Here is a 55,010-nt window from a genome sequence, read left to right as displayed (position 1 = left end):
TCAGCATCGTGGCCCAGGACGAATATTGCATGATTTATCATACAAAAGGATGTGTCGACCAAGGCGCTTCTGAGAAAGAGGTTCTGGAAGCGTGCGGGGTTGCCGCGGCTTTTGGTGGCGGTGCTGCTCTGAGTCAAGCCGTTACGCTTGTCCAGGATGCCTATAAAGATTTGTCCACAAACGTCAATTGATGGGACAATCCAACAATGGATACCAATGTTGAATAAATGACCATCTGAAATAAAAATAAACGCTTTCATTGGAACATTTGCTTTGTCAAGGCCGGAAATAAGGTTTGGCAGGATTTTATTCCGGGTATCGTTTTGTGATAATCTGGAAATGCAAATAACTTGAAAGGGTTGATTTATTATTAGTGACGATTTACAGCTCCATTATACTGCTGATATGGAAAAAGCCATGCACCAGGCTCATAATATGAGCTATGCCGAGTACAGTAGAAAGCTTGATACAAGGATGAAGGTGGAAGAGCAGCGTCAGCGTAATTTTGAAGAGAGCAAGAAGATAATCGCACAGGTCGACCGTCAACTCCATAGATGAGAAAGTATGGAATCAGGTGCCGTTTAGTCACCTGATTTTTTCATGTTATAATAATGTAGAAACCGAGGGGAATATGTCATTCAGGATGTCCGTTCCTTCTATATTATCAATAGTAGGAAAATGTTGATAACAAATACTAAATGATATAAGATTGTAATGAGAATAAAATGAGAATGGTTCTTTGATCCCTATCAACCAGGACATTCGATAATAATAGATACTGGAGGTATTCATTATGGCAGGATCAACGTTAGAAATTAAAGATCTTCATGTTGAAATTGAAGGTCAGGAAATCCTAAAAGGTGTGAACTTAACAATCAACGGTGGTGAATTCCACGCGGTCATGGGACCAAACGGAACAGGTAAATCCACATTGGCTTCCGCAATTATGGGACACCCTAAATACGAAGTAACCAAAGGTGAAATTCTTCTTGACGGTGAGAACGTTCTGGAGATGGAAGTAGACGAGCGTGCTCAAGCAGGTCTTTTCCTTGCAATGCAGTATCCGAGCGAAATCAGCGGTGTAACGAACTCTGACTTCCTTCGTTCTGCAATCAACGCACACCGAGAAGAGGGCGACGAAATTTCCCTGATGAAGTTCATTAAAGATATGGACGGTAAGATGGATACGCTGGAAATGGATAAAAACATGGCGCAGCGTTACTTGAATGAAGGATTCTCCGGCGGAGAGAAGAAGCGCAACGAAATTCTGCAGCTTATGATGATCCAACCGGCAATCGCCATCCTTGATGAAATTGACTCCGGTCTAGATATTGATGCACTGAAAGTTGTTGCCAAAGGTATTAACGAAATGCGTAATGATTCCTTCGGCTGCCTGATCATTACCCACTATCAGCGTCTGTTGAACTATATCACACCAGACAAAGTACACGTTATGATGCAAGGCCGTGTCGTCAAATCAGGTGGTCCTGAACTTTCCCAGCGTCTTGAGGAAGAAGGATACGACTGGATCAAGCAGGAGCTTGGTATCGAAGACGAAACAATCGGTCAAAAAGCGTAATCAAGATAGGAGGGTAATCATGACAGTAGAAGTCTCACTACCATACGACAAAGATTATGTCACAAAATTCTCTAACGGTCTTCAGGAACCGGAATGGATGAAGAACCTGCGCCTTAGCGCCTTGGAGAAATCAGAATCACTTCCGCTTCCTAAGCCGGATAAGACAAATATCTCTAAATGGAACTTCACCGAGTTCGATCATCACGTAACAAGTGAAACGATCGGTTCGCTCGATGAACTTCCGGTGGAGATAAAAGATTTCATGGATCAGGACAAAGCGCCTAAAAACCTTGTCATTCAGCGTAATCATACAGTGGCTTATGCTGCGATTGATGAAAACCTGAAAGAACAGGGAGTTATCTTTACAGACATCGCTACAGCTCTGCGCGAACACGGAGAGCTCGTGGAAAAGTATTATATGAATGATGCGGTGCACGTCGATGAGCACCGTTTGACAGCCCTTCATGCAGCGCTAATGAACGGTGGTATCTTCCTTTATGTACCGAAAAACGTACAGATTGAAGAACCGATTCAAGCTATTTTCTGGCAGGAAGACCAAAAAGCTTCCTTAATCAATCACATTCTTGTCGTTGCTGAAGAAAACAGCTCTGTTACGTATGTGGAGAACTACATCTCTCATAATAAAGAAGAGAAGACATCTGCTAATATTGTAGCGGAAGTTATTGCCAAGGACGGTGCGAAAGTATCGTATGGTGCAGTGGATAACTTCGACAAAGGAACAACCGTTTATGCAAACCGCCGCGGTGTTGCCTATCGGGATGCCGTCATTGAGTGGGCGTTGGGTCAAATGAATGAAGGGGATACTGTCTCCGAAAATATCACCCACCTGATTGGTGATAACTCCCACTCCAATGCCAAAACGGTAGCAATCGGCCGCGGAGATCAGAAGCAGAACTTTACAGCAAACATCACACACTTCGGTAAAGGTTCAGACGGCTACATTCTTCAGCACGGAGTGATGAAGGATAAAGCATCCGCTATTTTTAACGGAATTGGTAAGATTGAACACGGAGCCAGCAAATCCAACGCAGAGCAGGAGTCACGTGTCCTTATGCTCAGTAAAGATGCCCGTGGAGATGCCAACCCTATTCTTTTGATTGATGAAGATGATGTAACGGCAGGACACGCAGCTTCCGTTGGCCGCGTAGATCCTATGCAGTTGTATTACTTGATGAGCCGCGGAATTTCCAAATTCGAAGCGGAGCGTTTGATCATTCACGGGTTCCTTGCACCGGTGGTAAACCAGCTGCCTGTAGAAGCTGTGAAGCGTCAACTTCAGCAAGTGATTGAAAGGAAAGTAAATTAACATGGATGTCAAAGCCATACGCGAGGAATTTCCTATTCTGCATCAGGAAGTCAACGGTCATCCGCTCGTGTATTTGGACTCTGCAGCAACCTCTCAGAAGCCACTGAAAGTGATCGAGAAGTTGAACGAATATTACAGAGGCTACAATTCCAATGTGCACCGGGGCGTTCATACTCTTGGCACAAAAGCGACGGATGAATATGAAGGCGCAAGGGAAAAGGTCAGGCGCTTCATTAATGCTTCCAGTACGCAGGAAGTGATATTCACAAGAGGAACAACGACAGCCATTAATACAGTCGCCGCAAGTTACGGCAGAAGCAACCTTGGGGAAGGTGACGAAATCGTCATCACACCCATGGAGCACCACAGTAACATCATTCCTTGGCAGCAAATTGCTAAAGAAACTGGTGCGACCTTGAAATACATGCCGCTACAACCTGATGGCACTATTCGTTTGGAAGATGCGAAACAAACGATCACTTCCAATACGAAAATCGTTGCCATCGTACACGTTTCCAACGTGCTTGGTACCATCAACCCAGTGAAAGAGATCGCTCGTATGGCCCATGAGCAGGGAGCCGTCATCCTTATTGATGGTGCCCAAAGTGTGCCGCACATGCGTGTCGACGTTCAGGATCTGGATGCTGACTTCTATGCCTTTTCCGGTCATAAAATGGGAGGCCCTACAGGTATTGGTGTTCTCTACGGGAAGAAGGCGCTTCTTAACGCTATGGAGCCTGTGGAGTTCGGAGGCGAAATGATCGATTTCGTAAACTTGTACGACTCCACGTGGAAAGAGCTTCCGTGGAAGTTTGAAGGCGGAACGCCGATTATCGCAGGTGCTGTCGGACTGGGTGCTGCCATTGATTTTCTTACCGATATCGGCATGGATAACATTCTTGCACATGAGGAAAGGCTTGCTGCCTATGCTCAAGATCGCATGAAAACAGTGGACGGACTTACCATCTACGGTCCGGAACACCGCGCAGGTCTCGTTACGTTCAATTTAAGCGACGTACACCCTCATGACCTCGCAACGGTATTGGATGCAGAAGGAATCGCTGTACGAGCCGGTCACCATTGTGCCCAGCCTCTGATGAGGTGGCTCGATGTATCAGCGACGGCTCGTGCCAGCTTCTACCTGTATAATACTGAAGAAGAAATAGACCGACTCGTTGAAGGACTACAAACAACAAAGGAGTATTTTGGCGATGTCTTTTAATAACTTAGATACACTCTATCGCCAAGTGATCATGGACCATTACAAGAACCCTCGTAACCGCGGATCTATCGAAGGTAATCCGATGATTGTGGATATGAATAACCCGACATGCGGGGATCGTATCCAACTGCAGTTGTTGATCGATAACGGGCTTGTAAAGGATGCCAAGTTCGATGGAGAGGGTTGTTCCATCAGCCTCTCCTCTGCTTCCATGATGACCCAGGCGATCAAAGGAAAGTCCGTAGACGACGCATTAAAAATGTCTAAGCTGTTCTCAGAAATCATGCAGGGGAACGATATTGAGGAAGAAGATATCGACCTCGGTGATATCGAAGCACTCCAGGGAGTTTCCAAGTTTCCGGCTCGAATTAAATGTGCCACGTTAGCTTGGAAAGCCATGGAGAAAGGTGTCGATGAAGAGAAGCAGGACTAAGCGTCTGTTCATACCAAAAGGAGGTATATAATCATGGCTAAAAAAGCGCCAGAAGTAGGAGAGTACCAATACGGATTCCATGAAAAAGATGTGTCCATCTTCCGTACGCAAAAAGGTCTGACGAAAGAAGTCGTCAAACAGATCTCCGACTATAAACAAGAACCAGAATGGATGCTCGACTTCCGTCTTAAGTCCTTAGAGCAATTCTATAAAATGCCGATGCCGCAATGGGGCGGCGACCTATCCGAACTTGATTTTGATGAAATCACGTACTATGTTAAACCATCCGAACGCTCCGAGCGTTCATGGGACGAAGTACCGGAAGAAATCAAAAACACGTTCGACCGTCTGGGTATCCCGGAAGCGGAGCAAAAATACCTGGCAGGTGTCTCTGCTCAGTATGAATCCGAAGTGGTATACCACAACATGGAGAAAGACTTGGAAGATCTCGGTGTTATCTTTAAGGATACCGATTCTGCTCTCAAAGAAAACGAAGATCTCTTCAAGGAGTATTTCGGTAAAGTCATTCCTCCGTCCGATAACAAGTTTGCAGCGCTGAACTCTGCTGTATGGTCGGGAGGTTCCTTCATTTATGTTCCTAAAGATACGAAGGTGGAGACGCCGCTTCAGGCATACTTCCGTATCAACTCAGAGAACATGGGTCAGTTCGAACGTACCTTGATCATTGCGGATGAAGGTTCTTCCGTACACTACGTCGAGGGATGTACAGCACCGACTTATTCATCCAGTTCTCTGCATAGTGCCGTAGTAGAAATTTTCGTCAAAGATAACGCCTACTGCCGCTACACAACGATTCAAAACTGGGCGAACAACGTGTACAACCTTGTAACGAAGCGTGCCGTTGCTGAATCCAATGCAACGATGGAGTGGGTCGACGGTAACCTCGGTTCCAAGCTGACAATGAAATATCCAGCCGTTCTTCTTAAAGGAGAAGGAGCCCGCGGTATGACACTTTCCATCGCGCTGGCAGGAAAAGGACAGCACCAGGATGCCGGTGCCAAGATGCACCACCTGGCACCGAATACGTCTTCAACGATCGTATCTAAATCCATCTCCAAGCATGGTGGTAAAGTAACGTATCGTGGTATCGTTCAATTCGGTCGTAAAGCAGAAGGGGCCCGTTCCAATGTCGAGTGTGATACACTCATCATGGATAACGAGTCCACTTCAGATACCATTCCTTACAACGAAATCATGAACGAGAACATCTCTCTTGAGCACGAAGCAAAAGTTTCGAAAGTGTCTGAAGAACAGTTGTTCTACTTAATGAGTCGTGGGATCTCGGAAGAAGAAGCGACAGAAATGATCGTCATGGGCTTCATCGAGCCATTCACGAAAGAACTGCCAATGGAATACGCCGTGGAAATGAACCGCCTGATCAAGTTCGAAATGGAAGGTTCCATCGGTTAATAATGATAAAAGACCGTGCAGCTTATGACTGCACGGTCTTTATTTGTGGGATAATAAATAGAAGGTAAATATCCCTGGTGGAATCATGCATAACGAATCAAGCAGGCGTCATGTTTTATGAATACAAAACGTGATACTATAATAGTATCTATCAAAGGTTAAGGAAGGTTACCATGTTTCTGATTATGTTCTTCATTGGTTTAGTGACAGCAATTATCGGGAGCGTCGCTGGACTTGGCGGCGGCGTCATTCTGGTGCCCGCGTTATTGTTCCTCGGCGATCACTATGCGTCTTTTGACTGGGTCACTCCGCAGTCGATCGTTGGTATATCGCTCGTCGTGATGATCTTTACCGGGATGGCATCCGCCATCTCCTATATTAAACACAGGCGCGTCGATAAGAAAATCGGCGTCATTTTCCTTTATGGAAGCATTCCCGGTGGTATAGTCGGATCGTGGCTGAATCAATTTTTTGAATCAGATGGATTCTCGCTGTTTTTCGGCGTGATTATGATTGCCGTTTCGCTTTTGTTCTTTATTCCAAGACGACGGCCTGATAATCCACTATTTACAACAGGTATTCAAAGAGAGAAAGTCGTGGATGGAGAAACCTATACGTATCAGATGCCCGTCATGTTTGGGCTGGTCTTATCGTTCGCCGTCGGATTATTGTCCGGACTGCTTGGTATCGGCGGGGGGTCGCTTATGGTACCTGCAATGATCCTGCTGCTCGGCTTGCCGGCACATATAGCCACGGCTACATCCATGTTCATGATCTTTTTTGCTAGTATATCCAGCTCTGCGACTCATATTGCTCTCGGGCATGTTGAGTGGGCTCATACGCTGTGGTTCATCCCTGGGGCATATATAGGTGGCACGCTCGGTGCTTGGATGAACCGTAAACTGCGTGGACAGGCGGTCGAATGGTTCTTGCGGATCCTTTTGATTTTGATCGGCATCCGCTTAATCTGGCAAGGAATAGGGTGAGGATACGATGAATAAAGAGAGATTGTATTTCTATTATACAAGCGATCTGCACAGCCATTTTGAAAATTGGCCGCAGATCGTCGGCTATTTTCAAGAAAAAAAAGAGAAGCATGACAGAAGGAAGGAAGATTACTGGTTGTTTGACAACGGGGATCACGTAGACCGTTTCCACCCGATTACGGAAGGGTTAATGGGGAAAGGGAACGTGGAGCTTATGAATCGCGCTGCATATGATGTCGCTACCTTGGGAAATAACGAAGGAATTACCTTGGCTAAGGAAGATCTTCATTCGTTGTATGACGAAGCAGACTTCGGTGTCGTGTGTGCCAACCTCGTTTGTCATCATCAAGAGGCTCCTACATGGCTCCAAAATTATAAAATTGAGACGTCTAAACAAGGGACGAAAATCGGTGTTATTGGACTGACAGCTCCTTTCCGTCCGTTTTATCAACAGTTAGGCTGGGATGTCGAATCGCCTTATGACATACTGGACAGCCTGCTTCCGGAAGTGGAGCGGGAAGCAGATATCATTGTATTGTTATCGCATCTCGGCATCCATGACGACGAAGAGATCGCCAGGCGCTATTCCTCCATCGATGTCATTATCGGCGGACATACCCATCACTTGTTCAAGACAGGCGAGATCGTGGACGGATCATTATTAACGGCCGTAGGAAAGCACGGAACGCATCTTGGTGAAGTGATGATTGAATGGGACAATGATACCCATACGCTTGTAAATAAAGAAGCCTATGCCGTTCCGACGGAGCATTTAGGCAAGGACAAACAGACAACGGATGATCTGCTTCGTATAAGAAAAGAAGCGATGGATCACTTAAACACACCTGTTACAAGGTTGAGAGAGCCTCTTCACATCACATGGTTCAAGGATAACGAATTAATGACAAGTCTTACGGACCAATTAAGGGAATGGACATCATCCGATATCGCGATGTTAAATGCGGGGGTCCTTCTTGATCATTTACCGGCGGGGGAAATCACGTACGAAGAGGTCCACCGCATCTGCCCACACCCGATGAATCCCTGCAGGGTCGAGCTTGAGGGCGATAAAATAATGGAAGTGATCCGGGCTGCCCATACGAAAGAATTGATGGAAACCAAATTGAAAGGTCTGGGCTTCCGTGGAGAGGTAATCGGGAAAATGGTCTTTTCCGGAGTGGACATTAATGTACGGAAGGCGTCCAACGGGGAGCTTCAGGTGACGGATGTTACTTTCGACGGCCGTCCGCTTGATCCTGATAAAGTCTATCGTTTCGCTACAGCGGATACGTTTACTTTCGGTCGATTCTTTCCTGAGATCGCCTATGCCTCAGAGAAAAAGTATTATATGCCGGAACTGCTGCGTGATCTGCTGTCTGAAGCGCTTCAGACATACGGGAGTCCGTGAGAATTATTCAAATAAAACCCTTCTCGCCTACATATAGATAGGTGAGGAGGGTTGTTTCATGTCTAAGAAAAGAGTGACGGGCGGGTCGTCGATCGGAAAACGGGTCGTCATCAGTCTACTGTTTTTCGCTGTATTCACAGCCCTAAGCCTATGGTTTATAAACAGGGGAGTCACGCCCGCACTTGTAGATATTGCTGAGACGAAGGCGCAGCAGCTGGCGAGGGATGCAATCAATGAGGCGGTCAGTAAACAAATAGCCGAAGACCTTCAGTTCAATGATCTTGTAAAAATGGAGCAGGATAACCAGGGAAACGTCGTTTATATGGGATGGAATTCCGTCATGGTAAACCGTGCTTTGCGTGACACCACGATTCGGGTGCAGAATTTCCTGAAGCGGATGGAGCTTGGAGAGTTACCGATGGAGGATACCTCACTCGAGCCGTCCATCGATCCGAATATGACGGCAGAGGAGTTAGGGGAGCAGCCGGCCACTTTGATTGAAGTGCCGGTAGGGCTTGCCACAGGAAACAGTCTGCTTGCAAACCTTGGCCCGAAAGTTCCCGTGCAGCTCAGGGTGATCGGCGACGTTCAGTCTCAGGTGAAAAGTAAAATTACGGAATATGGTTTGAATGCCGCCTTGTTTGAGATTTCCATCCATTTTGAAGTAAGTCTCCGAATCGTTATCCCGTTCTCTACGGAGACAACGGTCGTAAAGAACGATATTCCGATAGATACGGCGACTATTTTAGGAAAGGTTCCCAATTTCTACAGCGGTGTAGACGGTCAGGACCCATCTTTTTCCTATCCAATGGATCCCTTGCAATAATGCATATCTACTGGTAGAATGGCTAAGAACTGAATATGCGTGACCTTATCAGATCGGTGAGGTAGAGGCGCAGACATCATGAGTAGTCAATGGGAGTATGACAAGCGAGGATCATTGGTGAAGGGGGTGTCTGCCGAAGTGTAAGACAGCGAGTCGGGCTGTTTAACGCTGGTGTACATCTGAACAGGAGATACACTGTCATGCATGCTTTTTGGGTGCATGGAGCGCTACTGATCGAAATGGAGGATAATCCAATTGCCGCTGAGGCAGTGGTAGATTATTTTCTATCATTGTCTTTTTTTATTCCTCAATTTTAATCCACAGTAGCCTTCCAAATCCCGTTACACCATTAGATTAACGGAGGGGAACCACATGGAAGGAACGATCTATTCATTAATTCCAGCTATACTTATGCTTATCCTTGTCCTTGTTACAAGGAAAGTCATCCTATCCCTTGGTATAGGGATCATTGTCGGAGCATTCATGCTTACACAAATGGACATTGGAGCCGGTATCGGCTTGATTTGGTCCATCTTTTCCACTATTTTCTACAGTGAAGGTGCACTTAATTCAGGTAATATTTACCTGCTGTCTTTTTTACTTTTACTAGGAGTTACCACTGCATTTATGACAGCCTCCGGAGGCAGCAAGGCATTCGGAAAGTGGGCGGTGAAGCGGATCCGTACACGTCAGGGTGCTACACTCGTACCTGCTCTGCTCGGCATTGTTATTTTCATTGATGATTACTTCAATGCACTTGCTGTCGGGCAGGTGGCAAAACCGGTGACGGACAGGTACCGCGTCTCAAGAGCAAAACTGGCCTATTATATCGATTCGACTTCTGCACCAATCACGGTTATTTCTCCCATATCCAGCTGGGGAGCATATATCATCGGTACCATCGGTAGTATCCTTGCGGCAAATGAAATTACCGAATATGGTGCTTTTGAAGCGTTTGTTTTGATGATACCAGCGAACTTATACGTTTTCGCAGCTTTACTTCTCGTATTCCTGACAATTTATATGCGCCTTGATTTCGGGCCGATGCGCAGTCACGAAATCCGTGCGCAGAAGACAGGAGAGCTCACGAATCCGGAAAAGGGTGACATTCCAGGAGACCTGAATGACGAATTCGAAGAGCACAATAATGGGAAGATTTCGCACTTGATTCTGCCGATTGTTGCGCTTGTCGTCGGTACGGTAGCCATGATGTTCTACACAGGTATTCAGGCAACAGAGGGAAGCGCCACACTGCTTGATGCTTTTGCTAATACGAATGTAAACATTTCCCTGTTCACCGGAGGTTTGGTCTCTGTATTGGTTGCAGGCGGTCTTTACATCAGCCAGCCTAAACCGAAATCAGGGCTTGGCCACGTATTTACAGAAGGACTCAAAGCTATGCTTCCGGCTATCTATATCCTGGTCTTCGCCTGGATGATCGGGGATGTCATCAGCCAGCTTCAAACAGGAGAGTTTTTGGCAAATCAATTTACAGAGGCAAGCATTGATATTGCTTACCTGCCTTTAATCATCTTCTTATTGTCCGGCTTTATGGCGCTGTCTACCGGTACATCTTGGGGAACGTTCGGTATCATGCTCCCGATCGCAGGAGAAATAGCAGCTGTTACCGATCCGTCCATGATTCTACCGGCCTTGTCCGCGGTTCTTGCCGGCTCCGTTTTCGGTGACCACTGTTCACCGATCTCAGATACGACCATTCTTTCTTCTACCGGGGCAGGTTCTAATCATATCGATCACGTCATGACCCAGCTTCCATATGCGCTGCTCGCAGCCTTAGGGGCGACAGTCGGGTATCTTGTCCTTGGGTTTACCGGACAGGTTTGGATTCCGCTGGTACTCGCTATGGCTATAGTAGCCGTCATTGCCATGGTCATTCATAAAGTAAATCCGAAAATTGAACCAGAGTAAGTTGTATAAGAGGAACAGGGATGACGCCATCCCTGTTCTTTTTTGAGCCTTTGGTGTGATGGATGAATAGGGCCGATAGACATAAGAGGATGACTGGATATTATTAAAAATGTAAATACCTCCATATAAAGGTAGGAAGATTAACCTATGGAACATCCTCCTGAGACTACCTCCCCTGTTATTATCTGAAAATTATAAAATTATTTTGACAAGCCGTAGCGCGGTGGTTATAATTTAAACAGAAATAATCAGAAAAAAATAAAAATTTTGAACACTATTCTTTCATAAAATTTATAAACGTGTTCAAAACAGGGAGGTCTTTCACATGGAGAATCGTGCACAATGGGGTACGAGGGCTGGGTTCATTCTGGCTGCTGTCGGTTCGGCTATTGGTCTTGGGAACATATGGAGGTTTCCATCTGTAGCTTATGAGAATGGAGGAGGAGCATTTTTCATTCCTTATCTATTCGCTCTTTTGACAGCCGGGATACCGTTGCTGATCATGGAGTTTACCATTGGTCACAAGTACCGTGGATCTGCTCCACTATCCTTCTTCAAAATGAGCCGTAAAACAGAATGGCTCGGCTGGTGGGCTGTATTGGTGGCATTCGTCATTTCTACTTATTACTCTGTCATCATCGCCTGGGCAATGTCCTACAGTGTCTTTTCCTTAAATCTTTCTTGGGGATCCGATACAGAAACGTTCTTATTTAGTGATTACCTGCAATTATCATCCATTACTCCAGGGCAGACAGGCAGCCTTGTCCCGGGCGTTTTAATTCCGCTCGTACTTGTATGGATCATTACCCTTGGTGTACTGTTCGCAGGTGTCAAAAAAGGAATCGAAACAGCGAACAAGATTTTCATTCCAACGCTTGTTATTCTTTTCCTGATCATTGTCATCCGCGCGGTCACACTTCCAGGAGCCGCGGAAGGTCTACAGACATTCTTTGCTCCGAATTTTGAAACAATCATGAACGGTTCGGTATGGGTAGCTGCTTACGGTCAGATCTTCTTCAGTCTTTCCATTGCATTTGCCATTATGATTACTTATTCCAGCTATCTTCCGAAGAAATCGGATATTACGAACAACGCATTTATTACAGGATTCAGTAACTCGAGCTTTGAGTTGTTAGCCGGTATCGGGGTTTTCGGAGCTTTAGGATTCATGGCTTCACAAAGTAATGTCCCGGTGGAAGAGGTTGTGAGCGGCGGGGTTGGTCTTGCATTCGTCGTATTCCCGCAGATCATCAATGAGTTTCCCGCTTTGAATGGACTTTTTGGAGTCCTGTTCTTCCTGTCCTTAGTTCTTGCCGGGTTGTCTTCTCTAATCTCCATTTCCGAAACATACGTAGCGGGTATTCAGGAGAAGTTTGGTATATCAAGAAAAGCTGCTGTTGGAATCGGTGGCGGGATCTCTGCCATCATATCGCTGCTCTTTGCTACCCAAGGAGGACTATTCTTCCTGGACGCAGCAGATTACTTCATCAACCAGTTTGGGGTCGCCTTCGTCGGTCTTGTCGAAGTCGTTGTGATCGCCTGGTTCCTTCGTAAGTTGAACGACTTCCAAAACCATGCCAATGCCATTTCTGATATACGTCTTGGCGGCTGGTGGAAAGTCTGTTTAGGACTGGTCACACCTGTTGTCCTTGGTTACATGATGTTCGATCTTTTCAGAACCAACCTGGAGCGTGCATTCGATACGCCGACAGGGAACTATGAAGGATATACGGATACCTTCATTTTATACGGCGGCTGGTTCGTCGCGGCGTTTGCTTTAGTCGCAGGTTTCCTTATGACATTCAAACGCTGGCATACGAACTCATTGGAAGAAGTAAAAAAGGAGGTAAGCTGATATGACAGGTAGTGCAATAGCTATGATGATTATCGGCATCGTTGTCATATGGGGTGGACTTGCAGCGAGCATAACGAATGCAGTTCGCAAATCCAAACAACAATAAAAAGCAGAAAAACCGCCGCACAATCATGTGCGGCGGTTTTTTAATCGACCATCTGTTCCCATCGTTTTAAATAAGGAGTTGGGTCGAAGGACCATTCATTTTTCCCATTATCCTGATACATGCCATAATGGAGATGCGGTGGAAATTTTCCGGAAGTACCGGGCGGTCCATAGCCGGAAGCACCCACGGCACCAATAACGTCACCAGGTTTTACGACGTCTCCCACTTTTATATCCTCTGCAAAATTTTGAAGATGTGCGTAATAGTGATAAATATTGTAAATGTCCCTGATGCCGATTCTCCAACCGCCGAACTTGTTCCAGCCTTTCATTTCAACCACACCATAGGTGGTCGATTTCACAGGCACTCCGTAATTGGCAAAGATATCGGTACCTTCATGAACTCTGCGGCCACCAAAGCCGCGTGCGTCCCCCCAAGTACTGCGATAGCTGAAGTTTGCCTCCAACGGAAGTGGAAAATCCCTGTTCTTTAAATGAACGGTTCCGAAGTTTCGGAAAACTTGGGCGGTGTTCATAATCGTTTGCACAGTCAGATCACGCTGGTAATAATCCCATAGGGCAATTTTTATATCTTCTTCTGTTGTTCCATATGATTTGACGTAATCGGCAATGGACCAGAGCAGATCATCATCCTGATCTATTTCCACTTTACCGTCTCCATTTCCGTCAGAGCCCCAGCCTTCGGGAAACAAGTCGGCAGGCATCTCTCCATTGGTCCCTGTCCAGAACATTGGATCCGGTTTTATAGCGGTAACCCTGTCTTTCTCGGGGTCCCCGTTGACCTGTCTTTCGTATTGATCGATAGCTGCTAAATATTCCCAAGGAATGTCAGTAAGGGCAGCTGTCTTCTTATACAAGGCCATCCGGTCATCACTTTCTTTATCGGCGTATGTCGGTGACGGAAAAAGTAAGGCGCCAGCCACAACGACGCTTAATAAGAGCCTGAAGTATATCATATACTCACCTACAACTTTTTAATACCTTTAGCATGAGGCAGTCAGGGGAATGTTATGTTTGGAAATATCAGTTCTCCATGCCTGTTTCTTCTTTTGTGTTCATGTTCGGACCTACATCCGGTTGTCTCGGGTCATCCTGCTTCACTTTACCTTGGGGTGCTTTTTTCATTTTTTTAATGATACTGTCGATATTCTCATTATAGTTTTCGTCGTATACGGTCGATGTGCTCAAACTTTGAATGTCTCCAAAAGAAGCTGGATTGTCGGACACATAGACGTGGTAGAAGCTCGGCACAAGCGAATAGGCGGTCTTTTGAACCATATCTGCTGCCGTCTCTCGATCCGTATCGTCTGCTTTACTGTAAGCGACAAGCACCTCATTATCGGTTACGACAGTCGCTACATCGTCAAAATTGTCATATCGTAAAATCATGCGGGAAATCATGTCTGCCATTTCTTCGCGGTTCACTTTGATTTCATGGTGTTCTTCGTCATCCCGTTCCATCTGCGTCTGATTGAAGCGGACATAACCTACCTGCCCGTCCGATCCATCTTCATTGTAGCCGTCCATAGCATTTCCGTTTAGGGGATCATCGGCTCGTTTATTTTGTTTAGCTGATTCATCTGTTTCCTGGCACCCTGCCATTGTCAGTGCAAGGAGGCCGGTCAAACATACAGTACTCCATCGCTTATTCAAAGTATTTCCTCCTTATTCGTTAGTCGGTGACGGTATGGTTAGGTTGGACTTTTATTAGAAGAATCATACGGTTTTTGAAAAGCGGCAATTCCGTCCATATACGGAAGTGTGGTACACTTATAGAAGATAGAGGTGATGATATGGTTGAATTAAACGGGAAGACGTACGACCTGCTTGAAGACCATCAGGAAGGGTTTCAGCAGGAAGAAGTGGAAAGCCGCTACAGTGATATTCTTAATAAGTATGACTTTATCGTAGGGGACTGGGGTTACGGACAGCTTCGCCTTAAAGGCTTTTATGATGACCAGAATTCAAAGGCCAGCTTTGATACCAAAATTAGTACGTTAGAGGATTATCTATATGAATACTGTAATTTCGGCTGTTCCTATTTTGTTCTAAAGCGGATACGACAATAACCGACGTGCTGAAGAAAAGCACGCCGGTTTTTTATTACCTGGGCAATATTTTATTGTTCCTCTGACGGCTTTACATCCTGGTCCTTTTCGTCATGAGTAGGGTGGGCGCCGGCTTCCTGGCGCGGCAGATCCTGGTGTAAAGCCTTAAATTCATAATTGAACGCACTATAGTACCTTTGCTTATCTGTCCAAGGGGAGCTTTTTTCGTTGGAAACGGGCTCATATTTGTTTCTTGGAGCACCATAGGGTCCTTCCGGCAGCTGTTCTGGAACAAGGTAGTTCCGTTGTGCTTCCACATTAGCGAAGTCGGAATATTTATCTTCGGGCATTTAAAAAACCTCCTTCAGGAATAGTTTCGCCCGTTGGAGGTTTCTTATTCTTTCATAGTAAGTCGGGGAGATAGGTTCGAAGCTCTTCTGCTTCCATCGTACTCAGCTGAAACATATGCTCTAAGTGTCCGGCCCTGTTTATATTTTCTAAATCGAGCAGAGCCTGACGGTTTTTGGGCAGGTTGATGACCATAGTCTGGTTATCGAAGCAGTCTGCTTTCATTAAGGCAAGCTCAAAACGATGGCTGCCTGCGGTGAAGGAGACAAACCGGGTGCTGGTGTCTTGTGTGAAATCCTCTAAAAGTGGCCGTTCCGCCATGAATGATCACCTCCTGTCCTATGTCGGCGGCTGGTATATTCGTCCACATAAGTATGCCCGGGATGTCGGAAAATATGCGCGGTTTCCATGGCTGGGCGAGGGATCGGATAGCAATTTATGTTATTCTTAACAAAGAAAAATACACGGGAGGTAGGAACATGTATTTCGTCGACAGAAAAAAATTAGAAGAAATTTTAAATTATATGAATACGGTGCTGCAAGAGGTGACGGAGAACCGCTATGAAACGTTCTCAGACCGTCTATTATTGGAGAGAACCACTCATGTAACTATTGAAGCTATTCTGGATGTGGGAAATATGATGATCGACGGCTTTATCATGCGGGATCCGGGCAGTTACGAAGATATCATTGACATACTGACCGATGAACAAGTGCTTCCAAAGGGGGAAGAGGAAGCCTATAAGGCGTTCATCGGTTTGAGGAAAATGATTGTTCAGGAATACACAGCTGTTGATCATCAAGAGATCAGCGGAATATGGAATCAGTATAAAGCAGTCATTCTTTCTTTTCCTGAAAAGGTCAGGAGCTATCTAGATACAGAGCTTGGCCCTGTATCCACATTTACGAATAACGATTGATTCAGGGATGAGGTGTTATCAACATGTACAGGGATTATAAAGCGTATTTAATTGATTTGGATGGGACGATGTACAAAGGAACGGACAAAATAGACGGCGCCGGGGAATTTGTTCAAGCGTTGGTTGACAAGGAACGCCCCTTCCTCTTTCTGACCAACAATTCTTCTAAAAGGGTGGAACAGGTCGCCGCTAAATTGACGGATTTAGGAATACCTTCAAATCCTGATCAAGTGTACACGAGCAGTATTGCCACAGCGGAATACATTAAAAGTGAGAATCACCAAGCCCGTGTTTTTGTGATCGGAGAAGACGGGCTGCTGGATGCCCTTGATCGGGAAGGATTGACCAGAGTGGAAAGCCGCTCGGATTATGTAGTTATCGGCATTGACCGGGAGATTACATATGAAAAGCTGGCAAGGGCATGCTTGGAAGTTCGAAATGGAGCGAAATTGATCAGTACCAACGGGGATATCGCTATTCCGACCGAACGAGGGATGCTTCCGGGAAACGGCGCACTTACATCTGTTGTCGCGGTTAGTACAGGGGTGGACCCGGTATTTGTAGGAAAACCGGAATCATTGATCATGGATCGGGCTCTAAAGCGGATTGGATATGGGAAAGACGAAGTCCTCATGGTGGGGGACAATTATAACACCGATATTCTTGCAGGTATTCGTGCAGGGATCGACACATTGATGGTGGAGACAGGAGTCAGTTCTTTTGATGAGTTGAAACAAACGGATCCTGCACCGACCTATAAGTGCCGGGACTTGTATGAATGGATGAAAGGTTGAATGGACAGGAAAGAGCGCCTGGATTAACTAATCCAAGCGCTCTTTCTTTATAGGAGGTAGGGGCCAAAGAATACGGTTATAAAAGCAACATGTACACCGATGAAATAAGAGAGTTGTATAAATGGGGACCAGTCTTTGACACGGTGGAATGCACGGACCAACACATAAGCGATTAAGGCGAATGCCAAAAGGTATATAAAAGTACTTCCGGAGAAATTCAAATAATCCGGGGTGCGCGCCAACAATTGTTCCGAAAAGACGGGGCCCTTGAATAAGAAGACGGCGGCGAGGTAGATGACAGCGCCTGTATAAAACACCCATGCTCTGTCTTCATCCATGGCTTTCGTTTTCGTAAACATTAAAATGGTTAGAAAGACTAAAGGCCAGATGATCCAAACTAAAGAAATAGGAACAATAAGCATTCCAAATGAAAGCATGCCGGCGGTTTTCCCTCCTGCCTGAAGCAAATTCCCGCTGGAAATTCCATCGGTTTTACTTATAACTGCTTTCTCGTCGGAAGCAAGAAGGACCTGATAATGATCTCCCTTTTTATCCAACCAGATGATGGAATGAGAATCGATCCATTGAGGAGTGAGAGAAGGGCTGGGAGTATTACTGATACGCGTTACTCTGTTCACACCCTTTTCTTTCACCTGCGCCTGATAAATATTAAATTGGGTCTCCTTGTTAAACATCGTGTCAGTTTTGCCGAGAGCTTTGAATAAAAGAAGAGATTTGTCTCCGCGTACCGTAAGTTCTATATCTGATAATTCCTCTAATGATTTTCCTGTTACGGGATCTGAAAAAGTAACACGGCTCATTTTCGGTGCCGACGCCTCTTCTTCTGCCGGGAAGGCAGCATAATAATGCAGCTGCTTCTTCTTACCCGTCATCGACTGTTTCTGTAATGTAGACTGAATCAGTCGTATGTCGTTCTCCGCAGCTGCAAAATGCATCTCTTTCAATTCTTCCCCGCTCTGCAAGGGAATGTCCGCTTCCCGCACTTTTTCCAGTGTACCATCCTTAAGGTGGTAGAATGTCAGGTGATTTCCTGACGATTCCGTTATTCGGGTGGCCAGGTAAGTGCCATCGTGGTTCTCATATGTAAGTACTTCCGCTTTCTCATCAGGCAGTGTCAATATAGAAGTAAGGCTGCCATCCTCTTCATACACATACACATCTGTCCCTTTTGTAAATATAACTTCGTTCTGTAAAGGGAGAAAGGTATCCAGATCGGATATCTTTTCCTTTTTTTCGGTAAATAACTGATGATAGTCGGAATAAACGAGTTGATTTCCTGGTGTAGCAATGGAAGTGAACTTATCAACAGGAATATCAATGTTTGTTTCCTCTGTGCTGGAGTACTCTTGGTCATAACCTGTTTGTTTCACGCCTTCTTCCGTCAAGTATGCTATCTTCGCACCATTCGTCGCCGACGACACAGCCGGAGAGTCGGAAGTCACCGTTTCCCCTAATTCCAGTGGTCGGCTCCAATCCGAGTCCGGTGGTTCGGTCACATCCTCAAAATTACGAACAAAGAGCAAACCGATTCCTAACAGCACAAGAAGGGCCGGCACAATCCATACTATTTTCTGTTTCATCTGGTCCTTTCTCCTTTCTTTATTTTCCATAATACGGAATTCACTATAACATATGTACGGATATAATAGTTAATAAGTTTCAGAATAATAAAAAAACTGTGCGCTCGGCACAGTTTTTAAGAAAATTAGTTAGTCTTCTGGATCGCCTGCGATGCTGTGAGCGAGCCTGCTTGAAGCAGCGGCTGCTATAGCCCCGACAATATCGTCTAAGAAAGTATGGCACTCACCAGTCGATTTATCATTTAACTTCTGAAGAATACCAGGCTTTTGTTTATCGATATACCCGTAGTTCGTAAAACCTATGGAACCGTATACGTTTACAATGGAGAAAGCGATGATTTCATCAATGCCGTACAGGCTCTCATCCACTTCAATAGTAGATTGCAGCGGTTCTTCCAGCATTTTCTTTTCTGCTAACATATCCAATTGTATCCCGGTAATAATCGCGTTTTGAACCTCGCGCTTCGTCAACACTTTGTTGACGTTGTATCGGCATTCATCCATCGTCAGTTTTTCGTGATATTTCGACTGAAGGTAGTGGACGAGCTCAGCGATATCATCAATGGATACTCCGCGATCGTTGAGCCATTCCCGTGCTGTTTTCTCGAGATTGGATATCTTCTTGTTATTTGTCATAAAGAAACCCTCCTACTCCTCATATCATTGCCTGTTTCGATACCCGTCATGAATATGGCACAAACGGATGGTTATATCCTTATTATATCAGAGAATTCAGTCAGAGATGCAGAGTCCTTCCAATCCTTTGTGATACACTGATAATTAACAGGGAAGGAGTGGGACTAATGGGGAAACCAAAAGTTTATATTACAAGGGCTTTACCGGAAGCAGTTGTGGAGCCGTATCGAAATGAACTGGATATCGAGATGTGGCCGGAAGCGGAGAAAGCGGTGGACAGGGAGCTTTTAATAGAAAAGGCCCGTCAATCGGACGGTCTCGTGACGATGTTGTCGGAGTCCATTGATGAAGCACTTTTGAAGGAGGCGGAGAGTCTCAAGATTGTCGCTAACTTGGCCGTCGGTTATGATAACATCGACTTGAAAAGTACACAGGAGCACGGCGTAGCGGTAACGAATACTCCGGATGTCCTGTCTGATACGACCGCAGATTTGACATTCTCCCTGCTGACAGCTACGGCACGGAGGATCGTCGAAGCAGATACGTACATAAAAGAAGGGAAGTGGCAGCACTGGTCCCCATTGCTGCTGGCAGGCCACGATATTCACCATAAGACAATAGGAATTGTCGGGATGGGGAGAATCGGTGAAACGGTAGCGAAGCGTGCCACTGGTTTTGAGATGGATATTTTGTACCACAATCGTTCGAGAAACAGGAAAGCGGAAGAAGAACTCGGTGCAGTTTATGTGGATTTTGATGACCTTCTGCGTCGTTCCGACTTCGTTGTTTGTCTGACCCCTTTGACAGAAGAAACCCATCGATTATTTGATAAACAAGCTTTTGCCATGATGAAGGATGATGCGATTTTCATTAATGCTTCACGTGGAGCAGTCGTTGATGAAAAAGCACTGGAACATGCAATTAAAGAAGGAGAAATTGCGGCTGCAGGACTGGATGTGTTTGAAAACGAGCCGATTTCAAAAGATCACCCCCTCCTTCAGCTGCCGCAGATTGTCTGCCTTCCACACATCGGCTCAGCGTCTAAAGAAACGCGCTATGCAATGATGAGGCTGTGTTTAGACAATATCTGCCGCCATTTCCGGGGAGAAACACTGATCAGCCCTGTCCAATAAAAAAACCGCACACCCTCATAAAGGTGTGCGGTTTTCTAATGGTTTGATCAGAAAACTTGTTCTACTTCGTAAATGCCAGGGATTTCTTGTGCAAGCGCACGCTCGATACCAGCTTTCAACGTGATGGTTGAGCTCGGGCAGTTCCCGCAGGCGCCCATCAGGCGAAGGCGTACGATGCCGTCTTCCACATCTACAAGCTCTACGTCCCCACCGTCACGAAGTAAAAATGGGCGAAGTTTATTGAGTACTTCCTGTACTTGTTCATGCATCTTCATCTTCCCCTTTCTAAGTAATAGTATAAAACGAAAGCAGCAAAAAATCTATGGTTGCGTCGTTAAGTCCATTTTTATAATGAGAACTATTATCATTTTATCTTTTTTCAATTCTTTTGTAAAATAAAATAAAAGGATCAATTTAAAGGGGTGGGGTACAATGGGGGTAAAAGTAACGGTGTACGGATCGGATGTCAGATGTGCGAGTTGTGTGAATGCACCCGGTTCTAAGGAAACGTATGAGTGGATCCAGGCAGCGATTGCACGGAAGTATGGAGAGAAAGCAGCAATCAGCTATTCTTATTTCGATATCAACAGGGATGACCAGCCGGATGCGGATGACACACTGCTGGAACAGCTGCAGTCGGATGAACTTTTTTATCCGCTCGTCCTCGTGGAAGAAGAAATCGTTGGAGAGGGAAGTCCCCGGTTGAAGCCGATTTATAAGGCCTTGGAAAGTCATGGGATTGCAGAGCCTTCCTCTACCTGACACGAAATCCCTGTTTTATGGTAAACTAAAGCACATATAGGGTTTCATCCATATAAAGAGGTGATGCGGATGAATCCGACTGTAGAGTTTTGTATCAATAATTTAGCTAATGGTTCCCAGCAGGCGATGGCTGAGCTTGAGAAAGATCCAGATCTGGATGTTCTTGAATATGGTTGTTTAAGAAATTGCGGCTTATGTTCTCAAACCTTGTATGCACTGGTGGAGGGGGAACGGGTAATCGCAGATACGCCGGAAGAACTCGTGGATAAAGTGTATGAACAATTGGACGAAATCCTATAGAGCAGATAAAGGGAAGGTGTCCAAATTCAAGGGATGCCTTTTCTTATGGCGAGCGGGTCGCGCCATTTGATAAAGCGATCGGCAGTTTAGTATACTGACTGTAAGAAGAGAAAGGAGAGGCTTGGGATGATTCTGAACATTACGGAAGCCGCTGGTCACCAGATCAAGGAAATGATGAAGGAAGAAGAAGGAGATGTCCGTCTTCGCTTCGGAGTAAAGGGTGGAGGCTGTAGTGGATTGTCTTATGCCATGGGGTTTGAAGATGACATCAATGAAGAACTTGATGTGATCGATGAATCGGCAGGGATTCCTGTCGTCATCAACCGCCAGGATGTACCGATCATTGAAGGTACGACGATTGACTTCAAACAGAACATGATGGGTGGAGGATTCACGATCGACAATCCGAACGCGATTGTTTCTTGCGGGTGTGGATCTTCTTTCAAAACGGCGACAAATGCAGGTGTGCCGGATCCCAGCTGTTAAATAGACGACAAACCTCCCCTTGTGGGGAGGTTTTTTTACATTGGAAAAAAGACGCCCGATTATCGGGCGTCTTTTTGTTTATCCGAACATGCTTGTGGAGTGCTTCGGCTGCACGCGTGCATCTGGATCTATATATGCTTTTGCATTGTTAACCGCCGTTGGTCCTTCGCCGAATCCGGAGGCAATCAATTTAACTTTGCCGGGATAGGTGCAGATATCTCCAGCAGCATAGATGCCTTCGATGTTCGTTTCCATTTTGGAATTGACGACAATGCTGTTTTTTTCTATTTCCAGTTCCCAGTCCTTAATAGGCCCGAGAGAAGAGATGAAGCCGTAGTTGACGATGACGTCATCCACGTCGATCGTTTCTACACGGTCTCCCTTAACTTCATGAAGTTCCACTTGTTCAATCCGATCAGAACCGATCAGTTTCTCCGGGTTGTAAGGTGTCAAAACTCTTACATTGGATTCATGCAGCTGTGCCACGCTGTGTTCGTGTGCCCGGAACTTATCACGGCGGTGAACTAGCGTAACCTGCTTGGCGATCGGCTCCAGCATAAGTGACCAGTCGACAGCAGAGTCGCCGCCGCCGGCAATCATAACATTCTTATCCCGGAACCGGTCCATGTTACTTACGTGGTAATGAAGGTTTGTTCCTTCGAATTTATCTGTATCGTCAATCTTCAACTTCCTTGGCTGGAAAGCGCCGTTTCCGGCTGTGACAATGATTGTCTTCGTATAATGGACTTCTTTATCGGTGGTAAGCTTGATCGAACCATCTTCCATGCGTTCCACGGAAAGAACTTCCTGGCTGAGCGCAATCGTAGGGTCAAAAGCCATCGCCTGCTCTTCCAAGTTGTCCACGAGTTCCTGTGCCCGAACTTTAGGGAATCCTGCAACATCGTAAATGTACTTTTCCGGATACAGTGCAGTCAGCTGTCCGCCCAGATGGGGAAGGCTTTCAATTATCTTTACACTTGCATCGCGCATACCGCCGTAAAAAGCGGTAAACAACCCGACCGGGCCGCCGCCGATGACGGTTATATCGTATATCTTATCACTCATAATTACCCTCCTGTTCAAAATTACACTAATACATATTCTATCATAAAAAAATTTCAAGTGGGAATACTGAAGGCATGTAAGCCGTTCCAATTGAAGTTACTCCTATGTTCTCTAATGTGCTTCCTTTTGTTGAAAGCAGTTATAATCAGTTTTATCATAAATGAGAAGAAGGAATAATGACAAAAATGTGACGATTTATCCAGAATATGAATGGAATGGAGTGATGAAAGATGAAAAAACCGAATATCGTTATTCTGGGTGCCGGCTATGGCGGCATGATGACGGCCGTCAAGCTGCAGAAGAACATAGGAGTCAATGATGCGAACGTAACGTTGGTTAATAAGCACAGCTATCACTACCAGACCACCTGGCTTCACGAAAATGCTGCAGGTACGCTGCATCATGATCGGACTCGTATCCCTATCAAAGACGTCATCGATACAAGCAAAATTAAGTTGATTCAAGACACAGTCCTCGAAATCAAACCATCTGAAAAGCGTGTACTTCTGGAGGATGGGGAAGTAACATACGACTACCTCGTCATTTCGCTCGGTTTTGAAGCAGCTACTTTTGGAATTCAAGGATTGAAAGAGCATGCCTTCACTATCGGTAGTATAAATAGTGCCCGTCTCATCCGTCAGCATATCGAATATAATTTTGCCAAATATAATACAGAGCCGGATAAAAAGCCGGAGCGTTTAAATATCGTCGTCGGCGGTGCCGGGTTTACAGGGATCGAGTTTGTCGGAGAGTTGGCAAACCGTGTTCCCGACCTGTGCAGGGAATATGATATTCCTCGCGATCAAGTTCGGATCATCTGTGTGGAAGCTGCACCTACTGCACTCCCGGGATTTGATCCCCAGCTCGTAGAGTACGCCATGAATTCACTGGAAGCACGTGGAGTAGAATTCAAACTGAGTGCTATGATCAAAGAAGTGACAGAGAACAAGCTGGTATTTGAGAAGGATGACCAGCGTGAAGAGATTGGGACGAATACAGTTGTATGGGCAGCAGGTGTCCGCGGGAATTCAATCGTCGAAGAGTCTGGTTTTGAAGCCAATCGAGGGCGGATTCCTGTGCGTGAGGATCTTCGGCCGGAAGGATATGATGATGTCTTCATTGTAGGGGACTGTGCTTTGGTCATGAACGAAGAAGCAGAGCGTCCCTATCCTCCAACAGCTCAAATTGCTATTCAGGAAGCGGAGCACACGGCTGGTAATTTGGAACGTCTTATCAAGGGGGAGCGGCACCTGGAGCCTTTCGTCGCGGATCTGAAAGGAACGGTTGCTTCGCTCGGCGATTCAGATGCCATTGGAGTTGTTTTCGACGACAAGAAGCTGTACGGTTGGTCGGCAACGGCGATGAAGAAGGTCATTGATAACCGCTACCTCTTAAAGCTTGGCGGCATCGGGCTCGTCTTAAAGAAAGGGAAATTAAACTTTTTCCATTTTTAAGAAGAAAGCCTTGGCCGGGTTCAATTTATAGTTAGGTATAAAAAAGTGGAGAACGATTCTCCGCTTTTTTATATGCTTCGACTGGTGAGCTTGCGGATTTGATGTAAGCGTTATAAAATGGTACATACTGATCGGCTTGTAAGATTTAGGGGGAAGAAGCGGTGAATATAGTTCAGTTTGTCGTATCCATTCTGTTATTTTTCGTATTGTTTTTCGGTATTTCCTTTCTACTCAACATGATCCTGCGTTCATCCTGGCTCATGGCAGTCGTGTATCCGGCTATTGTCCTGTTAATTGTGGATGATCATCCGTGGACGCAGTATTTCACAGATGCCGGTACGGCATTTCCTGCGGTATGGGAGCACTTGATGAACCTTAAGGTTGTCGATATTGTTATTCTTACCAGCGGCTTTGCAGGTACCATCCTTGCCGGAGTCGTCATTCGTCTTCTGCGACGAAGCGGATATCAGATGTTTTGAACGGACAGCTGCCCCCATTGGAGGCAGCTGTTTTTTGTATAATTATTACCAGCTTGGACATGATGACACCTAGAGGTGATTTCATGAAAAAGTGGACGACCTATATATTTTTTTCCGTTTTGTTTCTATTTGCATGGTACAGTACGGTCACAAATATAACGAATCTATCGATCAAAGATGTGGATGATTGGCTGAAAATAAAAATGGACGGTGAAGAGCCGGCAGAAGAAGTGTCCGGTTCCATGCTGCGCCCGAAACACGTAGCGAGCGCTGCCAATGCGGAGGCACTCGAGAAATTGGAAGCTTCTCTGGATCTTGCTCAGTACGACCGATATGAGGTGACGGCTACGGGTTATACGGCAGGAGTAGAGTCGACGGGAAAGGACGAAAGTCATCCGGCCTACGGAGTTACGTATTCAGGAGTGACGGTGAAGAGGGACTTGTATTCCACCATCGCAGCAGACCTTGAGCTGTTTCCGCTTGGTACGATTCTCTTCATTCCGGGCTATGGCTATGGAGTGGTCGCAGATACAGGCGGTGCCATTAAAGGGGACCGATTGGATCTTTATTATCCCTCGGTTGAGGACGTGTACAAACAGTGGGGGAAACAAACACTTCACGTCTATGTCATTAAAGAAGGTAATGGAGAATTGTCAGAAGAAGACTTGAACAAGATGAATGAACAGGAGTCCATGCAGGTATTCCGTTCCCAAATGATACGATGAAAAAGAACCCTTGCTCCACACGTTGGAGAAGGGTTCTTTTTAGTTTTTCTATCTTTACAGTCATTAATAAAGGAGTGTGTGGAACAAAAAGGTGAGCAGCACGCCGGTCAAACCGCCAAAGAATACTTCGATCGGCTGATGACCCAGCAGTTCCTTCAATTCTTCTTTTTTCTGGTATTCTTCCTTCGCCTGCCAGCTCTTCGCTTCACTTACGAAACGATTAAAGTCTTTTAAGAGGATGTTTAACATAATCGCCTGTTCACCGGTCTGGCGTCTTACACCAGTGCTGTCAAACATAACGATGATGGCAAAAACGCAGGCGACCGCAAAAATCGAGGAGCCGAATCCCTGTTCGATTCCGACACCGGTCGCAAGTGCGGTAACAGCAGCTGAGTGGCTCGAGGGCATACCGCCGGTGCTGAAAGCAAGGCTTGCGTTCAGCTTTCTGGATGCGATGAATTGGATGGGTATTTTGACGATTTGTGCGAATACGATGGAGGCGATGGCCGCCCATAAGGGGAAGTTATGCAATAGATCTAACAGCATGGTGACATCCTTTCTTCCTGCGGTATGTGATGGGAATGTGTACCAATGAATTATTAAGCATTATACCATAGGAGCACGGTCTCCGTCCTACATGCCGTGTTCTGTATTTTAAAGATGGATATCTGGGCATCAGCCCTGCCCGATGCTCTTCCAGGAAGATAAGATAAAAGATAACAGTCGACAGGAGGCAGGCTGATGAAGGAGAAATCCAATAATCTTACTTCCTTTTTATTCGGGGTCCCCACGCATCAAAAAGTAGGTACCATATGCAGTATTGTTACTATTACAGAATGGTACACAGGAAAATTGGAGGCAGTGACGGGTAGTATGCTGTTTATTCGAACAGGAGAGGATCTCCATGAAATACGACGAAATGATGTCCGGTCCGTTCTATAAAAAACGCACCCGGAACGGGTGCGTTTGCATTTATTCTTTAATAGCAGCTTCCAATGCTACTTCAATCATTTCGTTGAACGTTGTCTGGCGCTCTTCAGCAGTTGTTTCTTCTCCTGTCAGAATATGATCGCTGACTGTAAGAACAGACAGGGCCTGACGGTCATATTTGGCTGCCAGTGTATATAACGCGGTTGTTTCCATCTCGACGGCAAGTACATTGTACTTAGCGAGCAGCTCGAACGTTTCCATTGCGTTTTCCCTATAGAAGCTGTCACTTGTGAAGACGTTCCCTACACGAAGTTTCAGACCTTTTTCCGTCCCGGCATCATAGGCGTTTTTCAAAAGTTCGAAGTCAGCAGTCGGCGCATAATCGATGCCGCCGAATACCATCCGGTTCATTTGGGAATCGGTCGTTGATGTCGAAGCAAGGATGACATCTCTTACCTTTACGTCGCTTTGCAGTGCGCCGCAGGAACCTACTCGAATCAACTTCTGTACGCCGTAGCTTTCCATCAGCTCATTGACATAGATGGATATAGAAGGGACACCCATGCCTGTACCTTGTACAGAAATGCGTTCGCCTTTGTATGTACCAGTGTATCCGTACATCCCGCGAACTTCATTGTAGCACGTTGCATCTTCCAGGAAATTTTCTGCAATATATTTAGCTCGCAGTGGATCCCCGGGCAGCAGGATCTTTTCAGCGATATCGCCAGGATTGGCTCCGATGTGTGTTGTCATAGGTATGACCTCCTCATAAATTAAGACTACTTTAAATTACCACACCGCATAAGAGAAAACAAATGCGCTTTCATTGGCTTTGAAGGGTGGTTTTCCCTCATTCGAAATACTGGCGCTCAAGATCTTCGAGTCTATCTTTTGCGCTTTGGTTAAACGTCGTTTCCCTGCGCATTAACTTTTCCTTTAATGCTTCAACGGAGTCTTTTAATGACTGCTTGTACTCCGGGATATCCCCTTCGTACAGATGGACGGCTTCTTTCTGAACGTTTGCTTTTTCCGTATAGCTCAAGGCCTTCCTTTGGTGAAAGAAGACGTCCTCGGTCTTCCCTGGATTGTGCAGGTCTCCCTGCATGGGGTGCTTTGCCACGGCCAACACTTTCACCAGGAAAAATCGATTTCGGTCCTCTACGACTTCGCCTATGTAGATTCCTGATTTATAATGGGCTTTAACGGTGCTTCCCTGTTTTATCTCCGTCATTATTAGACCTCCATATATCTTTTACACCATTATAGCAAAGGTCCTATTCGTTGGAAAAAATGACGGGGAGGTAAGAACAGGGTTTGTGTCTTTGTTATAATGAAATGGAAGGAAGTGGTTTTGCTATGATGGAATTTTTGTACTTTCCAGAGGACAAGTCGGAATACATCCCGGCTGTATTCATGCTGTTGCTTTTCATCGTGTTGGCATCGCTCGCTATGATTTGGATTATCAGGGCCTCTCAGAAAGAAGAGAAGAAGTGGGACAAGCTAGAACAAACACCCGATACCATGAATCGTGAAGATCAAAAGCCGCGGGAAGGGAAATCCTGAGCGGCTTTTTTTTATGATCCCGTTCCTTCCTCATATTTTGTGTGTATAGGGAGATACTATCCATAACTATGTTGGAAGGGCGGATATAGATGGTAAACAAATGGATAGGAACAGCTTTATTGCTAATATTAATGGCCGGGTGCACAGGAGAAGAGAGGTCGCCGCTTGATACGTCGATCTATAATGCAGAGAGCGACAAAATTGGTACGGCCACATTAAAGGAAACGCCGGAGGGTGTTCAAGTGACTTTGAAGGTAGAAGGACTTGAACCTGGTCCACACGGTTTACATATTCACGAGTTTCCTAAATGTGAGCCGCCGGACTTTCAAACAGCAGGTAATCACTTTAATCCACTATCCAAGGATCACGGGTTAATGAATGAGAAGGGGCCGCATGCCGGCGATCTTCCTAACGTCGAAGCGGATGCCAGCGGAATGGTGGATACAGAATTGGTGCTTCCGGAAGCTACCTTGAAAGACGACCAAATGTCCCTTTTAAGAAAAGAGGGCACCTCCTTGGTCATTACGAGTGAAGCGGATGATGGAATGTCCCAGCCTTCCGGTAATTCCGGAGAGCGGGTTGCATGTGGGAAAATTACGCTGAAAGCGGATGGGGATGAAGCAAGCGATCCGACGGAACCAGATAAAAAAGAAGAGTAGATAAAAAGCCGCCCGGCCGGGCGGCTTTTTATCTACTCGCATTTCTATTTCCTTGCAGCCTCGATAATTCGTGATACACCTTCTTCAATGGTAGAGCGGGGAGCAGCGATATTGATCCGCATAAATCCTGTTCCTGCTTTACCGAAGGAGACGCCGTCATTTAAACCGACTTTTGCCTGTTTCTGCATGAAGGATTTGAGTTCGCTGTGCTTCATTTCCAACCCGGTACAGTCAAGCCAAAGCAGGTAGGTTCCTTCCGCAGGAAAGACACGTACAGCGGTTTCGTTATGGAGCCTTTCCATAACGTAGTCCCTGTTTTCTTCCAGGGTTGTCATTAGTCCTTCCAGCCACTCTTCGCCGTGCTCATATGCCGCCTCCATTGCTGTAAGCCCCAGAGTATTCAACATACCCATTCCTTGATTTTTAAATTGCTTATCAAGCTTCTCTTTCGATTCTTTATCAGCAGTTACGACGAAAGATGCTTGTAGCCCCGCCAAATTAAACGTTTTGGTCGGTGACATGCAGGTGATAGTCTTTCTGCTGACGTCTTCAGAAACAGAGGCGATTGGAATGTGACGGTGCCCGCTGTATATAAGATCCGCATGTATTTCATCAGCAATAATTCGGACATCGTGCTTAAGGCAAATGCTGCTCAACCGGTTCAACTCTTCCCGCGTCCAAACACGTCCGACCGGGTTATGGGGATTACAGAGAATAAATAATTGGACGTTGTTTTCTTTAATTTTCTTCTCAAAGTCCTCAAAATCAATTTCATATTTGTTTCCTTCTACGATCAGCGGGTTCTCAATGATGTGACGCCCGTGGTCCCTGACTACGCTGTAGAACGGTGGATAGACCGGTGTCTGGATAATGACGTTGTCACCAATATCGGTCAATGATTGAATGATCATATGAAGCGAAGGGATGACACCGGGACTGTAGGTAATCCACTCCGGATCGATGGACCAATCATGTCTAGTCTGAAGCCACTGTACGATCTGCTGCTTTACGCGGTCATCTGGGACTGTATAGCCGAAGATGCCGTGATCGACACGTTCCTTTATTGCTGCCGTTACCGCCTTGGGGGTCTGAAAATCCATGTCTGCTACCCACATAGGAAGAACGTCTTTATCTTTATACAATTCTTCTGCCATATCCCATTTGACAGAGCGGGTTCCCTTACGTGAAATGACTCGTTTGAACTGTTCCAAAACGATGGCCTCCTATACTTTTAATTTCTGTAATCTATCATAACCGAAAATCCATGGAAGAAGAAAATATGTTGTTTGACCGGGATGATGGGGAAAAGAGAGCAAAAAAAAGAAGCAAAGCGAACGTTCGCTTTGCTTACACAGGGGGAATACGAGAAAGTCTTACATTATTTAATATATCCAGTTTTGATAGATTATAAACCTACTTTTTCATTTTTTTTGCTGATTTAATTCATAAAGTAGTTTCATAGCATGAAGAACGTCTTCTTCCGAGAAATCCCGTGTCTTTTTCAACAAGAGTTTAGTCCGCTTGACGCCCACTTCTGCAATCAAGTTCTGCAACTCTTCATCAATGGTTGTATCTTCTTCTTGAAATTCCATCAGTTCGGATGCCGGGATATCCAGAACGGTTGATATTTTAAGGATGGTATCTAATTCCGGGGCGCGCTCATCTGTTTCGTAGCTTTCCAATGTTTGGACGCCCATTCTCGCTTTCAAGGCGAGCTCTTCTTTAGTGAAATTCTTTAACTCACGGTATTTCCTAATATTATTTCCTACAGACATACAGGTTCCTCCTCTGTCATTATTATCTATTATACCATGTTCAATAATGCACAAAGTGTCGAAATTCCGAAAAATAAAGGGTGTTTATCAAAACTGTACTTTGCTTATTGGAGGTTTTTGTGCTAAAATCATTAATTGCGTGAAATGAAGCGAATAATAACAAATCAGGAGTTGTATAGAATGTCAGAGAAGTTCCAAGAAGGTCAAGTATTAGAAGGTAAAGTTACAGGAATTCAGCCCTACGGTGCTTTCGTTGCATTGGATGAAAAAGTTCAAGGTCTTGTGCACATTTCAGAAGTTACCCACGGGTATGTGAAAGATATTAATGAGCACCTTTCTGAAGGTGATGAAGTTCAAGTTAAGATCTTGAACATCGACGAGAAGAGCAACAAGTATTCTCTATCTATCCGTGCGACACAGGAAGCTCCAAAGGCAGCACCACGTCGTCCGCGCAAGCAGGCTGCAGCACCAAAGCATGAAGAATCAACTGCAGGTTTCAACACGCTTAAAGACAAGTTGGAAGATTGGATCAAACAATCGGACGACCGCGAAAAATTCCGTAAATAATGTACAGGTAGAAAAAGCCGGGTCCTCTAGGACCCGGCTTTTTTTTATTCAGTCGTTTCCGCTGTCCGGTCGCTGTATTCTGCTGCCGGTGAGAAGTAAATGGAAATGGCGATAAGTCCGCTGATCCCTACAAGTGTATATATGACACGAGCGAAGGCACCGCTTTGTTCGCCACCGCCGAATAGTCCTGCGACTAAATCATATTGGAACAATCCGATCAATCCCCAGTTGATTGCGCCTACGATGATAAGCAGAAGGGCGATACGTTGAATCCAACTCATGGTCCAACCTCCTTTTTTTTATAAGTTCATGGTTCGTCTTTATAATTGAACAAGCGGGTCGTATTTATTCATCAAGCATTTCTTTTGAGATATCATCTGAATTCGGGGATAATAATCATCGAATGTTCATGAAGGGAGTTTTATCAATGGATGCATTTAAATTTCATAATCCGACGAAATTAATTTTCGGACAGAACCAAGTGACACAATTACAAACGGAATTACCTGAAAATACAAATAAAGTTCTCCTCGTTTATGGAGGGGGAAGCATCAAGCGTAACGGCGTGTATGATGCAGTTGTGGCGGAATTGAAAAAGGCAGAGGTAGAGGTTTTTGAACTTTCCGGTGTAGAGCCAAACCCTAGACTTTCCACGGTTAGACGCGGGGTCGAGGCATGCAAGGAAAACGATATCGACTTCATCCTCGCTGTAGGCGGTGGAAGTGTCATCGACTGCACGAAGACCATTGCTGCTGGAGCCAAATACGATGGTGATGCCTGGGATCTTGTTACAAGAGAGGCGACACCAGAATCAGCGCTTCCGTTCGGAACGGTCCTTACCCTTGCTGCTACAGGTAGTGAGATGAATGCCGGTGCGGTCATCACAAATTGGGAAACGAATGAGAAGTACGGCTGGGGTGCTGCGCCTTTGACAAACCCTATGTTCTCCATTTTGGATCCCGCCTACACGACAAGTGTTCCGAAAGATCAGACTATCTACGGAATCGTAGACATGATGACGCACATGTTTGAACAATATTTCCACAATCCGACCAAGTCACCGGTACAGGATGAAATGATCGAGGGCGTCCTGCGTGCTGTCATGGAAACGGCCCCTAAGCTTCTTGATAATCTGGAATCTGTCGAGTATCGTGAGACGATTCTATATGCTGGAACGATCGCACTTAACGGTATGCTGCAAATGGGATATCGCGGAGACTGGGCGAGTCACAACATCGAGCATGCTGTTTCCGCCGTTTATGATATTCCACATGCTGGTGGACTGGCGATTCTCTTCCCTAACTGGATGAAGCATAACCTGGAAGTGGACCCGTCCCGTTTCGCTAAACTTGCGACAAACGTATTCGGCGTCAATGCAGAAGGTAAGAGCGAGAAGGAAGTGGCGGAAGAAGGAATCGATGCTTTGAGAAAATTCTGGTCTTCCCTCGGAGCGCCTGAGCGACTTGCCGATTACGAAATCGGAGAAGAGAAGTTCGACGTTATTGTCGATCGTTCCATGAAACGAGGAGCTTTCGGGAACTTCAACAAGCTTAAAGAAGACGACGTACAGAAGATTCTGGAAATGTCCAAGTAATGGAGAAAAGGTGCGGGCTGCCCGCACCTTTTTTGATGAATTCTATTTGTACACGCTTTCATGAAAGTGCTTGCTTGATTTGGATGAAAGGTTCCGATAAAGTGAAAAGTGGATGAAGTAAAATGATGATTTGGAGGGACATATATGACACACGTTCGTTTTGATTACGAAAAAGCTTTGCCGTTCTTTGGTGAACATGAACTAGAATATATGCAGGGAGCCGTTTCTCTGGCTCATAAGAACCTACATGAGAAAACCGGTGCAGGGAACGACTTTTTAGGCTGGGTTGATCTGCCTGAAGATTATGATAAAGAAGAGTTCTCCCGCATCCAAAAAGCAGCAGAGAAGATTCAATCCGATTCTGATGTTCTTTTAGTCATCGGCATCGGCGGATCTTATCTTGGTGCCCGTGCAGCGCTGGAAATGCTGAACCACAGCTTCTACAATGTACTCGGTGGAGAAGAGCGAAAAACTCCCCAGGTATTCTTTGTAGGAAACAGCATCAGTCCTTCTTACATGAACGACTTGTTCGATGTGCTTAAGGATAAAGACGTTTCCATCAACGTCATTTCGAAAAGCGGAACGACGACGGAACCTGCTATTGCCTTCCGTGTATTCCGTAAGTTCCTGGAAGAAAAATACGGCAGGGAAGAAGCGCAGAAGCGCATCTATGCTACAACGGATAAGAATAAAGGTGCCCTTAAAACACTTGCTACCGAGCAGGGCTATGAATCCTTCGTGGTACCAGATGATGTAGGCGGCCGTTATTCTGTTCTTACTGCCGTTGGTCTGCTGCCTATCGCGGCAAGTGGTATCGACATCGTGGAAATGATGAAAGGCGCGCAGCAGGCTCGTGAAGAACTCAGCACGGACAAGCTGTCGGAAAACCCTGCTTATCAATATGCTGCTGTAAGAAACGTTCTTTACAACAAAGGCAAAACAATTGAAATGCTTGTCAATTATGAACCGTCCCTTCAGTATTTCGCTGAATGGTGGAAACAGTTGTTTGGAGAAAGTGAAGGCAAAGATTACAAAGGAATCTTCCCGGCTTCTGCCAACTTCTCTACAGATCTGCACTCTCTCGGACAATATATTCAGGATGGACGAAGAGATATGTTTGAAACGGTCCTTCACGTGGAGAATTCCAATTCTGATATTACGATCGAGGAAGACGAGCAGAACCTGGACGGTTTGAACTACCTTGCAGGGGAGACAGTCCACGAAGTCAACGAGAAGGCATACCTCGGTACAATGCTCGCTCACACAGACGGAGATGTGCCGAACTTGATCGTTCACCTTCCGAAGCGTGATGCTTTCACCTTTGGTTACCTTGTGTACTTCTTCGAGAAGGCTTGTGCAATCAGCGGATACCTCTTGGGTGTCAATCCGTTTGACCAGCCCGGCGTAGAAGCGTATAAGAAGAATATGTTCGCTCTTCTGGGTAAGCCTGGCTTTGAAGATGAAAAAGAGAAACTGGAGAAAAGACTATAAAGGTAGTAAATAGCATAAAGAGGGGGATCATCCATAAAAAGGATGATCCCCCTTGTTTTATTTGGGCATAGTAAAAGAGAAAGGAGTGATGAGCGATGATACCACTATCTTCCCCGCTTACAGGAACGACTTATAAGTTTAATGAACTGGAGAAGGAACTTCAGGGTCTCGGCTTTAAACTAGCGGATAATTGGGATTATGAGCATGGTTATTTCGATTATAAAATTGATGATCATGTCGGCTACCAGTTTATTCGTCTTCCGTTCGTCGTGACCTCAGGATCTTTGGACGCACCTAGTGATTATGCACTTGTGGAGATGAAGGAACCCTTTCTGCTCTCCCATAAATATAACCCGGGTCTCGATGATAATGTGAAAGAAGGGAATTTCCGAGCCATTTTTGATCAATTTCAAGAGCCTGTCGATAAAGATGCCAGTTTCCCTGAAGAACACGTGCATACAGGGCGGGAGTTGTTAAAAAAGGTGGAACAAGCATTACTTACGAAGCGGTGAGAAAACAACGAGCACGTCTCCCTCTTGCAGCGTAAGGTCCGGATGGATGTGAAACAGCACATCTTCCCTGCGGCGGACAGCGATGACCTGGTAACAATCTTTCATATAGTATTGGAAGGCCTCCGTGACAGGATTTCCAATCAAAGACTTTGGAACAGCTTCTTCATGAAACTGCCGTTCTGCAAGCAGGCCGAGCAGGAGTTCGAACGGCTTCGCCGGATCATTCCGGTAGAGTTCCTGATAGAAGAGGCTGCTCATGAAGTCATTGGAGCGAATGACGGTATCCGCACCGGCCCGTTCCGCATTAATTTTCTGCTTATCTGTCAGTACTTCTGCGATAATAAACAGCCCGGGGTGGTGTCCCTTTGCGGCGACAATCTGATGGATGACGGACTGATCGGACTGTTCTTCTGATAAAGAAGGATCCGCAGTGATGATGGCAAGTTTGGCATGAAGCAGATTTGCCTTCTCCAACGTTTCTTCATTCGTCGCGCTGCCGCTGATGAAGTGGACAGAGGGAAGGCGCTGATAAAAGGTATTCATCGTTCTGTCGATCAGCACGACTTCTTCCGGCTGCTGATGCTTCTGAATCATATCGATCAAATGTCTTGTCCGCTCGTTCCACCCGATGAGGACCAGGTGTTTGGCTCCTTTGTACGGGACTTTTCCTTCCGATAGATCCGTCTCATGCTTGACGGTGGAAGCGGAGAGTGTAGCCATGTAGAAAGTGACCAGTCCACCACCGGATAAGATCAGCAGGATAGCCATCAGTTTACCATAGGGACTTAATGGAACATAGTCGCCATACCCGACGGTTGCTCCCGTAACGAATGCCCACCAGATTCCGTCAAAGACGGTTGGAAAGTTTGCGGGTTCAATCATATGGATGACGAATCCGAACAACGTCATCGTAAAAAACACCGTTGCTAACAATCTCAGAAACAGTGGCAGTTGAAAATATAAACGTACCCAATGCTGCATGGCTTTGGTGCCCCTTTTTTTATCTACAGTATGTCTCTGGAAGAACGTATTCAAACATAGAAAAAGCCTGCCGCACGACAGGGCAGGCGGCAAGCTGTTAATAAGAAAAGAATGTCTTCTTTAAATCTTCATACACATAATTCCAAAAATCATGATGATCACGGTAAGCTTTCGTAATGAAGGTAAGCATTTCTTTCTGTTTTTCATTAAAGTCTTCGGCCTCTTTATCCGGAAGGCCTTGTCTTGCTGTATCAATGAACTGTTGGACTTCGGGCGCTCTCGGTCCCCAGTTTGCCACTTCTTCCCCATTCTTATCCATCAAGATGATTTTCGGGATAGAACGGGCACGTCCGTCTGTCAAATAGTTGTCCATTAAATCCAAATTCTCATCTCTCAAAAGGAAGTGAACTGGTATTTGAGCTGCTTCCGCCATACGAAGGAAAATGGGTACATTCATCATGGCATCTCCGCACCAGTCTTCGGTTAACACAATCGCTCGAAGTCCGTTCATTCGGGAGCGCGTAAATGTTGGTTCATCTTCGACCGGTATCCCGAAATTTTCGTATATATAAATAAAGTTTTCCTGATGTGTCTGCATTTGATCGACGTACGTTTGTGCCGTCATTCCATTGTTAAACCATTCTTCTAAGCGCATAACTAATTCCTCCTCAAAAAATCCATACAAGGTCTTGTTCCCGTTCCCGCAAAGGAATATGCATCCGATTAATGTTTTCCCCGTTATTTTTGATATGATGGAAAGGTGAAGGAGGAGTAATTATGAATGAAGATCGACTTAATTTCTTAATGGAACTATTGACTACCCCGTCCCCCTCCAGCATGGAGATGGAGATACAGAAGAAATGGATTGCGGATATGGAAGAAGCAGCGGATGAGATAAGAACCGATAATGCCGGTAATGCGATTGCAGTCCTTAACCCGGATGCGGACTTCAAGATCCTGCTTGCAGGTCACTGTGATGAAATTGCATTAGTCATCAACAGGATTGATGAACAAGGATATCTCCATTTTGATAAAATGGGAGGCATCAATCCGAAAGCAGCTGTCGGTATGAAAGTGAGAGTCCTTGGGGAAGAAAAGGAGCTGACAGGAGTGATCGGCGTCAATGCGCAGCACCACGGAGGCTTAAAAGGGGATTTCGGTGTGGAAGATCTCTTTATCGATTGTGGAGCAAAATCCAAGGATGAAATCGCAGAGTACGTGCAGATTGGCGATCTTGCTGTCTACAAACGAGAGCCTGAGATACTTATGGATCGTTACATAGCAGGTCGTGGACTGGATAATAGAACGGGGCAGTTCATCGTTGGGGAAGTTTTACGACGGTTAAAGGACAAGAAGCTCCGTGTAGGTGTTTATGCGGCGAGCACGGTCAATGAAGAAACGAACATGGGTGGTGCGTACTTCGCAGCAGCGGGCATACAGCCGAACATGGCGATCGCCTGCGACGTGACGTTTGCCACGGACTACCCTGGAGTAAATAAAAGCAAATATGGAGACGTCCGGCTCGATGGTGGACCGGTTCTTGCCAAGGGAGCGCCGATCAACCGTAAGATCAACAAATGGCTGGAACGCTCGGCCAAAAAGCTGAACATGGACGTCCAGTACGAATTGACACCAAGGATGACAGGCACCGATGCGGATAAGATGCGGTTGACGGGAAGTGGAGTACCGGTCAGTCTCGTCTCTTTACCACTCCGTTATATGCACTCTCCAGTTGAAACAGTAAGCATGAAGGATATAGAAGAGGAGATTGAGCTTCTCGTCGACATGATTGCCGGTATGACCGGGGAAGAAAGCTTGAATCCACTTGAAGATTAAGACAGGGAACGTCCGGATATTTATCCGGGCGTTTTGTCTTGTTTTGGTTAAGAGTAGTCATAGTTGGCAAGAATAGCAGATATAATCTTTCTAATATGAGGGAGTGATCTGCATGGAGCGGGAAAGACTACACGAACAAATTTTGTCTTTGAAAGGGAAAATTTGCGCGGGCCAGCTGCAGCTGCAGGGATACGATGATTATCTCCTGCTTCAGCTTGATAAAGTGAAAGACAGTGAGGACGGACTGGTGGATGTATCGACAGTATCTTCGACGTTGAAGTTGTTCATCGACGCGACGGAAAAAGTGAAAGCGGCTCCTGAGAAGCGGCTGAGCTGAATTATAAGGTAAAAAAGAGCGGAGCCGTCAGGCTTCGCTCTTTTATCTATCCTCGATCTTTTTTTGATGCTCGCTGCTCCAAGCGTTTTTTCAACTGATCTTTATATTTAGATTCGACGAGAATATATAGGAAGTCGCCGGCTTGAATCACGGTCTCGCCATAGGGGGTGATGACCTGGTTGTCTCTGATGATTGCGTTAATATTTGAATGATTCGGCAGCGTCAATTCTTTCAATTTCTGGCCGACAAGCGCGGATTCTTCGCTCGTTTGGAACTGCACCATTTCAGCGGCCGCTTTCCCCATCGATATAAGCTCGATCGAGTGGTGCGGTACATCCTTCTGAGGTCCGACCAAGTCCAGCTTCTTGGCCACCCAAGAGATGCTGGCCCCTTGCACGAGAGCAGAGGTCAGAACGATGAAGAAGACGATATTGAAGATGATTTGACTGTTCTCCAAACCTTCTACAATCGGAAAGGTAGCGAGCACAATCGGTACGGCTCCGCGCAATCCGGCCCATGAAATGAAGAGCTTCTCCTTGACGGAATACTTTAGCTTGATCAAGGATAAGAAAACGGCGAGCGGACGGGCGACGACAATCAACAGGATGGAGAGAATCAAGCCATCTACGATGACAGCAGAAGAGAAAACCTGCTCCGGGAACGCGAGAAGTCCCAAGATGATGAACATAAGGATCTGAGCCATCCAGGCGAATCCTTCATTGAATTGAAAGATGGAATAACGGTACGTAAGCTCCCTGTTTCCTATAACAAGGGCAGCAATATAAACGGCTAGGAATCCACTTCCCCCGACGAATGCCGTAATCCCATAAGTAATCAGGGCGAAGGCCACCGAAAGAATAGGGTATAATGCGCTGGACCCTAGTTTAATATTATTGATGGAATAAGAAGCGAGCCTCCCAAAGATGATCCCCAACACGAGACCTATCCCCATTTGGAGAAAAAAGGTCGGGATCAGCATCCAGATCGAACCATCCGGTTTGGTGATCAGCTCAATGAATGAAAGCGTGAGGAAAACGGCCATCGGATCATTGGTTCCTGATTCTGCTTCCAATGTGGCACCCATCTTTGCCTTTATATTTCTTTCTTTCAAAGCCGCAAAAACCGCGGCGGCGTCTGTCGATCCAACAATAGCACCTAGAAGGAGACCTTCCAGTAATGTTAAATCGAAGAGGAGATAGGCAGCGACTCCAATCGTCGAGGAGGTTACTAAGACTCCCACGGTAGCGAGTGATAGAGAGGGCACGGCTACCGAACGGACCGTTGCCCATTTCGTATGCAGACCACCTTCAAATAAGATGATCACCAAAGCCAGCACACCGATAAGCTGAGCTGTATCTGCGTTATCGAAATAAATGATTCCGAGTCCGTCACTTCCTACAAGCATACCTACGATGATGAACAAGATGAGGGAAGGCACACCCCATCTGTTGGAAAACTTAGCAGCAAAGATCCCACTGAACAGCAGGAAAGCGACTAATAATAAAAATGCATCTGTTCCAAATGTATCAAAAAACATGTAATGAAATTCTCCTTATGAATGGCGTTTGACGAATTGGGAATGAAGATAAGGAAGCAGACGAAAATATAGGTATGGTTATCTTTTCCATTCATTCGAATTCGTCTCCTTATTGAATCAAGATCATACGTTTGTCATAAGGAGATTTCATATGTAATTAGACTGATGATATATCGTAATGAGAAACCCCGGCCTGCTGGTTTTGGAAAGATCGATATTTCGGAAACGGATCTTATCAAAAGCCACGGGGAAATCTGCAGGGGAGGCCCCGCAAATTGTTGGATCGAGGCCTTTCGTACTGACGGGGTGGGGAATCGATTGGTTTTGTATTTTGACGGCCTGATGATCAGAATAAGAAACGGCTGCTGAGAATTCGGAGTCATGAGCCAGTGTGCTTCTTATATCGTCGATTTTTTCAGATGGACTGAAAAAAACGGCGAAGTTCAAAAAAAACATCAATATCAAAAAAATATCTTTCTTCATCGCGGTCCCCCTTTCCTGAAAGTACCTAATCATTATATCAGAGATTCTCTCTCTTAACTTTGGCTGTAAAACTTGTTTTGAAATGTGCGTGATGCCGCAAGGGAGTTTCTCATGTGAATGACCCCAAACTGCGTGAACAGTTAACGAGGGTAAACGCATGGTATGTTGGATAGAGAAAATTTGTCATGGCGGCCTTCGGCTATCGAGCGGAGGACCCGTCCCGGCCGAAGATGAGACGGAATATGAAGAACATGGCGGAATGGATAGAGTGATTGAGCTGGAACCCTATCTGTAAAGGACCGGGTTTTTGCTATGGTAATTATTATTGACATAAAATTCTAATTGTTTTATATTTTATTTGAACAGTGGTTAATAAATGAGGGGGAGTCAGCGATTACACCTAGAAAACCGATCGAACAGCAAGTAGAACAAGAAGCTATATTGAACGTCGCCAGAGATCTCTTTGTAAAGAAAGGATTCAGAGATGTGTCCATGCGGCAGATCGCTGCCGAGCTGGAAATGAGCCATGGAATGATTTATTATCATTTCAATAATAAAGCCGGTTTATTTTATGCTGTCGTAGCCAAAGACTTCGCGCTCCTCGATGAAATCCTGGAAGAAATAATGAAGAAAGAAGCAGATCCTGGACAAAAGTTGAAACACCTATTCATCGCCTACATGAAATTCGGTATCGATTACTCCAGTCATTATGAAATGATGTTTCTAATCAAAGATGAGCAATTGAACACGCTCATGAATGAGGAGCCAAATAAGAGTTATGAACGGTTTGCCAAGGCAGTTGCTGCGCTTGTCGGGCCTAAATGCGCAACGACCCAGAGCATCTGGTCGGCGTTTTTATCCTTACACGGTTTCGTCGTTCACTATTACAAGACAGGGCAGACGTTTAACGAAATAAAAAGTCTCGTAGAAGGTCATGCAGAATTTATTATAAAATCACTGGATATATAAATTTTTTTGCAGATAATTGACCAGTGGTTAATAAGGGGTGGAGAATGATGAAAAAAGCATTGGTATTAGGAGCATCCGGGGGAATGGGCAGCGCCCTGGTGGAAGAACTTTTGGAAGCAGGAATAGAGGTCGTTGCATTTGCAAGAACGGAAGAAAAGCTGAAACGGTTGTTCCGGGGAAGGGCGCAGATCTTAGTGGGGGATGTGTTCTCAGAAGCAGATTTGCATGAGGCTGCTAAGGGAGTCGATGTGATCTTCCATGCGGTTAACATTCCTTACTATCAATGGGCGGGACATCAGCTGCGGCTGATGCAGAATGTCATAAACGCCTCGGAAAAGGCAGCCAGTAAATTGGTCATTGTCGACAATATTTATGCCTATGGTCCCGGAATGGGAACTTTAATAAAGGAGGATGCTCCCAAAGTTCCCTTAACTAAAAAGGGGAACATCCGTTTAGAAGTTGAAAACCTTGTAAGGGAAGCGCAGGTACCTTGGATGATTGCTCATTTCCCTGATTTTTACGGGCCCAATGCAGAAAATACGGTTCTTGGCCAAACGCTGCAAGGAGCAGCTGCAAATAAACGAGGGATATTTATTGGAGATAAGCGGAAGCCAAGGGAATATATTTATACCCCGGATGGTGCGAAAGCACTTCTTTCGCTGGCGATTCGCCCTTCTGCATACGGACAGACGTGGAATATACCAGGAGCTGGAGTCATATCGGGAGAGGAGATTATCCGGTTGTTAAAAGGAGAAAGCGGTTATGACAAACGGGTGATTACTGTCACAAAAGGAATGGTGAGGATGCTTGGTCTATTTGACAAAATGATGAGAGAGTTCGTGGAAATGATGTATTTATATGAACAGCCTGTTGTTTTATCGGGAGCCAAATTCGAAAGGGAGATCGGTCCTGTACCGACAACATCGTATAAAGACGGTATTGGTCGGACGATGGAAGCGATGGCAGGACCCCGTTCTTAGAGGGCGAGGAAGGCAGCCCTTTTTATAAGAATACCTGGTAGGCATACCTTTCTCCATGCGGAATTGGTAAATGAATGATCCCTTTGAATTGGAAGGCATGATTGGTGATCACCTTCTGCATTGCTCTGTTTAAAGGATGCGTATCTATTCGTACTTCTGACATCCCATTTTCCCGAGCGGCGGCCAGCAGAAGCTTGAAGAATAGAGCTGCATACCCGCGCCCGTTCCTTTCTGGAAGGATGGAGAATCTGTGAATAACGGCGTAATCGGCATCATTTTTCTCCCATTGGCCGTAAACGATGGTTTCATATGCAGTCTCCTGACCTTTTGTCAGGGCAGCGGTACCTATAATTTGCTGATTGATGAGAAAAACATAATTATTTCCATCTTCCATATCCGTTCTAAGCCTTGCCTCCGATGGAGCATCCTCACCGGACCACTGCGGTGATCCTGAGGCTGCAAGCTTCAGCTGAGCAGATCGGATAATCTCTTTAACTGCTGGAAGATCATCGATCGTTCCTTGTCGCATTTGTATATTCATCTAATCTCTCCTTACAAACCTAAATATTCCTCCCACCTTCAGCATATCATGGAATGAGTTTTCAAAGAGGAGGAGATTGTATGAATGAGGAGATGCAGAAGCTGTTCAACCGACTCATTGAAATTGAACAAGTATCAACGACCCTTTATCTTGCCATGTCTGCCTATATGGCAAGAGAGAATTATACGGGCATGGCTCATTGGCTGCAGCTTCAGTCTGATGAGGAACGAACCCATTTATTGAAATTGATCCAATATATGAGTGACAAGAATGGTACCGTTCAATTATCCAATATTCCGGCCCAGCCCAGTGAATATGGAACGCCCCTGGAAACCTTCCAAAAAGTTTTGGAACATGAGCAGTTTGTTACTAATTCCTACAGACAAGCCTACAATTATGCCGTCCAGGTGGACCCACAGGCGGCTGTCATTATTCAAGATTTTCTCCGGGAACAGATAGATGAAGAGGCTCAGGCTCAAACGATAGTGGATCGCTTATCACTGGCCCAAAACAATTCCTCTGCGCTTTTACTTTTAGATCAAGAGCTTGGGCAAAGGCAGGCAGCAGGGTGAAAAACAGCTCGGTAATGTAGGGGGATTTGGTAACGCAGAAAGAAGCGCGAAGATCTATCGTAGGGCGCTCTCACGTTACGGGTCGGATGGAGCGAATCATCCAGGCTCGTTTTTTTTTGCCTTCTCTTCCTTTTTTATTAGGAAAATGTTACCTTTATATGGGTGTGCTTGGAAATGGATTGGCTAAAACTCTTAATGATTACGCGCAGTAAAGCGTCAGGTCTGCAAGAAGGATGCGTTGCCTTGAGCAAATTTCGGATGGGAAAATTGGTGGTAACTATGAAATATTTCTTTACATTCATTCCAGCTGTATTGCTTACCTTAATAAGTGCAGATTTTAGTGGAGTATATGTAGAAGATGAACAGCAGTATAGAACGTATTTGGAGCACGCAAGGGAAGGTGGGGTGGAATTGGGGTTTCCTTTCCCTTTCGTTACGCAGAATCCATCGAAGCTCTCGCCGCCGTTCCCTTATAAATTCGGACTGGAAATGGAGAGAATTACAAACCTGAATGTCCTTCCTTTCTTTGTTAACGTCGGGATCTATTTCATGATTATTCTCTTCATGCATCTTTTTTTTAATAGAATTATAAGGAAAGTAAGAAGGATAGGATGAAAGCAGGCAGAGCGGAGAGAGGAGACGGACTTAGTCCGGGATGCGTCGAAATTAATCAGACGCAGAACTTCTAACTTGCGATATCATCACATTTTGACTACAATGAGGATACAATATCATATCGGTTCCATCTTCGGGGCAGGGTGTAATTCCCGACCGACGGTAATAGGTGCATAGATACCTAGAGTCCGTGACCCGCAGGTTCTTCCTGCGGCTGATCTGGTGAGAGTCCAGAACCGACAGTTAAAGTCTGGATGGGAGAAGATGTCGAGCGGAATGAGGAGAGGTTTTTTTGAACCTGCCCTCTATTTCCTGTGGACAATCTGTACTCCCTTAAGCATATAGCGCTTAGGGGTTTTTTATTGGACACACGGAAGTACCGTTCAACCTTCATCTGGGATGTGAACCGACGACAAGATGAAGGGGGAGATCGATGATGAATCCTTATACAGGTCAATCATCCAAGTTGCTCAAGTTAGTCATTTTAGCTTTATTCGGAAGTATTTCGATGGTACTCATGTTTTTAAATTTTCCTTTGCCGTTCCTGCCGCCTTATTTAAAGGTGGATTTCAGTGATGTTCCTGCGTTGATTGCAGGCATACTGTTTACGCCTGCCGCAGGTATAATAGTGGAGGGGCTGAAGAATTTACTTTATCTCATTTATACCGGTGCCGGAGATCCCGTCGGCGTCGTAGCAAACTTTGCCGCCGGTGTCTTGTTCGTTGCACCTGTCGCGATGATCTACCATAAATTCAAGACCACGAAATCGTTAGTTTCCGGCTTGGTGTTCAGCGCCGTAATTATGGCGCTTGGAATGAGCGTATTGAATTATTTCCTCGTCCTGCCTGCTTACAGCTGGTTCATGGGTTGGGAGACGATGTCTGCTCAGGTAAAATGGGCGACCGTTCTTGCAGGTATTCTGCCGTTCAATGCCTTGAAAGGAATCATTATCGGAGCTTTGTTCGTTCCGCTGTTCATTAAGCTGAAACCTTGGCTGGAGCAGAAACGGATACAATCCTCCGCAGCATAAGAAAAAGAGCGCCCGAAGGGGCGCTCTTTTATTTTTCTTTTTCCATTTCTTCCTGTTCTTCAATGGTGTAGCGTGCGGCAGGCATGACTTCGAGTCGCTCTTCAGGAATCGGCTTGCCGGATTTTTCACTCTTCCCATACGTGCCTTCTTCCATCCGCTGCAAGGCATCCTCAGCATCCATCAGCTTTTCTCTTGCCTGCTCGTAAAATGTCTGCTCTTTAGACCGTTCAAACTGATCCGTTCCTAGGTCGCCGGGATGATCGGCTACGCTTGAAATCTCCCCGGTACTGTCATTTGGATAGTCCTCTTTCGTACGGTCATTTTTATATTCTTCCATTTGTTGTTCCGCTTCTTCTTTCATTTCGAGCAATCGCTGCTTGAGTTCCTGTTTCTTTTCTTCTGTCATGATCTATTCTCTCCTCCCTGTAAATGAAAGCGAGTTATTTCTTCGCCGGGACGACACCGATCGTGCATCGGGACAGGCAGACAGTATCCCCTTGTTCGTTTTCCATTCTGATTTCCCAAACCATCGTGGTCCTGCCGATATGGGCAGGGGTTGCACGGGCGGTGACGAAGCCGCTCCGGATACTCTTCATATGATTTGCATTGATTTCAAGGCCGAATACTTGCTGCTTTTCCGGATCGACGTTCAGAAACGCTCCAATACTTGCTGCGCTTTCCGCAAGAGCAACATTGGCTCCTCCATGAAGGAAACCCATTGGTTGGTGGGTACGGCTGTCTGCAGGCATCGTCATGATAACTTCCTCTTTCGAAGCCTTCACGACTTCCATTCCAAGCGTTTCCATCAATGTATTCTTCATCATTTCTTGATTCATAACATCCCGTCCTTTGTGTATTATTCCCATTATCCAAACGCTCAAACCTATAGAAAAAAGGATGGAGGCGGTCCATCCTTTTCCTGGAATGTGCAGCGAACGTAATGCATGGCACATTCAAACTTTTCATAATCATCCGATCGGGATATAAATTTGTAGAAGCATGGACAGTCCGAGCAGGAATCCATATATCGTATTCGTTTTGGCTGTAGCAACCATGCCCGGCATCATCTCGAGAGGCTCGCTCTTTCCTACAAATCCCTGTATGGCTTGCCGGCCTTTAATCAAACTAAGGAAAGTGATAAAGGACCACAGCGGCAGAAGACCTGCGAAGATAAGCACGACGGTAAGGGCGTAGGCAATAAAGAACAGGGCCGTCAGGAATCGGATCGAACCTTGATGGCCGAACAGAATAGCCAGTGTTCTTCGTCCGTTCTTCGCATCACCGACACGGTCGCGGATGTTGTTGGTAAGCAGAATAGATCCAACAAAAATAGCAACCGGAATGGACACAATTACGACGTCCCAAGTCACCGCAGCCGTCTGTATGAAGTAACTGATTCCGATGATGACCGTGCCCATGAAAAAGCCTGCCGTGATTTCTCCGAATGGACTGTAGGCGATCGGATAGGGGCCGCCTGTATAAAGGTAACCGAAAAGCATGGAAACGAGACCGATAACGGCGATCCACCAGCTCGATGAGGCACAAATATACACCCCTAATATCGCAGCGACCGCATAGAAAGTGAAAGCAAGAGTAAGAACCGTCCTTGGACTAATGCCGTCCCTTACAATGGTTCCTCCTATGCCCACAGAATTTTCGTTATCTAAACCGCGAACATAATCATAATACTCATTGAACATATTCGTAGCAGCTTGAATGAGGATGGATGCGAGCAACATTGCGGCAAATAACCAGAAATTGATCGATTGTTCCAGAGCAGCGAACATCGTCCCGACAAAGACAGGAACGAAAGCTGCCGTCAACGTGTGGGGGCGTAAGAGCCTCCACCAAACTTGGAATCCGTCACGTTCATTCAAGGAAGTTTTTACATTTTGATTTTGTACTGAACTCATGGATGTCCTCTCCCTTGTATCCAAATTGATTTTATGATAACAATTTAAGTTTAGGGAAACAGGCCTTTAGTGTCAATCAATGTAAGAAAATGTTTCCTTGAGTGAAGAATTCTTGAGTCAAGGGAAAAAAGAGAATAAAATAGAGAATGATGCACACAGATCTTAAATAATTTGTGTCGCAAGTATACTGGAACGTCCCTTAAAGAATGGGAGGAATTTTTATGCTTCATACGAAGGCACCTCATATTGAAGAAGTGATCGGGGAAGCCCTTCAGAGAGCACATCATCTTGGGGAACCTATTTTTATCAGTTTCGTTGAACACATAGATGATCAAGACCCGTATCGTTTCTTTGAAGCTGGTCTTACGGTGGATTCCCACCGCTCGTTCTGGCAGAGCGCGGAGGGAGACTTCACAATGGTGGGCATTGGGAAAGCCAGCCAACTTTTTGCAGAGGGAAACGATCGTTTCAAAGAAGTACAGTCTCTATGGAACGACTTGAAGGAAAACGCCGTCGTGCACGATTCGTTCGGGGAGAAGGGCACAGGAATGGTTGCGCTGGGTGGTTTCCGTTTCGACCCGGAAGAGCCGGAAGGAAAACCTTGGGATAACTTTAAGGACAGCCAGCTGTCCATTCCATCCTTCTTGTTGACCAACGTCGGCGGGAAGTCGTATTTGACTTCAAACGCTCTCCTCTTTCCGGAGGATCACGCCCAACAGATCGCGGCACAGATAGCTGATCAGAAGGAGCAGTTATTGAATGGGCTGCCCGGTACTTATAAGGTGCCGGAAATTGAGACGGCTGTAGAAGTTGCTCCGCACGAATGGAAAGAGACGATCAGACGAGCTACAGAGGATATCAAAGCTGGTCTCCTCGAAAAGATTGTCCTGGCGAGAGAACTTCGCCTCTCCTTCAAGGAGGATGTGTACGTTTCTTCCGTGCTGCGTGCACTTGCGGAATCCCAGTCGAACAGCTACATTTTCGCCTTCGAGAGTGAAGGAGATTATTTTGTGGGCGCAACGCCGGAGAGGTTGGTTAAAGTTGACGAGCGCAGACTCGTTTCCACTTGTCTTGCCGGTACCATTCCACGTGGAGCTACGCCGGAAGCGGATTTGGCGCTGGGAGAAGAACTGCTGAACGATCCTAAAAACCGGCAGGAGCATCAATTTGTCGTGGAAATGATCAGACAAGCTGTCGAAGCCTGCAGCAGTGACGTACAGATTCCGGAGGCGCCGGTGCTGTATCCGCTTAGAAACCTTCAACATCTGTACACGCCGGTTAATGCCATTTTGGATGAGGGATATACGCTTTTGAATGTGGTGGAGAAGCTTCATCCGACTCCGGCACTCGGTGGAATGCCCCAGAAGGAATCCGTTGCTTACATCCGTGAGAAGGAAACGCTCAACAGAGGATGGTATGCCGGACCGGTCGGCTGGTTCGATGCGATGGATAATGGGGAATTTGCTGTAGCGATCCGGTCTGCTTTAATTCAGAAGAGGATGGCTTCTTTATTCGCAGGATGCGGGGTCGTTGCCGACTCGGACCCTCAGGCGGAATACGAAGAGACCGCTGTGAAGTTGAAGCCGATGTTGTCTGTTTTGGGAGGGTCATAATTGGGACATGTAGAATCGTTATCTAAATATGTAACACATTTTGTGGATCAGCTTGCTTCTTCGGGGGTGGAGCATGTAGTCATTTCTCCAGGGTCACGATCCACACCGCTTGCAATGACGTTTGCTGAGCATTCTGAGATGGAACACTGGGTCCATCTTGATGAACGCTCGGCAGCTTTTTTTGCGCTCGGAATAGCGAAAAGAGAACAGAAACCGGTGGCGGTTGTTTGTACCTCCGGGACGGCTGCGGCAAATTATTATCCTGCTATCGTGGAAGCCTATTATAGCCGTGTCCCGCTCCTGATTCTTACAGCTGATCGGCCGCATGAATTGAGGGAGGTCGGTGCACCACAGGCCATCAATCAAATTCAGATGTTTGGTAACTACGTGAAATGGTATCAGGACCTTGCTCTACCAGAGCCGGGAAACCATATATACGCCAGACGTCAGGCTTCCAGGGCGGTCGAGGAAGCGAAGAACGGCCATATGGGTCCTGTCCATTTGAATTTTCCGTTCCGAGAGCCGCTTATCCCTGATTTTCATCTGGAAGGCTGCTGGCGGGAAGAGGGCGTGACGGTTCCCCGAGCTTCTTATGGAAAGAGAATGCTGGATGCCTCGGTGGTCTCCCAATATTTGCAGACGTTTGCGGAGAAAGACTGTGGTCTGATTGTAGTGGGCCCACAGATGGACCCTGACCTGGCTGAGGCTGTGACGCGACTTGCATCCCGACTTGGTGTGCCGGTATTGGCAGATCCGCTCTCACAACTCCGTGCCGGAACGCATGACAAAAGAAATATTATGGAGAACTATGATAGTCTCCTGAAATCGGAAGCTCTCGGGGAAGAGCTCATTCCCGGCTATATTCTAAGGTTCGGTGCCATGCCGGTTTCCAAGGCTTACTTGAAATGGGTACAGAAATTCGGGGAGCAGGTAGATCATTTCGTTGCTGATGAACACCCTAGTCATCGGGAGCCTGCCGGCATCGATGCTCATTACATTTGGGCGGATCCTGTTATGTTTTGTGAGCAGTTGGCGGATCATCTTCCGGAGGATAATGTCGAAACGGAATGGCTCTCCCGCTGGCAGGAAATGAATAATAGGGCGAAATCCGAAATGCTTGTTCAGGAGGATGAAAGTCTCAACGAAGGCCATGCCGTCGTTTATCTGGCGGATTCCATTCCGAACCAGTCTAATCTTTTTATCGGAAACAGCATGCCGATCAGAGACGTAGACAGCTTCTTTATGTCCACACCAAAGCAGGTAAGGATGATGGCTAACAGAGGTGCGAACGGCATTGATGGTGTCATTTCTGCGGCTGCCGGCACGACCGTATCAGGGGAGAGAACGACGCTTCTGATTGGGGACGTCTCCTTCTTTCATGATATGAACGGTCTTTGGCTCGTTAAACACAAAAAACTCCCTCTTACGATTGTTGTGATCAACAACGATGGAGGAGGAATTTTTTCCTATCTGCCTCAGTCCAAACAACAGGATCACTTCGAGGAGTTGTTCGGCACTCCGCTGGGGCTTGATCTTTCGGCGGTCACTGCTTTGTACGATGGTAGACATCACGTTGTGGAAACATGGGATTCCTATCGTCATGCACTTGCCGAAAGCTACAAGAAGGAGGGTTTATCCGTTATTGAAGTGCGAACGGACAGAAGCACCCACGTTGATTTCCATAAAGAGAAGTGGGCGAAAGTCGAAGCCTCCATCTTATCCGGGGGGAGCAAGTGATGAGATACACCATTAACAGACGGTCCTATTGGGTGGAAGATAGCGGAACAGGCTTTCCTCTGGTTATGCTGCACGGATTTACGGGTAGTACACGAACGTTTGATGAAACGTGTGCTGCTTTGGACGGAGACTACCGGTTAATCAAGGTGGATCTGCCGGGGCATGGCCGGACCGGTCCGCTCGGAGTGGTCACGATGGAGCAATTCTGCCGGGACCTTGACGCTTTGTTCGACGCACTGGAGCTGGAGAGAGCGGCTGTTCTCGGATATTCGCTCGGAGGGAGGGCTGCGTTGTCTTTTGCAGCCCTTTATCCAGAACGGGTAGAGAAACTTCTGCTGGAGAGTGCTTCACCCGGGCTTGAAACGACGGATGAGCAGCTGGCGAGACAGGCAAAGGATAAAACGTTGGCGGAAATGATACGGGATAAAGGAATAGATACATTCGTATCTTATTGGGAGAACATCCCTTTGTTCCGTACCCAGGACCGTCTTTCTCAACAGGCGAAGACGGCGATACGCGAAGAACGTCTTGCTCAGGATCCGGGGGGGCTCTGGGAATCTTTACTTGGTATGGGAACCGGTCATCAACCTTCCTGGTGGGAGCGTATGTCGGACCTTCAGATGGATGTGCAGCTTGTCGTTGGAGCGCTTGACGAGAAGTTTTGTCGAATAAATGATAGGATGGAAAAGCGTATTCCTGAAGCATCCTACATAGTGGTGGAAAAGGCTGGACATGCAATACACCTTGAGAAACCAAAAATTTTTGCTAAAATTGTAGATGGCTTCATGATAAAATGAGTGAGTAATGAAACCGTTTTTCATGAACGGAAAGTGTACTTTTAAGGAGGAATAAGTTATGTCTTTTGAATGGATTCAAGAGCGCGAATACGAAGATATCATGTATGAAACACTAGACGGAATTGCTAAAATCACGATCAACCGTCCGGAAGTGAGAAATGCGTTTCGTCCTCAAACGGTTAACGAATTGATTGATGCATTCTCACGTGCACGTGACAATTCCCGTGTCGGAGTTATCGTCCTTGCAGGTGCTGGAGACGATGCATTCTGTGCAGGTGGAGACCAGAAAGTCCGCGGTCACGGCGGCTATGTAGGGGATGATCAGATTCCACGCCTGAACGTCCTTGATCTCCAACGTTTGATCCGCGTCATTCCTAAGCCGGTAATCGCAATGGTTTCCGGTTATGCTATCGGCGGTGGACATGTGCTTCACGTTGTCTGTGACCTTACAATCGCAGCGGACAATGCGATTTTCGGACAAACAGGTCCAAAGGTTGGAAGTTTCGATGCTGGATATGGTGCAGGTCTGCTTGCGCGTATGGTAGGCCACAAGAAAGCGCGTGAAATTTGGTTCCTTTGCCGTCAATACAGTGCCAAGGAAGCGGAAGATATGGGACTGGTCAATACAGTGGTTCCATTAGAGGATCTTGAAGCTGAAACGGTACAATGGTGCCGTGAAATCCTTGAGAAATCACCGACGGCTCTTCGTTTCTTGAAAGCTTCTTTCAATGCAGATACAGATGGATTGGCAGGTCTGCAGCAAATGGGCGGAGACGCTACCCTGTTGTATTACACGACAGAGGAAGCGAAGGAAGGCCGCGATGCCTTCAAGGAGAAGAGAAAACCTGATTTCGATCAGTTCCCTCGTTTCCCTTGATCATCAACCATATGGTAAAGAAAGGGGCGTCCCGTTGTATCGGGGAGCCCCTTTTTTCAGTTTTAAAAAGGATGGAGCGAAGTAATGATGACGATCATACCTCACTGGTTAGATAAACAAGCAGAACTTAATCCAGATGGGAACGCTTTTGAAACACCAAACGGAGAAGGCTTGACGTTTCAGGAATTGAGAGAACGAAGCAGAAGCATGGCTTTCCGTATGAAAGCGGCAGGGGTGAAAGATGGAGACCATGTGGCGTTCCTTCACACTAATGATCTGCAGTACCCTGTCTTTATCCATGCAATCAGCTATATCGGTGCAGTTGTTGTGTTAATAAATACAAGACTGACTGCTCCAGAAATCCGTTACCAACTGGAAGATGCACATATTAATCACTTCTTCATCGGTGAAGAGTTTGAACAGACAGCCCGGACGTCTGTTCAAGGTCTTGATATTATCGTACACCGTTTGGGTTCGCTGCCGGTAGCACAGAGGACGTCAGGTTTGAAGAAAGATTTGAACTTCGAAGACGTGTACACAATGATGTACACATCCGGGACTACAGGGCGCCCGAAGGCGGTTATGCACACATACGGAAATCACTGGTACAGTGCTGTTGCGTCTTCTTTGAATCTTGGACTCCATTCAGATGATAAATGGCTGACCTGTCTTCCGTTCTTCCATGTAGGCGGCTTCTCTCTTCTTATGAAAAGTGTTATTTACGGAATGCCGGTTTATTTGTTGAAGAAATTCGATGCATCTGTCGTGAATCGGGCTATCAAAGAAGACGGCGTTACTCACGCGTCGGTCGTTACTGTCATGCTGCAGCGGCTGTTGGAAGAAATGGGAGAGTCCCGCTATCCGTCCAGCTTCCGCTGTATGCTCCTTGGCGGTGGTCCTGTACCGGAGAGCATACTTCGAAAGTCAGAAGATCGGTACATTCCAGTTTTTCAAACGTATGGAATGACGGAAACCTCCTCACAAATCGCTACGCTAAGTCCGAAATCCGCCCTTGCAAAAATGGGTTCTGCCGGGAAAGCCCTGAGTATGGCCGATCTGGTCATAGATTCGCACCAGAATGGTGAAGTGGGGGAGATACTGGTAAAGGGCCCGATGGTTTCCAAAGGCTACTATAATAGGGACCGGAATGCAGAGACATACCTTCGGACAGGGGATCTCGGTTATAAGGATGATGACGGGTTTCTCTATGTGGTGGACCGCTTGAAAGACGTCATTATATCAGGTGGGGAGAATGTGTACCCCGCGGAAATCGAAAGCGTCCTAACATCTATTCCCGGGATAAAAGAAGCCGGCGTCACAGGACGACGGGATGATACGTGGGGAGAAGTTCCTGTCGCTTTCCTTGTTGGTGATAAAGCGACAGGAGACAAAGAAATCACGGATTATTGTCTGGAGCGTCTTGGGAAATTTAAAGTACCTGCACAGTTTTACTGGGTCGATGAACTTCCCAGAAACGCGTCGAATAAACTGCTTCGCCGAAAGTTATTATCTTTAGTGGAAGAAGGGAATGTATGATGAAGGTCGAAGCTGTACGTATCCGCACCATCGAGCTCCCGTTAAAGAAGCCTTTCATCACTCATCAGGCAAGCATTGATCGGAGGAAGCTTCTCATCGTAGAAGCGGAAGATCCGGAAGGAAGAATCGGCTACGGGGAGGTCACTGCCTTTGAGTCTCCTTTTTACACATCAGAGACGATCGTTACCGCTTTTCACGTACTGAAAGAGTTCCTGATACCTCTTCTATTTGGATTGGAAGAGCAGACACCTGCAGCCTTCGCCGAAGGTGTCCGACCCATTCAAGGCCACCCAATGGCGAAAGCAGGTCTTGAAGGAGCTTTGTGGGATCTTTACGGCAAGAAGGAAAATAAGAGTCTTAAGAAACTGCTCGGCGGCATTCGCGAAAGCGTCAAGGCTGGTGCTGTGCTGAGTCTGACGGATAATCTTCGGGAAGAAGTGGAGGCACTGAAGCTGGAGGGGTACGAACGATACAAGTTAAAGGTGAGGAAAGGCTGCGAGAAAGAAACAATTGAAGCACTTAGAAAGATAGCGCCGGATCTTCCGGTAATGATTGATGCCAACGGTCAATATGGACCGGATGACTTTCACAGACTTCAAGAGATGGATGAATATGGTCTTATGATGATTGAGCAGCCGTTCCAACCCGCCGACTTCTTTTATCATAAAGAACTGCAGGCGACAATGCGGACACCCCTGTGTCTCGATGAATCAATCATGTCTTTTCATGATGCTGTCCAGGGTGTAGAGCTCGAGTCCTGCCGCATCGTGAATGTGAAAATAAGCAGGGTGGGCGGCTTGACCGAAGCAAAGGCAATCCATGATTTCTGCGAGCGTCGGGGAGTACCTGTTTGGTGCGGGGGGATGGTCGAATCCGGTGTATCCAAAGCACACAACCTTGCGCTTGCAACACTTCCTAATTTCACTATCCCGGGTGATTTATCCAGCTCCACACGGTATTTCGAAAGAGATATTGTGCAACCACCAATTATCATGGATCGGGGAGAAATCCGTGTGCCGGAGGGCCCTGGAATTGGAATAGACGTCGACAGGGAATACCTTGAATTCGTTACTAATCACTCTTATGAAGCTAAGGCAACTTAACCACCCCGGGGATTTTCGTAATAACTTCGTCCTTCTTCGACCACAATAAGAATATAAGGAGGGCGAAGGATGGACAGAAACAAGTATTATATCAATATTGGGACAAGGGAAATCTCCCTGAATCATGATGCGAACAACGATGATTTCATCATTTACGCGACAGAGGAAGAAGTGATCGGCCTTCGTGAAATCTTCGATGAAATCAATAATGCGGACAATCGGTCCTTCTATCGAGCGCATATCCCATTCATGCCTTACCATAAAGATGAGGATAATGATGAGACGGATGTGGACATGAAGAAGGCTTTCCAGCGCATTCATGAACTAGGTGATGATCAAACGAAAGATCACATCGTCCAGATGGGCGTGTTGGATCTTTGATGGAAAAAGCCCCTCCGTTAGACTGGAGCGGCTTTTTTGTATGAAATCCTTTGTTTAGAGGAGGATTTCAAAAGGAATAATACAAATAGCAGCAGAGTATCGAAACGCACCGGTTTGTATTTATACATCCTTATGGTACGATTTATACAGGTACCATCAAGAACGTATAACTAGGATTAAAGGCAGTGGAGCAAACATGAAAACATTT

The 55,010-nt window shown here is 46.1% G+C and carries 67 protein-coding genes and 2 riboswitches (2 of these 69 running past the window's edge); of the genes, 45 read left to right on the top strand and 22 right to left on the bottom strand.

Features of this window, described 5'->3' with window-relative positions:
- The 13 genes from QRD89_RS13730 to QRD89_RS13675 form a co-directional block, all read left to right on the top strand.
- Window positions 1-191 carry the 3' portion of a carboxymuconolactone decarboxylase family protein gene (locus tag QRD89_RS13730; RefSeq protein ID WP_008635747.1) on the top strand. 175 nt of this gene lie to the left of the window's left edge, so the window shows 191 of its 366 coding nt (coding positions 176-366); its start codon lies beyond the left edge, outside the window; its stop codon occupies window positions 189-191.
- A gap of 214 nt (window positions 192-405) precedes the next feature.
- Window positions 406-558: a YuzK family famiily protein gene (locus QRD89_RS19285; RefSeq protein WP_502875576.1), complete on the top strand. Its 153-nt coding sequence runs from the start codon at window positions 406-408 to the stop codon at window positions 556-558.
- 235 nt (window positions 559-793) lie between these two features.
- Window positions 794-1,579: a Fe-S cluster assembly ATPase SufC gene (gene sufC / locus QRD89_RS13725; protein WP_008635743.1), complete on the top strand. Its 786-nt coding sequence runs from the start codon at window positions 794-796 to the stop codon at window positions 1,577-1,579.
- Window positions 1,580-1,598: 19 nt separating this feature from the next.
- The gene (sufD, locus tag QRD89_RS13720) at window positions 1,599-2,906 is read left to right on the top strand and encodes a Fe-S cluster assembly protein SufD (protein WP_286095455.1); all 1,308 of its coding nucleotides are present in this window, start codon (window positions 1,599-1,601) and stop codon (window positions 2,904-2,906) included.
- A 1-nt stretch (window position 2,907) separates the two neighbouring features.
- The gene (locus QRD89_RS13715) at window positions 2,908-4,128 is read left to right on the top strand and encodes a cysteine desulfurase (protein WP_008635738.1); all 1,221 of its coding nucleotides are present in this window, start codon (window positions 2,908-2,910) and stop codon (window positions 4,126-4,128) included.
- Window positions 4,118-4,561, top strand: coding sequence for a Fe-S cluster assembly sulfur transfer protein SufU (sufU, locus tag QRD89_RS13710; protein ID WP_008635737.1), 444 nt, complete (start codon window positions 4,118-4,120; stop codon window positions 4,559-4,561). Before QRD89_RS13715 ends, sufU begins: the two co-directional genes overlap by 11 nt.
- Window positions 4,562-4,594: 33 nt before the next feature.
- Window positions 4,595-5,992: a Fe-S cluster assembly protein SufB gene (gene sufB / locus QRD89_RS13705; RefSeq protein WP_008635736.1), complete on the top strand. Its 1,398-nt coding sequence runs from the start codon at window positions 4,595-4,597 to the stop codon at window positions 5,990-5,992.
- Between the two features lie 173 nt (window positions 5,993-6,165).
- On the top strand, window positions 6,166-6,978 hold the full coding sequence (locus tag QRD89_RS13700; RefSeq protein WP_286095454.1) for a sulfite exporter TauE/SafE family protein: 813 nt from the start codon (window positions 6,166-6,168) through the stop codon (window positions 6,976-6,978).
- Between the two features lie 7 nt (window positions 6,979-6,985).
- Window positions 6,986-8,386, top strand: coding sequence for a bifunctional metallophosphatase/5'-nucleotidase (locus QRD89_RS13695; protein WP_286095453.1), 1,401 nt, complete (start codon window positions 6,986-6,988; stop codon window positions 8,384-8,386).
- A 58-nt stretch (window positions 8,387-8,444) separates the two neighbouring features.
- Complete coding sequence (yunB, locus tag QRD89_RS13690) at window positions 8,445-9,212, top strand: sporulation protein YunB (RefSeq protein ID WP_008635733.1); 768 nt, start codon at window positions 8,445-8,447, stop codon at window positions 9,210-9,212.
- Between the two features lie 54 nt (window positions 9,213-9,266).
- Window positions 9,267-9,450: riboswitch (Lysine riboswitch) on the top strand.
- Window positions 9,451-9,584: 134 nt separating this feature from the next.
- Entirely contained in the window at window positions 9,585-11,141 is a 1,557-nt protein-coding gene (locus QRD89_RS13685) for a Na+/H+ antiporter NhaC family protein (protein ID WP_026578265.1), read from the top strand.
- A 325-nt stretch (window positions 11,142-11,466) separates the two neighbouring features.
- Window positions 11,467-12,996: a sodium-dependent transporter gene (locus QRD89_RS13680; RefSeq protein ID WP_008635731.1), complete on the top strand. Its 1,530-nt coding sequence runs from the start codon at window positions 11,467-11,469 to the stop codon at window positions 12,994-12,996.
- A 1-nt stretch (window position 12,997) separates the two neighbouring features.
- Complete coding sequence (locus tag QRD89_RS13675; RefSeq protein ID WP_008635730.1) at window positions 12,998-13,102, top strand: methionine/alanine import family NSS transporter small subunit; 105 nt, start codon at window positions 12,998-13,000, stop codon at window positions 13,100-13,102.
- 40 nt (window positions 13,103-13,142) lie between these two features.
- Here the strand turns inward: QRD89_RS13675 and QRD89_RS13670 are convergent, their stop codons facing one another.
- Both QRD89_RS13670 and QRD89_RS13665 read right to left on the bottom strand, forming a co-directional pair.
- Complete coding sequence (locus QRD89_RS13670) at window positions 13,143-14,078, bottom strand: M23 family metallopeptidase (protein WP_008635729.1); 936 nt, start codon at window positions 14,076-14,078, stop codon at window positions 13,143-13,145.
- 67 nt (window positions 14,079-14,145) lie between these two features.
- Window positions 14,146-14,775: a YhcN/YlaJ family sporulation lipoprotein gene (locus tag QRD89_RS13665; RefSeq protein WP_008635728.1), complete on the bottom strand. Its 630-nt coding sequence runs from the start codon at window positions 14,773-14,775 to the stop codon at window positions 14,146-14,148.
- Between the two features lie 140 nt (window positions 14,776-14,915).
- Here QRD89_RS13665 and QRD89_RS13660 point away from each other — a divergent pair, with 140 nt between their 5' ends.
- Window positions 14,916-15,191 (top strand): YutD family protein, encoded by a 276-nt coding sequence (locus QRD89_RS13660; protein WP_008635726.1) that lies wholly within the window; start codon window positions 14,916-14,918, stop codon window positions 15,189-15,191.
- Between the two features lie 50 nt (window positions 15,192-15,241).
- Here QRD89_RS13660 and QRD89_RS13655 read toward each other — a convergent pair whose 3' ends face one another.
- Both QRD89_RS13655 and QRD89_RS13650 read right to left on the bottom strand, forming a co-directional pair.
- The gene (locus QRD89_RS13655) at window positions 15,242-15,520 is read right to left on the bottom strand and encodes a hypothetical protein (protein WP_008635722.1); all 279 of its coding nucleotides are present in this window, start codon (window positions 15,518-15,520) and stop codon (window positions 15,242-15,244) included.
- Between the two features lie 52 nt (window positions 15,521-15,572).
- Entirely contained in the window at window positions 15,573-15,839 is a 267-nt protein-coding gene (locus QRD89_RS13650; protein ID WP_026578267.1) for a DUF3055 domain-containing protein, read from the bottom strand.
- A 158-nt stretch (window positions 15,840-15,997) separates the two neighbouring features.
- Between QRD89_RS13650 and QRD89_RS13645 the strand changes: the two genes are divergently transcribed.
- Both QRD89_RS13645 and nucF read left to right on the top strand, forming a co-directional pair.
- Window positions 15,998-16,438, top strand: coding sequence for a DUF86 domain-containing protein (locus QRD89_RS13645; protein WP_026578268.1), 441 nt, complete (start codon window positions 15,998-16,000; stop codon window positions 16,436-16,438).
- A gap of 23 nt (window positions 16,439-16,461) precedes the next feature.
- Window positions 16,462-17,232: a 5' nucleotidase NucF gene (gene nucF / locus QRD89_RS13640; protein ID WP_286095452.1), complete on the top strand. Its 771-nt coding sequence runs from the start codon at window positions 16,462-16,464 to the stop codon at window positions 17,230-17,232.
- A 47-nt stretch (window positions 17,233-17,279) separates the two neighbouring features.
- Here nucF and QRD89_RS13635 read toward each other — a convergent pair whose 3' ends face one another.
- Both QRD89_RS13635 and QRD89_RS13630 read right to left on the bottom strand, forming a co-directional pair.
- Window positions 17,280-18,833 (bottom strand): MFS transporter, encoded by a 1,554-nt coding sequence (locus QRD89_RS13635; protein WP_286095451.1) that lies wholly within the window; start codon window positions 18,831-18,833, stop codon window positions 17,280-17,282.
- Between the two features lie 129 nt (window positions 18,834-18,962).
- On the bottom strand, window positions 18,963-19,469 hold the full coding sequence (locus QRD89_RS13630; RefSeq protein WP_008635712.1) for a phosphatidylglycerophosphatase A family protein: 507 nt from the start codon (window positions 19,467-19,469) through the stop codon (window positions 18,963-18,965).
- 167 nt (window positions 19,470-19,636) lie between these two features.
- Here QRD89_RS13630 and QRD89_RS13625 point away from each other — a divergent pair, with 167 nt between their 5' ends.
- Window positions 19,637-20,602: a 2-hydroxyacid dehydrogenase gene (locus QRD89_RS13625; protein WP_008635711.1), complete on the top strand. Its 966-nt coding sequence runs from the start codon at window positions 19,637-19,639 to the stop codon at window positions 20,600-20,602.
- Window positions 20,603-20,649: 47 nt separating this feature from the next.
- Here the strand turns inward: QRD89_RS13625 and QRD89_RS13620 are convergent, their stop codons facing one another.
- Window positions 20,650-20,871, bottom strand: a complete 222-nt coding sequence (locus QRD89_RS13620) for a NifU family protein (RefSeq protein WP_008635710.1) — start codon at window positions 20,869-20,871, stop codon at window positions 20,650-20,652.
- A gap of 163 nt (window positions 20,872-21,034) precedes the next feature.
- Here QRD89_RS13620 and QRD89_RS13615 point away from each other — a divergent pair, with 163 nt between their 5' ends.
- The 3 genes from QRD89_RS13615 (at window position 21,035) to QRD89_RS13605 (ending at window position 22,150) form a co-directional block, all read left to right on the top strand.
- Entirely contained in the window at window positions 21,035-21,364 is a 330-nt protein-coding gene (locus tag QRD89_RS13615; protein WP_008635709.1) for a YuzD family protein, read from the top strand.
- Window positions 21,365-21,433: 69 nt separating this feature from the next.
- Window positions 21,434-21,664: a YuzB family protein gene (locus QRD89_RS13610; protein ID WP_008635708.1), complete on the top strand. Its 231-nt coding sequence runs from the start codon at window positions 21,434-21,436 to the stop codon at window positions 21,662-21,664.
- 126 nt (window positions 21,665-21,790) lie between these two features.
- Window positions 21,791-22,150 carry a HesB/IscA family protein gene (locus tag QRD89_RS13605; protein WP_008635707.1) on the top strand — a complete coding sequence of 120 codons (360 nt, stop codon included), beginning with the start codon at window positions 21,791-21,793 and terminating at the stop codon, window positions 22,148-22,150.
- Window positions 22,151-22,228: 78 nt separating this feature from the next.
- On the opposite strand, the gene QRD89_RS13600 is transcribed toward QRD89_RS13605, so the two are convergent.
- Window positions 22,229-23,215 (bottom strand): NAD(P)/FAD-dependent oxidoreductase, encoded by a 987-nt coding sequence (locus QRD89_RS13600; protein WP_008635706.1) that lies wholly within the window; start codon window positions 23,213-23,215, stop codon window positions 22,229-22,231.
- Between the two features lie 230 nt (window positions 23,216-23,445).
- On the opposite strand from QRD89_RS13600, the gene QRD89_RS13595 reads away from it, so the two are divergent.
- From QRD89_RS13595 to spsC, 3 genes are all read left to right on the top strand, one after another.
- Window positions 23,446-24,669: an NAD(P)/FAD-dependent oxidoreductase gene (locus QRD89_RS13595; protein WP_286095450.1), complete on the top strand. Its 1,224-nt coding sequence runs from the start codon at window positions 23,446-23,448 to the stop codon at window positions 24,667-24,669.
- 161 nt (window positions 24,670-24,830) lie between these two features.
- On the top strand, window positions 24,831-25,148 hold the full coding sequence (locus QRD89_RS13590) for a YuiB family protein (RefSeq protein ID WP_008635702.1): 318 nt from the start codon (window positions 24,831-24,833) through the stop codon (window positions 25,146-25,148).
- Window positions 25,149-25,231: 83 nt separating this feature from the next.
- Window positions 25,232-25,873 (top strand): stationary phase survival protein SpsC, encoded by a 642-nt coding sequence (gene spsC, locus QRD89_RS13585; RefSeq protein ID WP_008635700.1) that lies wholly within the window; start codon window positions 25,232-25,234, stop codon window positions 25,871-25,873.
- 63 nt (window positions 25,874-25,936) lie between these two features.
- Here spsC and QRD89_RS13580 read toward each other — a convergent pair whose 3' ends face one another.
- Window positions 25,937-26,419: a divergent PAP2 family protein gene (locus tag QRD89_RS13580; RefSeq protein ID WP_008635699.1), complete on the bottom strand. Its 483-nt coding sequence runs from the start codon at window positions 26,417-26,419 to the stop codon at window positions 25,937-25,939.
- A 195-nt stretch (window positions 26,420-26,614) separates the two neighbouring features.
- Between QRD89_RS13580 and QRD89_RS13575 the strand changes: the two genes are divergently transcribed.
- Window positions 26,615-26,815 (top strand): hypothetical protein, encoded by a 201-nt coding sequence (locus tag QRD89_RS13575; protein WP_026578271.1) that lies wholly within the window; start codon window positions 26,615-26,617, stop codon window positions 26,813-26,815.
- Window positions 26,816-26,845: 30 nt separating this feature from the next.
- On the opposite strand, the gene deoD is transcribed toward QRD89_RS13575, so the two are convergent.
- Entirely contained in the window at window positions 26,846-27,556 is a 711-nt protein-coding gene (gene deoD, locus QRD89_RS13570; protein ID WP_026578272.1) for a purine-nucleoside phosphorylase, read from the bottom strand.
- Between the two features lie 97 nt (window positions 27,557-27,653).
- Window positions 27,654-28,034 carry a kinase-associated lipoprotein KapB gene (gene kapB, locus QRD89_RS13565; protein ID WP_008635689.1) on the bottom strand — a complete coding sequence of 127 codons (381 nt, stop codon included), beginning with the start codon at window positions 28,032-28,034 and terminating at the stop codon, window positions 27,654-27,656.
- A 125-nt stretch (window positions 28,035-28,159) separates the two neighbouring features.
- Here kapB and QRD89_RS13560 point away from each other — a divergent pair, with 125 nt between their 5' ends.
- Both QRD89_RS13560 and QRD89_RS13555 read left to right on the top strand, forming a co-directional pair.
- On the top strand, window positions 28,160-28,366 hold the full coding sequence (locus QRD89_RS13560; RefSeq protein ID WP_008635681.1) for a hypothetical protein: 207 nt from the start codon (window positions 28,160-28,162) through the stop codon (window positions 28,364-28,366).
- Between the two features lie 89 nt (window positions 28,367-28,455).
- Complete coding sequence (locus QRD89_RS13555; RefSeq protein ID WP_026578273.1) at window positions 28,456-29,025, top strand: superoxide dismutase family protein; 570 nt, start codon at window positions 28,456-28,458, stop codon at window positions 29,023-29,025.
- Window positions 29,026-29,069: 44 nt separating this feature from the next.
- Here QRD89_RS13555 and QRD89_RS13550 read toward each other — a convergent pair whose 3' ends face one another.
- Together QRD89_RS13550 and QRD89_RS13545 are read right to left on the bottom strand one after the other, a co-directional pair.
- Window positions 29,070-30,236: a MalY/PatB family protein gene (locus tag QRD89_RS13550; RefSeq protein WP_008637542.1), complete on the bottom strand. Its 1,167-nt coding sequence runs from the start codon at window positions 30,234-30,236 to the stop codon at window positions 29,070-29,072.
- Window positions 30,237-30,446: 210 nt separating this feature from the next.
- Window positions 30,447-30,800 carry a helix-turn-helix domain-containing protein gene (locus QRD89_RS13545; RefSeq protein ID WP_008637544.1) on the bottom strand — a complete coding sequence of 118 codons (354 nt, stop codon included), beginning with the start codon at window positions 30,798-30,800 and terminating at the stop codon, window positions 30,447-30,449.
- A gap of 180 nt (window positions 30,801-30,980) precedes the next feature.
- On the opposite strand from QRD89_RS13545, the gene yugI reads away from it, so the two are divergent.
- Window positions 30,981-31,367, top strand: coding sequence for a S1 domain-containing post-transcriptional regulator GSP13 (gene yugI / locus QRD89_RS13540; protein WP_008637545.1), 387 nt, complete (start codon window positions 30,981-30,983; stop codon window positions 31,365-31,367).
- Window positions 31,368-31,411: 44 nt separating this feature from the next.
- On the opposite strand, the gene QRD89_RS13535 is transcribed toward yugI, so the two are convergent.
- Window positions 31,412-31,648 carry a DUF378 domain-containing protein gene (locus QRD89_RS13535; RefSeq protein WP_008637547.1) on the bottom strand — a complete coding sequence of 79 codons (237 nt, stop codon included), beginning with the start codon at window positions 31,646-31,648 and terminating at the stop codon, window positions 31,412-31,414.
- Between the two features lie 146 nt (window positions 31,649-31,794).
- Between QRD89_RS13535 and QRD89_RS13530 the strand changes: the two genes are divergently transcribed.
- From QRD89_RS13530 to QRD89_RS13520, 3 genes are all read left to right on the top strand, one after another.
- A complete protein-coding gene (locus QRD89_RS13530; protein ID WP_286095449.1) occupies window positions 31,795-32,961 on the top strand; it encodes an iron-containing alcohol dehydrogenase in 1,167 nt (388 codons plus the stop codon).
- Between the two features lie 144 nt (window positions 32,962-33,105).
- Complete coding sequence (locus QRD89_RS13525; RefSeq protein ID WP_008637550.1) at window positions 33,106-34,452, top strand: glucose-6-phosphate isomerase; 1,347 nt, start codon at window positions 33,106-33,108, stop codon at window positions 34,450-34,452.
- Between the two features lie 95 nt (window positions 34,453-34,547).
- Window positions 34,548-34,964 carry a YugN-like family protein gene (locus QRD89_RS13520; RefSeq protein ID WP_026578276.1) on the top strand — a complete coding sequence of 139 codons (417 nt, stop codon included), beginning with the start codon at window positions 34,548-34,550 and terminating at the stop codon, window positions 34,962-34,964.
- Here QRD89_RS13520 and QRD89_RS13515 read toward each other — a convergent pair.
- Window positions 34,947-35,945, bottom strand: coding sequence for a potassium channel family protein (locus tag QRD89_RS13515; protein WP_008637552.1), 999 nt, complete (start codon window positions 35,943-35,945; stop codon window positions 34,947-34,949). The genes QRD89_RS13520 and QRD89_RS13515 overlap by 18 nt on opposite strands.
- Before the next feature lie 97 nt (window positions 35,946-36,042).
- Entirely contained in the window at window positions 36,043-36,600 is a 558-nt protein-coding gene (locus QRD89_RS13510; RefSeq protein WP_286095448.1) for a thioredoxin family protein, read from the bottom strand.
- Window positions 36,601-36,722: 122 nt separating this feature from the next.
- Here QRD89_RS13510 and QRD89_RS13505 point away from each other — a divergent pair, with 122 nt between their 5' ends.
- Window positions 36,723-37,781: a M20/M25/M40 family metallo-hydrolase gene (locus tag QRD89_RS13505; RefSeq protein WP_026578278.1), complete on the top strand. Its 1,059-nt coding sequence runs from the start codon at window positions 36,723-36,725 to the stop codon at window positions 37,779-37,781.
- 112 nt (window positions 37,782-37,893) lie between these two features.
- Entirely contained in the window at window positions 37,894-38,118 is a 225-nt protein-coding gene (locus QRD89_RS13500; protein ID WP_008637555.1) for a hypothetical protein, read from the top strand.
- Window positions 38,119-38,164: 46 nt separating this feature from the next.
- Here the strand turns inward: QRD89_RS13500 and QRD89_RS13495 are convergent, their stop codons facing one another.
- Window positions 38,165-39,655, bottom strand: a complete 1,491-nt coding sequence (locus QRD89_RS13495; RefSeq protein WP_026578279.1) for a potassium/proton antiporter — start codon at window positions 39,653-39,655, stop codon at window positions 38,165-38,167.
- Between the two features lie 147 nt (window positions 39,656-39,802).
- Window positions 39,803-40,138 (bottom strand): hypothetical protein, encoded by a 336-nt coding sequence (locus QRD89_RS13490; protein WP_286095447.1) that lies wholly within the window; start codon window positions 40,136-40,138, stop codon window positions 39,803-39,805.
- A gap of 393 nt (window positions 40,139-40,531) precedes the next feature.
- Here QRD89_RS13490 and QRD89_RS13485 point away from each other — a divergent pair, with 393 nt between their 5' ends.
- Window positions 40,532-41,107: a TetR/AcrR family transcriptional regulator gene (locus tag QRD89_RS13485; RefSeq protein ID WP_353477954.1), complete on the top strand. Its 576-nt coding sequence runs from the start codon at window positions 40,532-40,534 to the stop codon at window positions 41,105-41,107.
- A gap of 47 nt (window positions 41,108-41,154) precedes the next feature.
- Window positions 41,155-42,087 carry an SDR family NAD(P)-dependent oxidoreductase gene (locus QRD89_RS13480; protein WP_286096884.1) on the top strand — a complete coding sequence of 311 codons (933 nt, stop codon included), beginning with the start codon at window positions 41,155-41,157 and terminating at the stop codon, window positions 42,085-42,087.
- A gap of 22 nt (window positions 42,088-42,109) precedes the next feature.
- On the opposite strand, the gene QRD89_RS13475 is transcribed toward QRD89_RS13480, so the two are convergent.
- Window positions 42,110-42,628: a GNAT family N-acetyltransferase gene (locus tag QRD89_RS13475; protein ID WP_286095445.1), complete on the bottom strand. Its 519-nt coding sequence runs from the start codon at window positions 42,626-42,628 to the stop codon at window positions 42,110-42,112.
- An 80-nt stretch (window positions 42,629-42,708) separates the two neighbouring features.
- Between QRD89_RS13475 and QRD89_RS13470 the strand changes: the two genes are divergently transcribed.
- The 3 genes from QRD89_RS13470 (at window position 42,709) to QRD89_RS13460 (ending at window position 44,845) form a co-directional block, all read left to right on the top strand.
- Window positions 42,709-43,200, top strand: a complete 492-nt coding sequence (locus QRD89_RS13470) for a ferritin (protein ID WP_026578284.1) — start codon at window positions 42,709-42,711, stop codon at window positions 43,198-43,200.
- 243 nt (window positions 43,201-43,443) lie between these two features.
- Window positions 43,444-43,815 carry a hypothetical protein gene (locus QRD89_RS13465; RefSeq protein WP_286095444.1) on the top strand — a complete coding sequence of 124 codons (372 nt, stop codon included), beginning with the start codon at window positions 43,444-43,446 and terminating at the stop codon, window positions 43,813-43,815.
- Window positions 43,816-43,940: 125 nt separating this feature from the next.
- Window positions 43,941-44,085: riboswitch (FMN riboswitch) on the top strand.
- Window positions 44,086-44,251: 166 nt separating this feature from the next.
- Window positions 44,252-44,845, top strand: coding sequence for an ECF transporter S component (locus QRD89_RS13460; RefSeq protein ID WP_008637569.1), 594 nt, complete (start codon window positions 44,252-44,254; stop codon window positions 44,843-44,845).
- 28 nt (window positions 44,846-44,873) lie between these two features.
- On the opposite strand, the gene QRD89_RS13455 is transcribed toward QRD89_RS13460, so the two are convergent.
- The 3 genes from QRD89_RS13455 to QRD89_RS13445 form a co-directional block, all read right to left on the bottom strand.
- Window positions 44,874-45,251 (bottom strand): TraR/DksA C4-type zinc finger protein, encoded by a 378-nt coding sequence (locus QRD89_RS13455; protein ID WP_035388343.1) that lies wholly within the window; start codon window positions 45,249-45,251, stop codon window positions 44,874-44,876.
- 34 nt (window positions 45,252-45,285) lie between these two features.
- Window positions 45,286-45,681 (bottom strand): hotdog fold thioesterase, encoded by a 396-nt coding sequence (locus tag QRD89_RS13450; protein WP_286095442.1) that lies wholly within the window; start codon window positions 45,679-45,681, stop codon window positions 45,286-45,288.
- A gap of 132 nt (window positions 45,682-45,813) precedes the next feature.
- Window positions 45,814-46,758, bottom strand: coding sequence for a 1,4-dihydroxy-2-naphthoate polyprenyltransferase (locus tag QRD89_RS13445; protein WP_008637583.1), 945 nt, complete (start codon window positions 46,756-46,758; stop codon window positions 45,814-45,816).
- A 221-nt stretch (window positions 46,759-46,979) separates the two neighbouring features.
- On the opposite strand from QRD89_RS13445, the gene QRD89_RS13440 reads away from it, so the two are divergent.
- The 8 genes from QRD89_RS13440 to ytkD all read left to right on the top strand — a co-directional run.
- Window positions 46,980-48,371, top strand: a complete 1,392-nt coding sequence (locus QRD89_RS13440) for an isochorismate synthase (protein WP_286095441.1) — start codon at window positions 46,980-46,982, stop codon at window positions 48,369-48,371.
- Window positions 48,372-50,108, top strand: coding sequence for a 2-succinyl-5-enolpyruvyl-6-hydroxy-3-cyclohexene-1-carboxylic-acid synthase (gene menD / locus QRD89_RS13435; RefSeq protein ID WP_286095440.1), 1,737 nt, complete (start codon window positions 48,372-48,374; stop codon window positions 50,106-50,108).
- Window positions 50,108-50,905 carry a 2-succinyl-6-hydroxy-2,4-cyclohexadiene-1-carboxylate synthase gene (menH, locus tag QRD89_RS13430; protein WP_286095439.1) on the top strand — a complete coding sequence of 266 codons (798 nt, stop codon included), beginning with the start codon at window positions 50,108-50,110 and terminating at the stop codon, window positions 50,903-50,905. The genes menD and menH overlap by 1 nt, the downstream gene beginning before the upstream one ends.
- Before the next feature lie 58 nt (window positions 50,906-50,963).
- Window positions 50,964-51,782 carry a 1,4-dihydroxy-2-naphthoyl-CoA synthase gene (gene menB, locus QRD89_RS13425; RefSeq protein ID WP_008637591.1) on the top strand — a complete coding sequence of 273 codons (819 nt, stop codon included), beginning with the start codon at window positions 50,964-50,966 and terminating at the stop codon, window positions 51,780-51,782.
- An 84-nt stretch (window positions 51,783-51,866) separates the two neighbouring features.
- Window positions 51,867-53,318: an o-succinylbenzoate--CoA ligase gene (locus QRD89_RS13420; protein WP_286095438.1), complete on the top strand. Its 1,452-nt coding sequence runs from the start codon at window positions 51,867-51,869 to the stop codon at window positions 53,316-53,318.
- Complete coding sequence (gene menC / locus QRD89_RS13415; RefSeq protein ID WP_062514147.1) at window positions 53,315-54,421, top strand: o-succinylbenzoate synthase; 1,107 nt, start codon at window positions 53,315-53,317, stop codon at window positions 54,419-54,421. Before QRD89_RS13420 ends, menC begins: the two co-directional genes overlap by 4 nt.
- A gap of 69 nt (window positions 54,422-54,490) precedes the next feature.
- Entirely contained in the window at window positions 54,491-54,802 is a 312-nt protein-coding gene (locus tag QRD89_RS13410; protein ID WP_008637597.1) for a hypothetical protein, read from the top strand.
- A 196-nt stretch (window positions 54,803-54,998) separates the two neighbouring features.
- On the top strand, window positions 54,999-55,010 hold the start of the coding sequence (ytkD, locus tag QRD89_RS13405) for an RNA deprotection pyrophosphohydrolase (protein ID WP_008637598.1). It continues 456 nt past the right edge of the window; 12 of the gene's 468 nt are visible here — the first part of the coding sequence; its start codon is at window positions 54,999-55,001; the stop codon falls past the right edge of the window.

It is taken from the genome of Halobacillus sp. ACCC02827 (assembly GCF_030291935.1).
GTDB lineage: Bacteria > Bacillota > Bacilli > Bacillales > Halobacillaceae > Halobacillus.
Note: the sequence above shows the minus strand (reverse complement) of the source record. Positions and strands in the feature narration are given on the sequence as shown.

Coding starts and splice junctions, on each gene's coding strand:
- QRD89_RS19285 (WP_502875576.1), top strand. CDS start 406: ATGGAAAAAGCCATGCACCAGGCTCATAATATGAGCTATGCCGAGTAC.
- sufC (WP_008635743.1), top strand. CDS start 794: ATGGCAGGATCAACGTTAGAAATTAAAGATCTTCATGTTGAAATTGAA.
- sufD (WP_286095455.1), top strand. CDS start 1,599: ATGACAGTAGAAGTCTCACTACCATACGACAAAGATTATGTCACAAAA.
- QRD89_RS13715 (WP_008635738.1), top strand. CDS start 2,908: ATGGATGTCAAAGCCATACGCGAGGAATTTCCTATTCTGCATCAGGAA.
- sufU (WP_008635737.1), top strand. CDS start 4,118: ATGTCTTTTAATAACTTAGATACACTCTATCGCCAAGTGATCATGGAC.
- sufB (WP_008635736.1), top strand. CDS start 4,595: ATGGCTAAAAAAGCGCCAGAAGTAGGAGAGTACCAATACGGATTCCAT.
- QRD89_RS13700 (WP_286095454.1), top strand. CDS start 6,166: ATGTTTCTGATTATGTTCTTCATTGGTTTAGTGACAGCAATTATCGGG.
- QRD89_RS13695 (WP_286095453.1), top strand. CDS start 6,986: ATGAATAAAGAGAGATTGTATTTCTATTATACAAGCGATCTGCACAGC.
- yunB (WP_008635733.1), top strand. CDS start 8,445: ATGTCTAAGAAAAGAGTGACGGGCGGGTCGTCGATCGGAAAACGGGTC.
- QRD89_RS13685 (WP_026578265.1), top strand. CDS start 9,585: ATGGAAGGAACGATCTATTCATTAATTCCAGCTATACTTATGCTTATC.
- QRD89_RS13680 (WP_008635731.1), top strand. CDS start 11,467: ATGGAGAATCGTGCACAATGGGGTACGAGGGCTGGGTTCATTCTGGCT.
- QRD89_RS13675 (WP_008635730.1), top strand. CDS start 12,998: ATGACAGGTAGTGCAATAGCTATGATGATTATCGGCATCGTTGTCATA.
- QRD89_RS13670 (WP_008635729.1), bottom strand. CDS start 14,078: ATGATATACTTCAGGCTCTTATTAAGCGTCGTTGTGGCTGGCGCCTTA.
- QRD89_RS13660 (WP_008635726.1), top strand. CDS start 14,916: ATGGTTGAATTAAACGGGAAGACGTACGACCTGCTTGAAGACCATCAG.
- QRD89_RS13655 (WP_008635722.1), bottom strand. CDS start 15,520: ATGCCCGAAGATAAATATTCCGACTTCGCTAATGTGGAAGCACAACGG.
- QRD89_RS13650 (WP_026578267.1), bottom strand. CDS start 15,839: ATGGCGGAACGGCCACTTTTAGAGGATTTCACACAAGACACCAGCACC.
- QRD89_RS13645 (WP_026578268.1), top strand. CDS start 15,998: ATGTATTTCGTCGACAGAAAAAAATTAGAAGAAATTTTAAATTATATG.
- nucF (WP_286095452.1), top strand. CDS start 16,462: ATGTACAGGGATTATAAAGCGTATTTAATTGATTTGGATGGGACGATG.
- QRD89_RS13635 (WP_286095451.1), bottom strand. CDS start 18,833: ATGAAACAGAAAATAGTATGGATTGTGCCGGCCCTTCTTGTGCTGTTA.
- QRD89_RS13630 (WP_008635712.1), bottom strand. CDS start 19,469: ATGACAAATAACAAGAAGATATCCAATCTCGAGAAAACAGCACGGGAA.
- QRD89_RS13625 (WP_008635711.1), top strand. CDS start 19,637: ATGGGGAAACCAAAAGTTTATATTACAAGGGCTTTACCGGAAGCAGTT.
- QRD89_RS13620 (WP_008635710.1), bottom strand. CDS start 20,871: ATGCATGAACAAGTACAGGAAGTACTCAATAAACTTCGCCCATTTTTA.
- QRD89_RS13615 (WP_008635709.1), top strand. CDS start 21,035: ATGGGGGTAAAAGTAACGGTGTACGGATCGGATGTCAGATGTGCGAGT.
- QRD89_RS13610 (WP_008635708.1), top strand. CDS start 21,434: ATGAATCCGACTGTAGAGTTTTGTATCAATAATTTAGCTAATGGTTCC.
- QRD89_RS13605 (WP_008635707.1), top strand. CDS start 21,791: ATGATTCTGAACATTACGGAAGCCGCTGGTCACCAGATCAAGGAAATG.
- QRD89_RS13600 (WP_008635706.1), bottom strand. CDS start 23,215: ATGAGTGATAAGATATACGATATAACCGTCATCGGCGGCGGCCCGGTC.
- QRD89_RS13595 (WP_286095450.1), top strand. CDS start 23,446: ATGAAAAAACCGAATATCGTTATTCTGGGTGCCGGCTATGGCGGCATG.
- spsC (WP_008635700.1), top strand. CDS start 25,232: ATGAAAAAGTGGACGACCTATATATTTTTTTCCGTTTTGTTTCTATTT.
- QRD89_RS13580 (WP_008635699.1), bottom strand. CDS start 26,419: ATGCTGTTAGATCTATTGCATAACTTCCCCTTATGGGCGGCCATCGCC.
- QRD89_RS13575 (WP_026578271.1), top strand. CDS start 26,615: ATGAAGGAGAAATCCAATAATCTTACTTCCTTTTTATTCGGGGTCCCC.
- deoD (WP_026578272.1), bottom strand. CDS start 27,556: ATGACAACACACATCGGAGCCAATCCTGGCGATATCGCTGAAAAGATC.
- kapB (WP_008635689.1), bottom strand. CDS start 28,034: ATGACGGAGATAAAACAGGGAAGCACCGTTAAAGCCCATTATAAATCA.
- QRD89_RS13560 (WP_008635681.1), top strand. CDS start 28,160: ATGATGGAATTTTTGTACTTTCCAGAGGACAAGTCGGAATACATCCCG.
- QRD89_RS13555 (WP_026578273.1), top strand. CDS start 28,456: ATGGTAAACAAATGGATAGGAACAGCTTTATTGCTAATATTAATGGCC.
- QRD89_RS13545 (WP_008637544.1), bottom strand. CDS start 30,800: ATGTCTGTAGGAAATAATATTAGGAAATACCGTGAGTTAAAGAATTTC.
- yugI (WP_008637545.1), top strand. CDS start 30,981: ATGTCAGAGAAGTTCCAAGAAGGTCAAGTATTAGAAGGTAAAGTTACA.
- QRD89_RS13535 (WP_008637547.1), bottom strand. CDS start 31,648: ATGAGTTGGATTCAACGTATCGCCCTTCTGCTTATCATCGTAGGCGCA.
- QRD89_RS13530 (WP_286095449.1), top strand. CDS start 31,795: ATGGATGCATTTAAATTTCATAATCCGACGAAATTAATTTTCGGACAG.
- QRD89_RS13525 (WP_008637550.1), top strand. CDS start 33,106: ATGACACACGTTCGTTTTGATTACGAAAAAGCTTTGCCGTTCTTTGGT.
- QRD89_RS13520 (WP_026578276.1), top strand. CDS start 34,548: ATGATACCACTATCTTCCCCGCTTACAGGAACGACTTATAAGTTTAAT.
- QRD89_RS13515 (WP_008637552.1), bottom strand. CDS start 35,945: ATGCAGCATTGGGTACGTTTATATTTTCAACTGCCACTGTTTCTGAGA.
- QRD89_RS13510 (WP_286095448.1), bottom strand. CDS start 36,600: ATGCGCTTAGAAGAATGGTTTAACAATGGAATGACGGCACAAACGTAC.
- QRD89_RS13505 (WP_026578278.1), top strand. CDS start 36,723: ATGAATGAAGATCGACTTAATTTCTTAATGGAACTATTGACTACCCCG.
- QRD89_RS13500 (WP_008637555.1), top strand. CDS start 37,894: ATGGAGCGGGAAAGACTACACGAACAAATTTTGTCTTTGAAAGGGAAA.
- QRD89_RS13495 (WP_026578279.1), bottom strand. CDS start 39,655: ATGTTTTTTGATACATTTGGAACAGATGCATTTTTATTATTAGTCGCT.
- QRD89_RS13490 (WP_286095447.1), bottom strand. CDS start 40,138: ATGAAGAAAGATATTTTTTTGATATTGATGTTTTTTTTGAACTTCGCC.
- QRD89_RS13480 (WP_286096884.1), top strand. CDS start 41,155: ATGAAAAAAGCATTGGTATTAGGAGCATCCGGGGGAATGGGCAGCGCC.
- QRD89_RS13475 (WP_286095445.1), bottom strand. CDS start 42,628: ATGAATATACAAATGCGACAAGGAACGATCGATGATCTTCCAGCAGTT.
- QRD89_RS13470 (WP_026578284.1), top strand. CDS start 42,709: ATGAATGAGGAGATGCAGAAGCTGTTCAACCGACTCATTGAAATTGAA.
- QRD89_RS13460 (WP_008637569.1), top strand. CDS start 44,252: ATGAATCCTTATACAGGTCAATCATCCAAGTTGCTCAAGTTAGTCATT.
- QRD89_RS13455 (WP_035388343.1), bottom strand. CDS start 45,251: ATGACAGAAGAAAAGAAACAGGAACTCAAGCAGCGATTGCTCGAAATG.
- QRD89_RS13450 (WP_286095442.1), bottom strand. CDS start 45,681: ATGAATCAAGAAATGATGAAGAATACATTGATGGAAACGCTTGGAATG.
- QRD89_RS13445 (WP_008637583.1), bottom strand. CDS start 46,758: ATGAGTTCAGTACAAAATCAAAATGTAAAAACTTCCTTGAATGAACGT.
- QRD89_RS13440 (WP_286095441.1), top strand. CDS start 46,980: ATGCTTCATACGAAGGCACCTCATATTGAAGAAGTGATCGGGGAAGCC.
- menH (WP_286095439.1), top strand. CDS start 50,108: ATGAGATACACCATTAACAGACGGTCCTATTGGGTGGAAGATAGCGGA.
- menB (WP_008637591.1), top strand. CDS start 50,964: ATGTCTTTTGAATGGATTCAAGAGCGCGAATACGAAGATATCATGTAT.
- QRD89_RS13420 (WP_286095438.1), top strand. CDS start 51,867: ATGATGACGATCATACCTCACTGGTTAGATAAACAAGCAGAACTTAAT.
- menC (WP_062514147.1), top strand. CDS start 53,315: ATGATGAAGGTCGAAGCTGTACGTATCCGCACCATCGAGCTCCCGTTA.
- QRD89_RS13410 (WP_008637597.1), top strand. CDS start 54,491: ATGGACAGAAACAAGTATTATATCAATATTGGGACAAGGGAAATCTCC.